60 protein-coding genes and 11 pseudogenes (1 of these 71 running past the window's edge) are annotated in these 57,671 nt (G+C 43.8%); 58 read left to right on the top strand and 13 right to left on the bottom strand.

The features are described 5' to 3' along the window. Positions 1 to 409 precede the first annotated feature (409 nt). From JCM19037_RS10985 to JCM19037_RS24335, 9 genes are all read right to left on the bottom strand, one after another. The gene (locus JCM19037_RS10985; RefSeq protein WP_042401017.1) at positions 410 to 685 is read right to left on the bottom strand and encodes an HU family DNA-binding protein; all 276 of its coding nucleotides are present in this window, start codon (positions 683 to 685) and stop codon (positions 410 to 412) included. A 206-nt stretch (positions 686 to 891) separates the two neighbouring features. Further along, a complete protein-coding gene (gene mnhG / locus JCM19037_RS10990; protein WP_307189787.1) occupies positions 892 to 1,227 on the bottom strand; it encodes a monovalent cation/H(+) antiporter subunit G in 336 nt (111 codons plus the stop codon). Beyond that, positions 1,208 to 1,489: a Na(+)/H(+) antiporter subunit F1 gene (locus JCM19037_RS10995; RefSeq protein WP_042401020.1), complete on the bottom strand. Its 282-nt coding sequence runs from the start codon at positions 1,487 to 1,489 to the stop codon at positions 1,208 to 1,210. Before JCM19037_RS10995 ends, mnhG begins: the two co-directional genes overlap by 20 nt. Next, the gene (locus JCM19037_RS11000; protein WP_042401023.1) at positions 1,489 to 1,971 is read right to left on the bottom strand and encodes a Na+/H+ antiporter subunit E; all 483 of its coding nucleotides are present in this window, start codon (positions 1,969 to 1,971) and stop codon (positions 1,489 to 1,491) included. The genes JCM19037_RS10995 and JCM19037_RS11000 overlap by 1 nt, the downstream gene beginning before the upstream one ends. A gap of 5 nt (positions 1,972 to 1,976) precedes the next feature. Further along, positions 1,977 to 3,458: a Na+/H+ antiporter subunit D gene (locus JCM19037_RS11005; protein ID WP_042401025.1), complete on the bottom strand. Its 1,482-nt coding sequence runs from the start codon at positions 3,456 to 3,458 to the stop codon at positions 1,977 to 1,979. After that, entirely contained in the window at positions 3,451 to 3,789 is a 339-nt protein-coding gene (locus JCM19037_RS11010) for a Na(+)/H(+) antiporter subunit C (RefSeq protein ID WP_042401027.1), read from the bottom strand. Before JCM19037_RS11010 ends, JCM19037_RS11005 begins: the two co-directional genes overlap by 8 nt. Position 3,790: 1 nt before the next feature. Then, complete coding sequence (locus JCM19037_RS11015; RefSeq protein ID WP_307189788.1) at positions 3,791 to 4,225, bottom strand: Na(+)/H(+) antiporter subunit B; 435 nt, start codon at positions 4,223 to 4,225, stop codon at positions 3,791 to 3,793. Then, positions 4,216 to 6,636, bottom strand: coding sequence for a Na+/H+ antiporter subunit A (locus tag JCM19037_RS11020; protein WP_373900777.1), 2,421 nt, complete (start codon positions 6,634 to 6,636; stop codon positions 4,216 to 4,218). The genes JCM19037_RS11015 and JCM19037_RS11020 overlap by 10 nt, the downstream gene beginning before the upstream one ends. 268 nt (positions 6,637 to 6,904) lie before the next feature. Continuing rightward, complete coding sequence (locus tag JCM19037_RS24335; protein WP_081829246.1) at positions 6,905 to 7,039, bottom strand: sporulation histidine kinase inhibitor Sda; 135 nt, start codon at positions 7,037 to 7,039, stop codon at positions 6,905 to 6,907. Between the two features lie 398 nt (positions 7,040 to 7,437). On the opposite strand from JCM19037_RS24335, the pseudogene JCM19037_RS11025 reads away from it, so the two are divergent. The 16 genes and pseudogenes from JCM19037_RS11025 (at position 7,438) to JCM19037_RS11085 (ending at position 18,547) form a co-directional block, all read left to right on the top strand. After that, positions 7,438 to 7,940, top strand: a pseudogene (locus JCM19037_RS11025) (YqeG family HAD IIIA-type phosphatase). Then, positions 7,927 to 9,039: a ribosome biogenesis GTPase YqeH gene (yqeH, locus tag JCM19037_RS11030; RefSeq protein ID WP_307189789.1), complete on the top strand. Its 1,113-nt coding sequence runs from the start codon at positions 7,927 to 7,929 to the stop codon at positions 9,037 to 9,039. The pseudogene JCM19037_RS11025 and the gene yqeH overlap by 14 nt, the downstream one beginning before the upstream one ends. A 12-nt stretch (positions 9,040 to 9,051) precedes the next feature. Further along, positions 9,052 to 9,894, top strand: a complete 843-nt coding sequence (gene aroE, locus JCM19037_RS11035) for a shikimate dehydrogenase (RefSeq protein ID WP_042401033.1) — start codon at positions 9,052 to 9,054, stop codon at positions 9,892 to 9,894. After that, complete coding sequence (yhbY, locus tag JCM19037_RS11040; protein ID WP_042401036.1) at positions 9,884 to 10,177, top strand: ribosome assembly RNA-binding protein YhbY; 294 nt, start codon at positions 9,884 to 9,886, stop codon at positions 10,175 to 10,177. The genes aroE and yhbY overlap by 11 nt, the downstream gene beginning before the upstream one ends. Positions 10,178 to 10,187: 10 nt before the next feature. Then, positions 10,188 to 10,715 (top strand): nicotinate-nucleotide adenylyltransferase, encoded by a 528-nt coding sequence (gene nadD, locus JCM19037_RS11045; RefSeq protein WP_238544670.1) that lies wholly within the window; start codon positions 10,188 to 10,190, stop codon positions 10,713 to 10,715. A gap of 42 nt (positions 10,716 to 10,757) precedes the next feature. Then, entirely contained in the window at positions 10,758 to 11,336 is a 579-nt protein-coding gene (yqeK, locus tag JCM19037_RS11050) for a bis(5'-nucleosyl)-tetraphosphatase (symmetrical) YqeK (RefSeq protein ID WP_042401039.1), read from the top strand. 6 nt (positions 11,337 to 11,342) lie between these two features. After that, entirely contained in the window at positions 11,343 to 11,696 is a 354-nt protein-coding gene (gene rsfS, locus JCM19037_RS11055; RefSeq protein ID WP_042401042.1) for a ribosome silencing factor, read from the top strand. A gap of 14 nt (positions 11,697 to 11,710) precedes the next feature. Continuing rightward, a complete protein-coding gene (locus tag JCM19037_RS11060) occupies positions 11,711 to 12,448 on the top strand; it encodes a class I SAM-dependent methyltransferase (RefSeq protein ID WP_042401045.1) in 738 nt (245 codons plus the stop codon). 124 nt (positions 12,449 to 12,572) lie between these two features. Further along, positions 12,573 to 12,743, top strand: coding sequence for a hypothetical protein (locus tag JCM19037_RS25785; protein WP_193744742.1), 171 nt, complete (start codon positions 12,573 to 12,575; stop codon positions 12,741 to 12,743). A 23-nt stretch (positions 12,744 to 12,766) separates the two neighbouring features. Then, a complete protein-coding gene (locus JCM19037_RS22725; RefSeq protein WP_052363797.1) occupies positions 12,767 to 12,952 on the top strand; it encodes an SLBB domain-containing protein in 186 nt (61 codons plus the stop codon). Positions 12,953 to 12,996: 44 nt separating this feature from the next. Beyond that, positions 12,997 to 13,188, top strand: a pseudogene (locus JCM19037_RS30095) (ComEA family DNA-binding protein); the annotation flags it as partial. Positions 13,189 to 13,307: 119 nt separating this feature from the next. Further along, positions 13,308 to 13,928, top strand: a complete 621-nt coding sequence (locus JCM19037_RS28480) for an ABC transporter substrate-binding protein (protein WP_193744743.1) — start codon at positions 13,308 to 13,310, stop codon at positions 13,926 to 13,928. Continuing rightward, positions 13,889 to 14,899 (top strand): ABC transporter substrate-binding protein, encoded by a 1,011-nt coding sequence (locus tag JCM19037_RS22735; protein ID WP_255357899.1) that lies wholly within the window; start codon positions 13,889 to 13,891, stop codon positions 14,897 to 14,899. Before JCM19037_RS28480 ends, JCM19037_RS22735 begins: the two co-directional genes overlap by 40 nt. 26 nt (positions 14,900 to 14,925) lie before the next feature. After that, positions 14,926 to 16,207: pseudogene (locus JCM19037_RS11075) on the top strand (O-acetylhomoserine aminocarboxypropyltransferase/cysteine synthase family protein). Between the two features lie 161 nt (positions 16,208 to 16,368). Then, a complete protein-coding gene (locus JCM19037_RS11080) occupies positions 16,369 to 16,689 on the top strand; it encodes a hypothetical protein (protein ID WP_152549038.1) in 321 nt (106 codons plus the stop codon). A 34-nt stretch (positions 16,690 to 16,723) separates the two neighbouring features. Then, on the top strand, positions 16,724 to 18,547 hold the full coding sequence (locus JCM19037_RS11085; protein ID WP_052363800.1) for a DNA internalization-related competence protein ComEC/Rec2: 1,824 nt from the start codon (positions 16,724 to 16,726) through the stop codon (positions 18,545 to 18,547). A 49-nt stretch (positions 18,548 to 18,596) separates the two neighbouring features. Here the strand turns inward: JCM19037_RS11085 and JCM19037_RS24345 are convergent, their stop codons facing one another. Next, complete coding sequence (locus JCM19037_RS24345) at positions 18,597 to 18,737, bottom strand: YqzM family protein (RefSeq protein WP_042401052.1); 141 nt, start codon at positions 18,735 to 18,737, stop codon at positions 18,597 to 18,599. Between the two features lie 343 nt (positions 18,738 to 19,080). Between JCM19037_RS24345 and holA the strand changes: the two genes are divergently transcribed. After that, positions 19,081 to 20,118 (top strand): DNA polymerase III subunit delta, encoded by a 1,038-nt coding sequence (gene holA / locus JCM19037_RS11095; protein WP_042401054.1) that lies wholly within the window; start codon positions 19,081 to 19,083, stop codon positions 20,116 to 20,118. Between the two features lie 799 nt (positions 20,119 to 20,917). Here holA and rpsT read toward each other — a convergent pair. Next, positions 20,918 to 21,184 carry a 30S ribosomal protein S20 gene (gene rpsT / locus JCM19037_RS11100; protein ID WP_042401058.1) on the bottom strand — a complete coding sequence of 89 codons (267 nt, stop codon included), beginning with the start codon at positions 21,182 to 21,184 and terminating at the stop codon, positions 20,918 to 20,920. 207 nt (positions 21,185 to 21,391) lie between these two features. Here rpsT and gpr point away from each other — a divergent pair. The 15 genes and pseudogenes from gpr to mtaB all read left to right on the top strand — a co-directional run bounded on the left by gpr (position 21,392) and on the right by mtaB (position 35,071). Further along, positions 21,392 to 22,470 (top strand): annotated as a pseudogene (gene gpr, locus JCM19037_RS11105) (GPR endopeptidase). 77 nt (positions 22,471 to 22,547) lie between these two features. Continuing rightward, positions 22,548 to 23,312 carry a stage II sporulation protein P gene (locus tag JCM19037_RS28485; RefSeq protein ID WP_052363801.1) on the top strand — a complete coding sequence of 255 codons (765 nt, stop codon included), beginning with the start codon at positions 22,548 to 22,550 and terminating at the stop codon, positions 23,310 to 23,312. After that, on the top strand, positions 23,276 to 23,686 hold the full coding sequence (gene spoIIP, locus JCM19037_RS28490; protein ID WP_052363802.1) for a stage II sporulation protein P: 411 nt from the start codon (positions 23,276 to 23,278) through the stop codon (positions 23,684 to 23,686). The genes JCM19037_RS28485 and spoIIP overlap by 37 nt, the downstream gene beginning before the upstream one ends. Further along, on the top strand, positions 23,683 to 23,952 hold the full coding sequence (locus JCM19037_RS11115; RefSeq protein WP_042401061.1) for a hypothetical protein: 270 nt from the start codon (positions 23,683 to 23,685) through the stop codon (positions 23,950 to 23,952). Before spoIIP ends, JCM19037_RS11115 begins: the two co-directional genes overlap by 4 nt. Positions 23,953 to 24,079: 127 nt before the next feature. Next, positions 24,080 to 25,905 (top strand): annotated as a pseudogene (gene lepA / locus JCM19037_RS11120) (translation elongation factor 4). An 18-nt stretch (positions 25,906 to 25,923) separates the two neighbouring features. Further along, positions 25,924 to 26,778, top strand: a complete 855-nt coding sequence (hemW, locus tag JCM19037_RS11125) for a radical SAM family heme chaperone HemW (RefSeq protein WP_238544671.1) — start codon at positions 25,924 to 25,926, stop codon at positions 26,776 to 26,778. A gap of 50 nt (positions 26,779 to 26,828) precedes the next feature. After that, on the top strand, positions 26,829 to 27,080 hold the full coding sequence (locus JCM19037_RS27220; RefSeq protein ID WP_238544672.1) for a hypothetical protein: 252 nt from the start codon (positions 26,829 to 26,831) through the stop codon (positions 27,078 to 27,080). Between the two features lie 78 nt (positions 27,081 to 27,158). Continuing rightward, a complete protein-coding gene (gene hrcA, locus JCM19037_RS11130; RefSeq protein WP_042401064.1) occupies positions 27,159 to 28,196 on the top strand; it encodes a heat-inducible transcriptional repressor HrcA in 1,038 nt (345 codons plus the stop codon). Between the two features lie 44 nt (positions 28,197 to 28,240). After that, a complete protein-coding gene (grpE, locus tag JCM19037_RS11135; protein WP_042401066.1) occupies positions 28,241 to 28,798 on the top strand; it encodes a nucleotide exchange factor GrpE in 558 nt (185 codons plus the stop codon). Between the two features lie 51 nt (positions 28,799 to 28,849). Beyond that, a pseudogene (dnaK, locus tag JCM19037_RS11140) lies at positions 28,850 to 30,702 on the top strand (molecular chaperone DnaK). A 132-nt stretch (positions 30,703 to 30,834) separates the two neighbouring features. Further along, positions 30,835 to 31,950 carry a molecular chaperone DnaJ gene (gene dnaJ / locus JCM19037_RS11145; RefSeq protein ID WP_042401067.1) on the top strand — a complete coding sequence of 372 codons (1,116 nt, stop codon included), beginning with the start codon at positions 30,835 to 30,837 and terminating at the stop codon, positions 31,948 to 31,950. Between the two features lie 67 nt (positions 31,951 to 32,017). After that, positions 32,018 to 32,314: a 50S ribosomal protein L11 methyltransferase gene (locus JCM19037_RS28495; protein WP_052363803.1), complete on the top strand. Its 297-nt coding sequence runs from the start codon at positions 32,018 to 32,020 to the stop codon at positions 32,312 to 32,314. Between the two features lie 17 nt (positions 32,315 to 32,331). Beyond that, the gene (gene prmA / locus JCM19037_RS22750; RefSeq protein WP_255357900.1) at positions 32,332 to 32,973 is read left to right on the top strand and encodes a 50S ribosomal protein L11 methyltransferase; all 642 of its coding nucleotides are present in this window, start codon (positions 32,332 to 32,334) and stop codon (positions 32,971 to 32,973) included. A 4-nt stretch (positions 32,974 to 32,977) separates the two neighbouring features. Further along, the gene (locus tag JCM19037_RS11155) at positions 32,978 to 33,730 is read left to right on the top strand and encodes a 16S rRNA (uracil(1498)-N(3))-methyltransferase (RefSeq protein ID WP_042401069.1); all 753 of its coding nucleotides are present in this window, start codon (positions 32,978 to 32,980) and stop codon (positions 33,728 to 33,730) included. A gap of 6 nt (positions 33,731 to 33,736) precedes the next feature. Next, a complete protein-coding gene (mtaB, locus tag JCM19037_RS11160; protein WP_042401072.1) occupies positions 33,737 to 35,071 on the top strand; it encodes a tRNA (N(6)-L-threonylcarbamoyladenosine(37)-C(2))-methylthiotransferase MtaB in 1,335 nt (444 codons plus the stop codon). Positions 35,072 to 35,117: 46 nt separating this feature from the next. Here the strand turns inward: mtaB and JCM19037_RS22755 are convergent, their stop codons facing one another. Both JCM19037_RS22755 and JCM19037_RS30100 read right to left on the bottom strand, forming a co-directional pair. Next, entirely contained in the window at positions 35,118 to 35,594 is a 477-nt protein-coding gene (locus JCM19037_RS22755; protein WP_193744744.1) for a Na/Pi symporter, read from the bottom strand. Beyond that, a pseudogene (locus JCM19037_RS30100) lies at positions 35,552 to 36,039 on the bottom strand (Na/Pi symporter). Before JCM19037_RS30100 ends, JCM19037_RS22755 begins: the two are co-directional and overlap by 43 nt. Before the next feature lie 180 nt (positions 36,040 to 36,219). Here JCM19037_RS30100 and rpsU point away from each other — a divergent pair. The 26 genes and pseudogenes from rpsU to JCM19037_RS11275 form a co-directional block, all read left to right on the top strand. Beyond that, the gene (gene rpsU / locus JCM19037_RS11170) at positions 36,220 to 36,393 is read left to right on the top strand and encodes a 30S ribosomal protein S21 (RefSeq protein ID WP_042401074.1); all 174 of its coding nucleotides are present in this window, start codon (positions 36,220 to 36,222) and stop codon (positions 36,391 to 36,393) included. 204 nt (positions 36,394 to 36,597) lie between these two features. Then, positions 36,598 to 37,893, top strand: coding sequence for a nodulation protein NfeD (locus JCM19037_RS11175; protein ID WP_042401077.1), 1,296 nt, complete (start codon positions 36,598 to 36,600; stop codon positions 37,891 to 37,893). Positions 37,894 to 37,925: 32 nt separating this feature from the next. Then, positions 37,926 to 38,939, top strand: coding sequence for a flotillin-like protein FloA (floA, locus tag JCM19037_RS11180; protein ID WP_042401080.1), 1,014 nt, complete (start codon positions 37,926 to 37,928; stop codon positions 38,937 to 38,939). 31 nt (positions 38,940 to 38,970) lie between these two features. Further along, a complete protein-coding gene (locus JCM19037_RS11185) occupies positions 38,971 to 39,567 on the top strand; it encodes a hypothetical protein (protein ID WP_042401084.1) in 597 nt (198 codons plus the stop codon). A 108-nt stretch (positions 39,568 to 39,675) separates the two neighbouring features. Beyond that, positions 39,676 to 39,969, top strand: coding sequence for a sporulation protein YqfC (gene yqfC / locus JCM19037_RS11190; RefSeq protein WP_238544673.1), 294 nt, complete (start codon positions 39,676 to 39,678; stop codon positions 39,967 to 39,969). A 69-nt stretch (positions 39,970 to 40,038) separates the two neighbouring features. Then, positions 40,039 to 41,157 carry a sporulation protein YqfD gene (gene yqfD, locus JCM19037_RS11195; RefSeq protein WP_255357901.1) on the top strand — a complete coding sequence of 373 codons (1,119 nt, stop codon included), beginning with the start codon at positions 40,039 to 40,041 and terminating at the stop codon, positions 41,155 to 41,157. Further along, positions 41,154 to 42,123, top strand: a pseudogene (locus JCM19037_RS11200) (PhoH family protein). Before yqfD ends, JCM19037_RS11200 begins: the two are co-directional and overlap by 4 nt. A 36-nt stretch (positions 42,124 to 42,159) precedes the next feature. Then, the gene (locus JCM19037_RS25100) at positions 42,160 to 42,423 is read left to right on the top strand and encodes a hypothetical protein (protein ID WP_052363809.1); all 264 of its coding nucleotides are present in this window, start codon (positions 42,160 to 42,162) and stop codon (positions 42,421 to 42,423) included. Further along, complete coding sequence (locus JCM19037_RS22775) at positions 42,368 to 43,447, top strand: hypothetical protein (RefSeq protein WP_193744746.1); 1,080 nt, start codon at positions 42,368 to 42,370, stop codon at positions 43,445 to 43,447. The genes JCM19037_RS25100 and JCM19037_RS22775 overlap by 56 nt, the downstream gene beginning before the upstream one ends. Beyond that, on the top strand, positions 43,414 to 44,142 hold the full coding sequence (locus JCM19037_RS28500; protein ID WP_255357896.1) for an HDIG domain-containing metalloprotein: 729 nt from the start codon (positions 43,414 to 43,416) through the stop codon (positions 44,140 to 44,142). The genes JCM19037_RS22775 and JCM19037_RS28500 overlap by 34 nt, the downstream gene beginning before the upstream one ends. A gap of 258 nt (positions 44,143 to 44,400) precedes the next feature. Further along, entirely contained in the window at positions 44,401 to 44,769 is a 369-nt protein-coding gene (gene ybeY / locus JCM19037_RS11210) for an rRNA maturation RNase YbeY (RefSeq protein ID WP_152549039.1), read from the top strand. A 105-nt stretch (positions 44,770 to 44,874) separates the two neighbouring features. Beyond that, positions 44,875 to 45,138, top strand: a complete 264-nt coding sequence (locus tag JCM19037_RS11215) for a diacylglycerol kinase family protein (protein WP_238544674.1) — start codon at positions 44,875 to 44,877, stop codon at positions 45,136 to 45,138. A gap of 15 nt (positions 45,139 to 45,153) precedes the next feature. After that, positions 45,154 to 45,552, top strand: a complete 399-nt coding sequence (locus tag JCM19037_RS11220; RefSeq protein WP_042401090.1) for a cytidine deaminase — start codon at positions 45,154 to 45,156, stop codon at positions 45,550 to 45,552. Next, a complete protein-coding gene (gene era, locus JCM19037_RS11225) occupies positions 45,539 to 46,450 on the top strand; it encodes a GTPase Era (RefSeq protein ID WP_042401093.1) in 912 nt (303 codons plus the stop codon). Before JCM19037_RS11220 ends, era begins: the two co-directional genes overlap by 14 nt. A gap of 198 nt (positions 46,451 to 46,648) precedes the next feature. Next, positions 46,649 to 46,777, top strand: a complete 129-nt coding sequence (locus tag JCM19037_RS24350) for a YqzL family protein (protein WP_152549040.1) — start codon at positions 46,649 to 46,651, stop codon at positions 46,775 to 46,777. A gap of 35 nt (positions 46,778 to 46,812) precedes the next feature. Then, positions 46,813 to 47,538: a DNA repair protein RecO gene (gene recO / locus JCM19037_RS11230; protein ID WP_042401096.1), complete on the top strand. Its 726-nt coding sequence runs from the start codon at positions 46,813 to 46,815 to the stop codon at positions 47,536 to 47,538. A gap of 306 nt (positions 47,539 to 47,844) precedes the next feature. Continuing rightward, a pseudogene (gene glyQ, locus JCM19037_RS11235) lies at positions 47,845 to 48,731 on the top strand (glycine--tRNA ligase subunit alpha). 1 nt (position 48,732) lies between these two features. Then, positions 48,733 to 50,814 carry a glycine--tRNA ligase subunit beta gene (gene glyS, locus JCM19037_RS11240; protein ID WP_042401099.1) on the top strand — a complete coding sequence of 694 codons (2,082 nt, stop codon included), beginning with the start codon at positions 48,733 to 48,735 and terminating at the stop codon, positions 50,812 to 50,814. Positions 50,815 to 50,861: 47 nt separating this feature from the next. After that, positions 50,862 to 51,513: pseudogene (locus JCM19037_RS11245) on the top strand (helix-turn-helix transcriptional regulator). Beyond that, positions 51,506 to 52,316: pseudogene (locus JCM19037_RS11250) on the top strand (pyruvate, water dikinase regulatory protein). The pseudogenes JCM19037_RS11245 and JCM19037_RS11250 overlap by 8 nt, the downstream one beginning before the upstream one ends. A 336-nt stretch (positions 52,317 to 52,652) precedes the next feature. After that, positions 52,653 to 53,417 carry a DNA primase gene (locus JCM19037_RS22785; protein WP_052363813.1) on the top strand — a complete coding sequence of 255 codons (765 nt, stop codon included), beginning with the start codon at positions 52,653 to 52,655 and terminating at the stop codon, positions 53,415 to 53,417. After that, a complete protein-coding gene (locus tag JCM19037_RS22790) occupies positions 53,384 to 54,496 on the top strand; it encodes a toprim domain-containing protein (RefSeq protein WP_052363814.1) in 1,113 nt (370 codons plus the stop codon). The genes JCM19037_RS22785 and JCM19037_RS22790 overlap by 34 nt, the downstream gene beginning before the upstream one ends. A gap of 47 nt (positions 54,497 to 54,543) precedes the next feature. Beyond that, positions 54,544 to 55,656, top strand: a complete 1,113-nt coding sequence (gene rpoD, locus JCM19037_RS11260; RefSeq protein WP_042401104.1) for an RNA polymerase sigma factor RpoD — start codon at positions 54,544 to 54,546, stop codon at positions 55,654 to 55,656. Positions 55,657 to 55,850: 194 nt separating this feature from the next. After that, positions 55,851 to 56,210 (top strand): cytochrome c, encoded by a 360-nt coding sequence (locus JCM19037_RS11265; RefSeq protein WP_042401107.1) that lies wholly within the window; start codon positions 55,851 to 55,853, stop codon positions 56,208 to 56,210. A gap of 63 nt (positions 56,211 to 56,273) precedes the next feature. Then, positions 56,274 to 57,014, top strand: coding sequence for a class I SAM-dependent methyltransferase (locus JCM19037_RS11270; protein ID WP_052363815.1), 741 nt, complete (start codon positions 56,274 to 56,276; stop codon positions 57,012 to 57,014). Next, positions 56,998 to 57,671, top strand: partial view of a Nif3-like dinuclear metal center hexameric protein gene (locus JCM19037_RS11275; RefSeq protein ID WP_042401110.1) — the 5' portion only. 448 nt of this gene lie beyond the right edge of the window; 674 of the gene's 1,122 nt are visible here — the first part of the coding sequence; the start codon lies at positions 56,998 to 57,000; its stop codon lies beyond the right edge, outside the window. The genes JCM19037_RS11270 and JCM19037_RS11275 overlap by 17 nt, the downstream gene beginning before the upstream one ends.

The following is a 57,671-nucleotide window of genomic DNA, read 5'->3' on the forward strand; positions in this document are numbered from 1 at the left end:
AATGGGCGTTAGGAACTAGATGTCGATCGATTGGAATCAGAACGAGGCAAAACGATCACTTATGAGTGAATCTGATTCCAATCAAAAATCTTTGGAACCAATTCTTGCGCCCCAAGTTAAAACCCTCAGCTCAGAAAAACAAATCGCTTTTTAAACTCCTCGTTGCGTGTATAGCGATGATGGCTCTACTTTTGTAGATTGTGTTTGCCTTCATGGCGCTTTTTCTGTTTCTCTAGCCAGAAGGCGCTTTATAGCGGCAAACAGGCCGTTTTATAGTGACAAGGGGTTTATGTATAGAGAATTCGACAAAGTCTTCTCATAAGCGAAATATAAGCAATGAGAGGCTGTGCATAAAAAAAGAAACCAGGTATCGGCAACATCCGACACCTGGTTTCTTTTTTCATATGGATTATTCGTTGACTGCATCCTTTAGTTGCTTACCTGGGCGGAAAGCAGGGTTCTTCGTTGCTGGGATCTCGATCTCATCTCCAGTTTGCGGGTTACGTCCTTTTCTAGACGCACGCTCGCGTACTTCAAAGCTACCAAAGCCAACAAGTTGAACTTTGTCGCCTGCCTTAAGAGAATCGGTAATGTTGTCGAATACCGCGTCTACGGCCTTTGAAGCTTCTTTTTTGGAAAGATCTGCATGTTCAGCAACAGCATTGATCAAATCTGTTTTGTTCATTGAAATTACTCCCTTTCATGACATTTTAATCCGGGTACATTACAAATTTACTCATGAAACCCTTGCTATGTCAAGTGTTGTACCGATATTTAAGAGAAATGAAACGTTCGTCTAAAGTATAGCCGAGAAAAATGCGTTTCAATCATTCGGTCTTTAGAATCAGCGATCCGACGGCTTTTCGGCGACAACATCGCTTCTTGTCGGCTTTACGTGTTCAGGATAGCTGTCATGAAGTTCATCAATCTCGGTGTTCTCCCAAAGTTCGACACCAATGCGGTGAGCGGACCTAGAATGATCATAGCAGCGACCGGGGCTGTCAAAAAGACGAAAACAATGGCGAAAAGAAGCTGTAACAGCAGCTCGCCTCGCATTAAAAACATAAAGAATGTGCCGATGATGACGAAGATGATTCCTAATGTTGCACTTTTCGTAGCCGCATGCATGCGCCCGTAGGCATCTTTTAACCGGAGAATGCCGATCGACCCAATTAAGCTTAAAAATACACCTAAAATAATACATATACTAATGAGAATCTCGATCAATGACGACACCCCTCTCGAGGAATTTGGCAATGGCTACTGAGCCTAAGAATGCGAGAATCGCAATGATGAGGGTTACTTCTACGTAAGCACTTGTGTCTTGGACGATCATAATGAGACAGATGACACCGATCAAATTTAGGCCAAACGAGTCAAGCGCGACAACTCGATCCGAGGTTGTTGGTCCGATAAGCGCACGAATTAAGCAAAGGGCAATGGATATAGACAATGCAATAAGTGCATAGGGGACAATCGTCTCAACCATTATTCTCCCACCTCTCGTATGGCTTTTTCAAAGCTGTCTGTAATGTCTTTAATAACTTCTTCTCGGTCATCAACATGAATGACGTGAATATATAGGGTTCTAGCATCGGACGAATAATCCATCGTTAACGTACCTGGTGTTAATGTAACCAACATCGATAGGATCGTGATTTCCCAATCGTGTTTGAGTGTCGTTGGAACGGCAATAATTCCTGGTTTCACGTCACGTTTTAAGTTCGGGTTTAATACGACTTTCACCATATCATAATTGGCGACTAACAGTTCTTTCGTGAACAATAAGATCAAGCGAATAATCGCAAACCCTTTTCGTAAATAAAAGGGTTGGTTTAAGATCCCTCTAAAAAAGTAGACGATGACCATACCTAGGACGTAACCGATGAGAAAATCAGAACCTGTATATTCTTGTTGAAGGGCGACCCAAATGACCATAATGGCAACGTTTAATAAAAATTGAAAGACCATAGCATCTACTCTCCTAATACCGTATTGATATAGTTGCTTGGTTCTAATATTTCTTCAGCAATTGTCATCGATACTTGCATCACAGGTTCTGCTGCAAAACCAAATACGACAGTGAGCAGAACGAGTGGGATGATCGGGTACAGAAGCGAACCGACTTTAATTTTTCTTTGCTCAGTTGTATGTTTCTCTTTGCCCCAGTACACATACATCATGATTTTCACCATGGAGTAGAGGGTAAGGAGACCGACAAACAGAGCGATCCCTACAATGATGTAATGTCCTTGATCCAAACCGTCTAAAACGAGTGGATATTTCGCAAAGAAACCTGTAAGTGGCGGGATGCCAGCTAGTGACATGGCTGTTATGAAGAATAACCAAGCAAGCCAAGGATGAGAGCTTAATAGGCCTCCCATTTTCTTTAAATCACTCGTTCCCGTTATCCGTTCAGTGACCCCAGCAAATTGGAATAGCGCTGTTTTAACGATGCTGTGATGTGCGATGAAATAGATCGCACCAGCAATTGCTAGCGGTGAAAAAATGCTAAAGCCCATCATAATATAGCCGTACTGACTAATACAGTGGTATGCCAAAATGCTCTTGTAATTATAACTTGCCACCGCACCGAGGACACCTAAGATCATCGTGAATGCCGCCATAACGAGAATAACAGTATGCGTGAACTCGGGATTTTGATTAAAGACGACACTAAACATCCGAATAATGGCATACAGGCCGACTTTCGTTAATAAACCACCAAATAAGGCGGCGATGGCTGATGGAGGCCCCGTGTATGCTCGTGGAAGCCAAAAGTATAGCGGGAAGATGGCACCCTTTACACCGAAGATGACGATGAAAAGCACGGCGATGACGTTCAATAGGCCGTCTTGCCCGAGCTCAGCGACGCGCACGCCTAAATGCGCGAAATTCAGTGTACCTGTTGCTGCATAGATGTAAGCAACCCCTGCTAAAAATAGCATAGATGCAAACATATTAATGACAAAATACTTAAAGGTCTCTCGCAGTTGAAACTTGCTGCTGCCGTGCACCATAAGTATGTATGAAGATATGAGCATAACCTCAAAGAATACAAACAAGTTAAAGAGGTCACCCGTTAAAAAGGACCCGTTAATTCCTGTTAGTAGGAAGAAGAAAAACGGATAAAAGAAATACCGTGAACGTTCAGGGCGGATTGTTTTGAAAGCATAGTACAAACTAACCGTCCCAATGATCGCTGAAACGAGCAACATAAAAGCAGACAATAAGTCGGCAACAAGAGGGATGCCGTATGGGGCTTGCCAATCTCCAAGGTGAATCACAACGGTTCCATTTGTCAAAACCTCAGAGAATAGAAGGATACTTCCGATGAGCATGGCTAGCATCGTAACGGCACTGATTACCTTTTGAATCCGCTCATTTTTAGAGAAAAAGACGAGCACAGCGCCCATGATGACCGGGACAATCAGCGGTATTAGTATTAAATTAGTCATCATTAGCCCCCCTTAGTTCATCAAGATCATCGGTTTTATGAACGTTATATAGTCGGTATGCGAGTGCAAGTGAAAAAGAGGTCATACCGAAACTAATAACGATGGCAGTCAGAATGAGCGCTTGTGGGAGTGGGTCTGTATACGCCCACTCCGCTTGGTCAACAAGCGCTGGCATGCCTTCTTTTAGTCCAGCCATTGTGAGTAGCAATAAGTGAGCACCGTGGGACAAAAGAACAATTCCAATGACGACACGTAAGATGCTGCGTGTGAGCATAAGGTAAGTTCCCACCATGAAAAGCACACCGATTGCGATTGACATGAGTAGTTCCATATTAGATGTCCTCCGCAATAGTCAGGATAATGAGTAATGCTGCTCCACCGACACCTAAATAGATGCCTAAATCAAACAGAACAGCGGTCGTCAATTCAAACTCGCCAAAGAAAGGCAGATAAAAGTAATCGAAAAACTGTGTGAGAAACGGCAGGCCGACAACAGTACCGATCAATCCGGTAAGCATCGAAATTAAAATGCCTGCAGCAATCCATTTTATATAATCGATAGGGAGAATCTTATTCACTTTACGCTGGTCAAAGGTCACGTACAGTAGAAGAATAGACGTTGCTAGCATCAGTCCACCGATAAACCCACCGCCGGGAGCGTTATGCCCGGCAAAGAATAGATAAATGGATAGAGCGAGAATCAAAAATGCAGCGACACGCGTGACGTGAATGAATAACAGGTTGTTTGTTTTCCACTTCATTGCCATTCGTTCTCACCCTCCTTCAGACGGAATTTTACGACCGCATAGACGGCGAGTGCAGCGATGCCGAGAACGAGCAATTCGAGCACTGTATCCAGCCCACGGTAATCAACAAGGATAACGTTGACGACATTGTAACCACCTGCAAGATCTGCAGAATTTTCGAGGTGGTACTGAGAAATTGGGATTAAATCATGTCCTTGTCGATACGCATTAGCAGCGAGTGCAACGAGCGTAACTGTAACGCCGACACCGACCGAAATGATGACATTCGTCCACTTAAACAGCGGCTTGCTCTTCTCTTTGCGAAGTTCAGGTAAATGATAAAATGCAAGCATAAACAAGATGACGACGACCGTCTCGACTAGTAGTTGAGTCATTGCTAGGTCAGGTGCTCTAAAGAGCACGAACAAAACGGCGATGTAAAAACCGACAAAACCTAGCATAACAATTGAAGCGACTCGTTTTTGAATGAAAGGTATGGCGATTACAGATACGATAAACATTCCGATGATGATGAACTCGTAAAGTTCAACATCACTCATTCCTTCTAAATTTATCGCAAAACTGTTGTACTTCACCATCGTATATACCGTTAACAACACTAAAAAGATGGCAGTTACGGCTAGGTAATCGCGAAGCCGACCGGTCATTTGTACGTTTGTAATGCCCGTTGATCCGCGAATAAGACCATTCAAGCCCGCGTCATATACGTGGTTTACGATATCACGCTCACGGTTGTAGATGGCAAGCTTTTGCCAACGGCGCATCGTTGCATAAAGAATCCCACCAAGTACAAAAACACCTATGGTCATAAATAATTCGATTTCAAATCCGTGCCAATGGGTAATGTTTACATCAAATGCGGCATGTGACTCTGGTATTCCTTGTAAAATAGAAGCCATCGCCGGCGCGATAAACGTGTCGGCCAAGAGGTTTGGAAAGACACCAGTAATCACGACGATCGCAACGAGAATAATTGGACTAATAAGCATACCGATCGGTGCTTCGTGAACTTCTTTTTTAAAGTTCTCTGGAATAAATTTGCCTCCAAAAGTCCGAAACACAAAGATGCAGCAGTATAAGAATGTAAATACACTCGCGACCCAACCGATGATCGGGAAGAATATTCCTGCTGATTGCATGGAGAAGATCTCAAACTGAGCGGCATCGGTAAGTGCCATGAAAAATTCTTCTTTACTCAAAAAGCCATTGAATGGTGGTAAACCGGCCATCGAAGCCGCGCCAATTGCTGAAATTGTAAACGTTGCTGGCATGATGGTCAGTAGACCACCCAGTTTGCGAATGTCGCGGGTACCTGTCTCATGGTCAACAATGCCTGCGGCCATGAACAAGCCACCTTTGAACGTAGCGTGATTAATAAGGTGAAACACTGCCGCAAGAATGGCACCTGTATATAACTCGTCGGGTGCATCAAAGTAAAGAGCTGCAGAACCAATTCCGAGTAAACTGACGATCATGCCTAATTGACTTATCGTTGAATACGCAAGAATGCTCTTTAAGTCTTTTTGACGAACAGCAGATATGGATCCGTATAAGAGCGTAAACAGCCCGAAAGATGCGAGAATCCAAAACCATTCCGCGGTTCCGCCAAAGAATGGCGTGAAACGAGCGATGAGGTAGATTCCGGCTTTTACCATCGTAGCTGAGTGCAAGTAGGCGCTGACAGGTGTCGGCGCTTCCATCGCATCTGGCAACCAGATGTGGAACGGAAACTGTGCAGATTTGGTGAGGGCACCGACTAAGATTAACAGCATTGCAGGAAGGAAAAAGGTTTCGGTCGTTAGCCCGTCGGCTCCTGCGATCATTTCTTGAATGCTTAACGTTCCCGTCATTAAGTAGAGAAGCGCGATACCTGCGAGCATTGTAAATCCGCCAAACACTGTGATGAGTGTTGACTTCTGTGCGCCTTTAATAGAAGCCTCTCGCTTAAACCAGTAACTAATGAGTAACATCGATGACAAACTTGTCAGTTCCCAGAACACATAAAGAACGAGGATGTTGTCTGATAGAACGACACCAAGCATCGCACCCATAAACATTAATAGATAAACATAGAAGTTATGGATCTTTTCCTGATTTTTATCGAGATAATAGATCGAATAAAGGACAACGAGAAAACCTATCCCGGTAATTAGTAAGGCAAACAGTAGCCCCCAACCGTCAATAAAGACGGAAAAATCCATTCCTAGTGTTGGAACCCAAGGTACGGAATAGTAGCTATTGTTGCCATTCATCACATCTGGGAGATATGTGATGAAATAGACAAATAGAAACAATGGCAAAAGAAATACGAACCAACCTGTGTGAACAGAGCGTATGTATTTATACAAGATTGGAACAAAGATTGCCAAGATAAATGGTGATAGAACAAGAAGTAACGTCAGTTGTTCCATATGTCGGTGTGCCTCCAGTCTGTAAGCTATTCCCTGAAAGAGTTATACTTGAGTATAGCGCATACTTAAAAACGTGCCCACTCTAAACTCTTAAGGCAATCTTTTCTTTTTAAATAGGATGAGAAAAACGCGAGAGATGAGAAAATGGATCTTTATACCTAGTCGGGTTTTTCTTTTTAACTTCCCCAATAAGAAGTTGTCAATACAAAAAAAGTAAGCAGCACACAATGTGCCACTCACGAAGACGCGTTCATGTATTGGAGTATAATTAATGATGGAGTGCAGGAGTCAGTGCCCTTCTTTCGACTTCCGATCGAATGATGGCAATGAAATCTTCGCTTAATTGCAAATGCAATGCTTGTTCGTATGCTTCTAATAGCATGTCGTCAGAAAGGTTGCGCATAGGGTTACCGCAAGACGCGGGTACACCTCCTCAATATATCATTGCCTTTAGGTGTGTAGCCTCTTGTTTGAATCTATTATGATCCTATCACGAACCTTCGACTTGAACAACTGCACTGTTATCCACAGTGCGTGGTGGATAAAATGTGAAGAGAATGTTTAAATGTTTGTTTAACCTTGATCCTATCGGATGCGAATAAGTGGATAAGTTTATCCACAGAGCTGTAGATGCATTTTTTGTCGATAAATAATTACGATTTTCTCAGCTTTTGTTTTGATTATGAGCGTTGGGGAGAGCGTGACGGCGTGTGATCGTTGAAATCACCGCCTAAAGCAGGTATACTTTCAGTTTAGTGATAGTGAGGAACGTTACGGAGGAGGAGCAACTTTGTTAGGAGCATGGTGCCGGATCAATTTGCAGAGAGTATATACGAGATTAATTTAAAAGAGTTGAAAGACCGAGGGGTCAAAGGCGTTATTACCGACTTAGACAATACATTAGTAGAATGGGATCGTGCCGATGTGACGCCTGAGTTACTAGATTGGATTGAGATGGTCCATCAAGAAGGGTTAAAACTTACAATCGTTTCTAATAATACGAAGAAACGAGTAAGTACGTTTTCAGAACCGACGGGTGTTGCTTTTATTCATTCAGCCAAAAAACCACTCACTCGAGCGTTTAAGAGAGCGATGAGAGAGATGGGGCTGCAAAAAAATGAAGTCGTTGTCGTTGGCGATCAGCTGTTAACCGACGTATTTGGAGGCAATCGTGTGGATTTTACACGATTCTTGTCGTTCCAGTATCTGAGACAGACGGATGGATGACGAAGGCGAACCGGAAAGTGGAACAGATGGTTATGAGGAAGTTAGAAAGGCGGAAAAGACACCATGGAAGTGAATGAAGATATCATCTGTTCGGGATGTGGTATACCTGTTCAGACTGAAGATAAAAATGAACCAGGATATGTTCCAGTTAATGCATTACAACGCGACGTCATCGTTTGTCAACGTTGTTATCGGTTGAAACATTATAATGAAGTTCCTGATGTGCCACTCACGGATGAAGACTTTAGCAAAATGCTTTCTGAAGTCGGGAAGCAAGACGCGCTAATCGTCATGCTTGTTGATCTCTTCGACGTTGAGGGCAGTTGGATGCTTCATCGCAAAGATTTAAAGCACCTGCCGCTGCTGCTCGTTGGCAACAAGTTTGATCTATTGCCGCAATCGGTGAATGAAAATAAAATTCGGCTTTGGCTGAAACGAGAAGCGAAGGCAAAAGGGTACGCTCCTAAATCGATCGAGCTTATGAGTGCAAATAAAAAAGCAGATGTCGTACGTGTGGCAGCCGCCATTGATGAGTTGCGGAACGGTAGAGATGTGTATGTCATCGGCAGCGCAAATGTTGGCAAGTCTACCTTCATTAATCAATTGATCCGAGCATTTGAAGGGGATGATGATCAGCTCATTACGACCTCAGTATACCCAGGCACAACACTTGCGTTTATTGATCTGCCACTAGATGACGGTTCAAAGTTGTATGATACACCTGGTGTAATCAACCCATCACAAATGTTTCAATCATTACCTCGTCACGCCGTGCATGTATTGCAACCGCGAAAAGAAATTAAACCGACCATTTTTCAGTTGCAGTCCGAGCAAACGCTTTTTATCGGTGGTCTTGCCCGTATGGACTTTTTAGAAGGTGAGTCGAATCATTTTGTTTGTTATTTTCCTGAGGCGTTCAAGCCGCACCGGACAAAGTTAGAAGCAGCCGATGATTTGTATGAGCGTCATAAAGGCCAGGATCTACTTTTGCCCCCAGCAATAGATGTTCTGGAACAAGTGCCAGAGCTTGTGTTACACACGTTTTATATTAAAGAAGATAAAACTGATCTTGTCGTTCCAGGGCTCGGTTGGATTACCGTCGGTAAAAAAGGAGCAAAGGTGAACGTATACGCACCGAAAAATGTCAAAGTTACCCTTCGATCAGCAATCATTTAAGGAGGAGAGTAAATGAAGAATTATGCAGTAATTGGCAGTCCGATTAAACATTCGATGTCTCCCTATATGCATAACGAACATTTTAGCGCACAAAGTGACGCTGCGTATTATTCAGGGTATGATGTCTGCCCGAGCGACCTTCCTGAGGCGGTTCGTGCGTTTAAGACTCTTGGTGTATCCGGGTGGAACGTCACGGTTCCTCACAAAGTGGACATTATGAACCTACTGGATGACGTTGATATTGAAGCGAAGATGATTGGTGCTGTCAACACGGTTGTCAACGACGGTGGGAAGCTTACAGGTTATAATACAGATGGTAAAGGGTTTTTGAATGCGCTTCTCGCCATGACGGGTTCTGAAGCGTTACGGGAAATGAATGTTCTGATGATTGGCGCTGGTGGTGCTGCTAGAGCGGTCGCATACTCTCTACTCACGCATGGGGTAAAAAGCCTAAGTGTCGTGAACCGGACTGAGGAGCGTGCCGAAAAAATTGCAGCGGATTTTGCCTCTATAGGCGCAATGGATGTTTACTCAACGAATGATATTACACCGTTACTTCCTCAATTTGATTGTGTAATTAATACCACATCGATCGGGTTGCAAGGGGAGCAACTAACCCTCATTGATTCGACCAAGTTGAGGTCAGGCGTATATTTAAGCGATCTCATCTATAATCCGAGTGAAACCGCTTGGTTAAAAACACATCGAACGAATGCAAGAGCCGTACAAAATGGCTTAGGGATGTTTATTGAGCAAGCTGCTCTAGCCTATGAACTATGGAGTCATCGTGAAGCAAACCGCACGGTGATGAAACAAACAGTCGAAAGAAAGTTGGGAATACCACATGCAACTTAAGAACAAACAACTTAAGTATTTAAGAAGTGAAGCCAATGCAATCAAACCGATATTGCAAGTAGGGAAAGCGGGAGTGAATCCGAACCTCATCTCTCAAATCAAAGATGCGCTAGAGGCTCGTGAGCTCATTAAAGTGAGCGTGTTGCAAAACTGTCCTGAAGACAAGGATGTGGTTGCAAATAAGCTCGCTGAACGTTCAGGAGCCCACCTCGTTCAAGTGATTGGCTTTACGATCGTTTTGTACCGCCCATCCACTGAAAATCCACGCATTGAACTACCGTAAGGGGGAGAAAATGAGAAAGATCGGCATTTTCGGTGGTACATTTGACCCTGTGCACATTGCTCATTTAATTCTTGCTGAACAAGCATTAAATGAGTGTTCACTAGATGAAGTTTGGTTTATGCCAGCGAATATTCCCCCGCATAAAAAGCATGAAGGAATGGCAGATGGTAAAGACCGAGCGCACATGGTAGAGTTGGCGATCCAGCACCACCCTCAGTTTAAATTATTGCGACTAGAACTAGCGAGAACGGGCCCGTCCTATACGGTCGACACGATTGAACATTTGCTGCAAATTTACCCGAATGAGCAATTTTATTTTATTATTGGTGGCGACATGGTAAAGAGTTTGGAGCGGTGGCATCAAATCGATCGGCTGCGCGACATGGTTCGTTTTATTGTGACGGACCGGCCTGATTATTCGTTGGAAAAAGGGGAACACATTTCGGAGACGATGCTGTATATTCACGTACCCAATTGTCCATCTCATCCTCAGACATTCGTTCTAGAATTAAAAAGCAGCAGTCCATCCGGTTTTTAATTCCGGAAGAGGTAAGGTCTTACGTTGAGGAGAATCACTTGTATGAAAACGACGGACATTGAAAACCGAGTAAAAGAAGTGCTTCCAGAGTCAAGGTTTACGCATACACTTGGCGTTCGAGACGAGGCGGTGCGTCTTGCAGAACAGTATAATGAAGATACGTACCGAATTGAAGTGGCAGCCCTTCTTCATGATTATGCAAAACCTCTTGCAAAAGAGTCATTGTTAAATGTTTTAAAAGAGCGTGAACCGAACGAAAACTTCTCCGAATTTGGGGGTGTTCTTTTACACGCGCCTGCAGGAGCTTATATGATTGAGCGTGAATTTAAGGACGTAATCGATCAAGATATTTTTAATGCTGTTTATTGGCATACAACGGGACATCCGGATATGTCTACATTTGAAAAAATCATCTTTCTTGCCGATTTCATCGAACCAGGACGTCATTTCCCTGGTGTTCATGAAGTGAGAAAAGCGGCAGAAAAAGGCTTAGATGAAGCAGTAACGGCTTGTTTTGTAAGTACAATCTCACATCTAGTCGAGAATAGACGTCCGGTACACCCGATGACGCTAGCCGCCTACAATTCAATGCTTATGACCAAACCATCAAGGAGTGAATGACTTTTTATGAATGATCAACCACTAGTGAAGCTTGCTGTACAAGCTGCTGACTCAAAAAATGCGCAAAACATTAAAGTATTACACATGAATGGGATCTCTGTCGTTGCCGATTATTTTATGATTACTCACGGATCTTCTGTGAAACAAGTACACGCCATTGCAAGTGAAGTGAAAGAACAGGCAGAGAAGAACGGGTATGAAACAAAGCGTATGGAAGGTTACCGAGAAGGGCGCTGGGTGTTAATCGACCTCGGAGATGTAGTTGCCCATGTTTTCCATGAAGATGATCGACTGTACTATAACCTCGAAAAACTTTGGGGAGAAGCCGACCAAATTGAAGTTGGACGGATGCTTGCTTAAGGGGTTGAAACGATATGTACAGTGAAAAAGGAGCACCGCTCTACGATTATTTAATGCAAGATGCCCCGTATGAGCGGTGGTTGGAGTGGACAAATCGTGTGATTACGACACGTAATCCGAAAATGTTAGACGTTGGTTGTGGTACGGGCACACTCATGTCTATGATGCTCTCACAAGGATATGATGTGAGTGGAGTAGATTTGTCGGAATCGATGCTTGCAGCTGCCGATGAAAAGATCCGGCGGTTGAATGGTGTGAAACCGAAGCTTCATGCTCAAGACATGAGTGAGTTGTCGCTAGGAGAATGTTACGACGTGATTACCGTGTTTTGTGATTCATTAAACTATGTGCTCGATGAGCAAGACGTTCAGTCGAGCATCGTATCCTTTTACAATCACTTAAATGAATCGGGCATTCTTATTTTTGACGTGCACTCACTTTCTAAATTTCTACACGACTTCCCTGGCTTTAGTTATGGAGATGATGATCCGGATGTGTCTCTTATCTGGAATAGCTATGAACTAGAAGATTTGGAGAATGGCGTCGTGCATGATTTGACATTTTATCAAAAGCAATCCGATGGGAACTACGAACGGGTCGATGAGACGCATATGCAGCGAACATTTTCTGTCGATACGTACACAAAGTGGCTTCTGCAGGCTGGGTTTCACAATGTTCAGGTGACCGCAGATTTTACAGATGAAGCGCCAACTGAAGAGAGTGAACGCATCTTTTTTGTTGCCTCTAAGTAAAGTATTGTGACGACGAGTAGACTGTAGTATAATTCAACCAACTATACTGCAGTTTTTCTTCGAATTTCTCCTGCCCTTTATATTCATACTATTCCAACTAATTAACGTTCGATATGGAGGCACTATGACGCAAAAATGGTGGATGATTGTTGCGGGTTTAGGCATGTTTATGATTACAATTTTTGGGTTTTTATTTGCATCAAACGATCGTCAACCGGATACGCTTGAAGCATCATTGGATGAGCTGCTTGGGAAGAGGAGAGTGAAGAAGCAGTCCCACAGGAAGAGGAGGTAGAGCTTTCGACAGTCATCGTTGATGTGAAAGGTGAGGTAGAGCGACCAGGTGTATATGAATTCGATCAAGGTTACCGAGTAGACGATGCCATTCGCATGGCAGGAGGAGTCTCCGAAACAGGGAATGAAGCATACGTGAATTTTGCACAAGTTCTCACCGATGAGATGGTCATTTACGTGCTCATGAGGATGAGGAAGAAGGATCATTAAGTGAGCGTTGGGCAGGAACAACGGAAGCGGAAGGTGCGGGTGCAACGGTTGATATTAATACGGCTACCGAACAAGATTTACAGACGCTTCCAGGCATCGGGCCTGCTAAAGCACAGGCCATTGTTACGTATCGTGAAGAGAATGGGCGATTCGATGATCCGTCAGAACTTATGAACGTCTCCGGGATCGGGGAGAAATCATTTGCAGCACTTGTCGATCAGATCGCTACCCCATAAATCTGCCAAAAGATCGAGGACGAACGAATCATTTATAGAATGATCTGATGAGTGACAATTGTTTTACAAATGTCGTTGTATTACAATCGGAACACGACGACAAGAAAGGACAAGATAAGATGAAAAAGACAACAGCATTTTTTACATTCTCGACGTTTGGTCTCGCGTTAGCAGCTTGTACAAGTGACCCTGCAGATGAAGGTGCAGAAGAAACGGCAACTGACGCGAATGGGGAAGGGGCGTCGGATGGCGGACATTTCATTATGGCCATGCCAGCGGATGCAGTCACTTTAGATCCTCACCAAATTACTGACGTGCCGTCGCACATCGTCACTCTTAATTTGTACGAAAATTTACTCATGTTTGACGAGAATATGGAATTGGAACCCGTACTCGCTGAGTCGTATGAACAGATTGATGAGTTGACTTGGGAGTTTCAGCTTCGTGAAGGCATAGAGTTTCATGACGGTGCGGCGTTTAACGCAGAAGCTGTCGTCACGAACTTCGACCGCTTTCTAGACCCCGATACGGCGTCGCCAAGAGCGAATCTGTTTGGTCCTGTTGACGAAGTGGAAGCCGTCGATGAGTACACCGTACATATTTCCACTGACGAGCCTTTTGCCCCGTTGCTGCAACACCTCGCTCACGGGTCAGCTGGTATTTTAAGCCTGAAGCGATTGCCAACGAAGAAGAGACACCAATTGCAACTAACCCAGTTGGAACAGGCCCATTTGAGCTAGAAGAATGGGACCTAAACAATGAAATTGTTCTAGCTAATTTCCAAGACTACTGGGGAGAACCGGCAATTTTAGACCAAGTATCGTTGCGAGTCGTACCTGAACAAGGGACGCGGATGGCGATGATGGAGCAAGGCGAAGCCCACTTTATGCAACAGATTGAACCTGCGAATGTTGCTCGAATGGAAGCGTTGGATAACATGGACGTTGTTTCTCAAGAAGGGTTCGGGATCGATTACATCGGGTTTAACAATGAAGTAGAGCCATTTGATGATGAGCGTGTCCGACAAGCGCTGTCGATGGCGCTTGACCGCGAAGCGATTGTTGAAGGGTTATACGAAGGGTACGGATCAGTAGCCGACGGACCACTTAACGATCTTGTCAATGCATCAAGTCCTGATGTTGAATCACTGCCATATGACCCAGAGCGAGCGCAAGAATTACTTGCAGAAGCAGGGTATGAAGATGGTTTTAGCGCGACGATGCACACAAATGACGCTAATCCGATGCGGGTGCAAATTGCTGAACTTGCCCAAGATCAGTTTGGGGAGATCGGTGTAGATGTGACGATTGAAGAAGTCGAATGGGGTGCGTACTTGGACCTTGTTGATGCGGGGGATACGGAAATGTTCATTCTCGGCTGGTCTATTTCAGCCGGAGACGCAGACAATGGCGTGAGAACACTTTTCCATTCTGATAACTTCGGTTCTGCGGGGAACCAAACGTTATATCATAACGAAGAAGTCGACGATCTATTAGATGAGGCACGTGCTGAACTAGATGAGGAAGCTCGACAAGACCTTTATGGTCAAGTGCAACAAACGCTCATTGATGAGGCGCCGATGATTTACACATTGCACACCGATTATGTCGTCGGGGTCAATTCATCAGTAAATGACTTTATTCATTACCCAAATGGGCAATTTCCGCTTTGGCAAGTGAGTATTGATGAGGAAGCTTCTGCTGGCTACTAGCCTCTAAAACGATGGGTGAGAGGACGATGGAGATGAAAGAAAATTGGAAGTTAGAAACGATTGCTGTGCACGGTGGGCAAGAGATTGATCCGACGACAGGAGCGCGAGCGGTGCCTATATATCAGACCACATCGTATGGGTTTCATGATACTGAACACGCGGCGAATCTTTTCTCTTTAGCTGAGACCGGGAATATTTATACTCGCATCATGAACCGACACAAGATGTGTTTGAGAAACGGGTAGCTGCTCTTGAAGGAGGGGTAGGTGCTTTAGCGACAGCAAGTGGAAGTGCGGCAATTCACTTAGCGATTCTAAACCTTTGTAAAGCAGGAGATGAGATCGTTGCATCTAGCTCATTGTACGGAGCACATACAATTTATTTAAGCACACGTTGCCGGATATGGGCATCACAGTGCATTTCGTGCCCATCGATGATCCAAACGCTTACAAAGAGGCGATAACAGCCGATACGAAACTCGTCTACGGGGAACTAATTGGCAATCCAGACGGGAAAATTCTTGATATTGAAAGTGTCGCAAATGTCGCCCATGAAGCACGGTTGCCGCTAATGGTTGATGCGACACTCGCTACTCCGTATTTATGTCGGCCGATTGAGCACGGTGCGGATATCGTCGTTCATTCGGCAACAAAGTTTATCGGGGGCCACGGAACGTCGATTGCTGGCGTGATCGTCGATAGTGGAAAGTTTGATTGGGCAAATGGAAAGTTCCCGATGTTTAGTGAGCCGGACCCGAGCTATCATGGTGTCGTTTATACGGAAGCGGTCGGTGAGTTGGCATTTATTATTCGAGCGCGCGTGCGTTTGCTTCGAGATATTGGTCCAGCAATATCGCCAACAAATGCATTCCAAATGTTGCAAGGTTTAGAAACGCTTCATTTACGAATGGAACGGCATACAGAGAACGCTCAAAAAGTAGCCGAATACTTGCAAAGCCATGAGAAGGTAAGTTGGGTCGATTATGCAGGATTAGATTCACACCCTAGTAAGCCGTTAGCTGACAAATATTTCACATACGGTCCAGGGGCAGTTTTGACGTTTGGTGTAAACGGTGGGATGGAAGAAGGCAAAGCGTTCATCAATCATGTACAACTTCATTCTCACGTTGCGAATGTTGGGGATGCGAAGTCATTGGTTATTCACCCAGCAAGCACAACACATCAACAATTGAGCGAAGTAGAACAAAAACAAGCAGGTGTAAAGCCCGAACTCATTCGACTTTCTGTCGGTATCGAACATGCAGATGATATCATCCAAGACCTCGCCATTGGGTTAGAGAAACTATAAGCATGTTCAAATCTTTACTCGCACATACTCCTCTTATTGCTGTAACCATCACTTTTACTATGTTTGCAGTTCTTCTTCCAGTTACTCCAGCCGTGCTCTTAGTCACTGCTGGAGTTCTCCTCTTCCTTCATATCCTTAAATTACCTAAGAGAAAAGCAATCTTGTCCATTGGAGTAGTTGTTGTATCTTCGCTTTGTTCAGGGCTGTGGGCGGCGAACGTAGACCGTCTGAATGAAAGTGTACTTACAGACGATACGAAGCGAATCGAAGGTGCAATCATGGATGTCGTATCCATCGACGGCAGTCAAGTATCGTTTTTGTTGCGTTCTTACGAAGGGGAAAAGATTCAATCTTTCATAAGGCTCAGTAACGAAGAGGATCTCGAGTTTGGCGAGACGATGCAAAGCCGGGGACACGTTGTATACTCGAAGGCGAATTGCGAGTCCCATCGGGTCAGCGTAATTTTTCTGCCTCAACTATGAACGTTATCTTTATGAACAGAGGATTCATTGGACGATGGCTGCTGATCATGAAAACGTCGTTTGTACACATACAGATCGCTATCATTCGCTAATCATTAAACAATGGAGGCATTATGCCATCCAGCATATTGAAGAGCATTTCCCAGCGGGAATTCAAGGAATAGCTTCTGCTCTATTGTTTGGAGGTCGTTCAAAAGTTGAACATGATATCCTCCAAGCTTACCAACAACTAGGGTTAGTTCATTTGCTCGCCATCTCAGGATTGCACATTGGTATTGTGAGTGGCATCGTCTATTTCTTATTCATCCGATTTGGCGTAACGAGAGAACGAGCGGCAGAAATGATGTTTTTATTGTTACCGTTGTATGCGGTATTAGCAGGAGGAGCCCCATCCGTCGTACGCGCAGTGTGTATGAGTCTCATCGTATTTTTAGCTGTGCGATTTCGTTTTCATGTTCACCCTCTCCATACACTTTCCGCAGCCTATATCCTCATGCTTTGCTTCAACCCATATTATATCTTTCATGTGGGGTTTCAGCTCTCTTTTATGCTCACATGGTCTATCATCACTTCGATTTACATCCTTCGTTCGTTCCAAAGTAAAACGAAGCAATCTCTCTACGTTGCGATCGTTACGCAAGTTTTCTCCTTTCCACTCATCATCTATTATTTCCACTCGTATTCATTATGGAGTTTGATTTTAAATATCGTTTACGTACCGATCATTTCAATCATTGTTTTGCCGGCGATGTGGGTATTGTTTTTTCTTACGCTCATTCATCATGACCTTGCCCACGTGTGGTTGCACCTTTTATCAAAGGGGTTGGGAGGAATTCACCACTTTTTTATTTCGGTGCAAGGAAGTGTATACGGCACAACAGTATTTGGGGAAGTGTCTGTCACGTGGGTGATTGTAACAACAGCAATTGCTGTCGTGTTGTTTTACTTGTATGAAATAAGAAAACACATTCAGCTTTATGTAGGGATTGGCGTTTTTATGTTATGTGCCGCCTATCCGATTTATTCGAAGGCTTTCGACTCAAGTGTAACCGTGACGTTTATTAATGTGGGTCAAGGAGACAGCATTCTTATTGAGCTGCCGCACAGGCAAGGGACGTATCTTATCGACGCTGGGGGACATATCTCATTTCCTCAAGAAGAATGGCAAGAACGAGAGGTTCCTAGTGATCCGGGTAGGCAAAATGTCATTCCATACTTAAAAGCAAGAGGCATTCAAAAAATTGATAAGGTAATCGTTTCGCATGGAGACTACGACCATATCGGAGGATTGTTCGCGGTGTTGGAGGAATTTCCTGTTGATAAGATGTATTTCCCGGACGTTGATATTGCCGAAGATGCGGAGCGGTCTTTGATTACAAAGGCGTTGGATAAAGGTGTAGAGCTTCAGTTAATTTCGGATGGGTACACGTGGCAGTCCCGCGAGGCTATATTCCGAGTGTTACACCCAGGGGACGGGCCAATGCACAATCGAAACGATGCATCCATTGTGTTGGATGCATATGTAGGAGGCATGCGTTGGCTGTTTACGGGAGATCTTGAAGAGGATGGGGAAAAGCAAGTCATCGAGCGTTATCCAAACTTAAAGACAGACATCTTAAAAGCCGGGCATCATGGGAGTCGTACGTCAACTACTGCCGTATATTTGGAGCAGTTAAACCCTACAGTTGCTGTAATCTCTGCTGGGGTGAATAATCGTTTTCAACATCCTCATGATGAAGTTGTAGAGCGTTTAAACAAAGAGGGCGTGCGAATTCTTGGCACGTATGAGCACGGTGCGATTCGATTTACTTATAAAAACAACGGTTGGTACGTTGAAACGAGTCTCGTTGAACGATAAAAGAGCTAAACCGATGAGATTTAGCTCTTCTGAGTGGTGGTTTGAATCATTACATGCGACTAGCAAATTCAATGACGACACCAATAATAAAAATTAGAGAAAAGAAACCGAAAGATACGCCTACGCCTACGATTGCATCGTTAAAGTCATTACGCTTACTTTGCACTTCTTTTTCAAACTCGTTGTTCATATCGGACCCTCCTCATTCTTCGTCAAGTATAAGACAACCATGAAAAAAAATCCACCACCAATTGTTATTCATACAAAACCATACGTTCTAGTCGCTTTTCTCATTTTTAGTAAGAGTTGTCACCTATAATCACTCGGGGCATAGGATACGATAAGAAATGAACAGATGCGGATGTGTACCGTCGATTTGTCAGTTCCTAGTCTCTCGAGTCGACGTTCATATAAATTTTGGGCAGTGCGATCATACGCACTGTCTTTATTCGATTTTCCCGTATAGAAAAACGATGGTACACTAAATATAGGATGGCATTTTTAACGAAGTGTATGTATGAAAGAGTGATAAGATGAGCACATACGTAAAAGCAATCGAGCAAATACAAAAAGGGAATCTTCAACCTCTATACTTATTGTACGGTACAGAAGCGTACATGATTGAAGACGTAATTCAAACGCTTACGGATCGGGTGTTATCACCGGATGAGAAAGAATTTAACTTCTCTCAATATGATCTAACTGAAACCCCGGTACAAGCTGGCATTGAGGATGCGAAAACGGCATCATTTTTTGGGAATCAAAAGGTGATTGTCCTCAAACATGCGTATTTCCTGACAGGTCAAAAGTCAAAGGAATCGATTGACCATGATCTATCGCAACTGGAGCGGTATGTTGAGGAAGGGTTGTCTGACGATATTCTTATCATTACCGTCGAGTCTCAGAAATTAGACGAGCGAAAGAAAATTGTGAAGCGATTAAAAAAACAAGCGACCGTTATTGAAGCAGCGCCTCTAGAGCACGGTGCTCAAGTAGAGTGGTTGAATAGATTGGCTAGTAAGTGGACGGTACAATTTGAACCGAGAGCATTGGAACATTTTCTTTCCATTACAGCACCCGATTTACATATTCGAAAAAACGAAGTTGAGAAATGTGCATTGTTCGCAGGTGAGGGTGGTATCATCACCGAAAGCATGGTAGACCAACTTGTTCCCAAAAGCCTCGAAGATAATGTGTTCACACTCATTGATCGGGTGAGCGAAGGGAATACAGAAAAAGCGCTCGTATTGTACGATGAACTGATGAATAGTGGGGAAGAGCCGATAAAAATTACAGTTTTACTTGCGAGGCAGCTAAGGATGATGAGCTTAGTGCTGGATATGGATCATCGCGGGTATTCCCAACAAAAAATGGCAGGCACAATTGGTGTGCCACCGTTTGTCGTCGGTAAAATCCGAAATAAAGCAAAGGGTTTACAAAGCACCGCCATTTACCGGGCTTTGTCTGATTTAGCTGAAGTTGATTACAAAATGAAGCAAGGACTCGTCGAAAAGCATACCGCACTCAAGCTCTATATCGCTACGCTACCTGGGACGCTTGCAACGAAATAATAAAAGGCATAACTTGAATTACAGAATTTCTAAAAGAACCAAAGGTAAACCAATCGTTAAAGACTAAAGTGCTACGTCATTGAAGCTCGATCTTAATCGTTCGCAGTAGATGTAGTAAGGAATGGTTTTGATGACTGCCATTGACACCCAAAATGTATGAATAGCGTTCAGAGGCACAATTAAGGACCTCTAGTACACAAACGATGCCATTCAGACAGTTAATGAGAATGAAAGGCGGTGACGTCTAAGGAACCAGGACCTAGACGAGACCCCGCAGCTCATCAGAAGCTCGCTGAAAAAGAGAAATTGATAAACGTATAACAATGTTTGGTTAGCTATAAATAGAAAATCCCACGTAGACCATGTCTATGATGGAATTCTCCTCAATGAGTAACAAATTTTAGCAGGAATCCCCACATAGAAAGACTATATCCCCACATAGGCGGTTCTATGATGGGATAATGTACGATCGCAAAGCTGAATATAGTTGTAATCCCCACATAGGACCCTATGGTTCATGTTAACGAGAAATTTAGAGAGTAAGACGCTGTTTTTTGAAGTAATCTCGTGACCGATCCTCCACTGCATAGAAAACACGGTGGATGTTGTCCTTTTGCTCTGTAGTGCTGGCATCGGCCTGTAGTGGAAAGTGACAAACAATAGCCCAAGTTTGGGGAATTTAAAGGTCATCCTATATATACACTCAGACGCAACGTAAACGATTTGTTCACGTTGGCGTTATTTTTTAGATTGAACCAAAATAAAAACGACTCTCGAGGAGTCGTTTGTGCAATCGTCATTATTTCGCAGCTGCGTTAAGTTTACGTTCCATTTGGGACTTCTTACGTGCAGCTTTGTTTTTATGAATAAGCCCTTTGTTCGCCGCTTTGTCTACCTTTTGTTCAGCAAGCAGGAACACTGCTTTCGCGCCTTCTACATCGTTGGATTCGATTTTTTTATCGAATTCCTTGATCGTTGTACGCATCGCAGATTTGAAAGCTTGATTCTTCACACGCTTTTGCTCGTTAACAAGAATACGTTTTTTCGCTGATTTAATGTTTGCCAAGTCGTTCACCTCCCCAAGTTGCTCTAAAACTTTCTCAGAAAACTTGGGTTCATTTAGAAGTCCAAGTTCTTCATGTTTGACCGTTCATTGATTCCTCAATGCATGACAGATGAATTGTACCAAATACTTACCGGCGTTGCAAGAGCGAATAAATCAATGAGAGAGGGAGATGATACAACTACTTTCGAAAAAAGAGAGGGAATTAGGATGAAAGATGACCGTATGTTCATTCCGCGCAGTGATTTGGCGGTAGAAGATGAAAACATTTTACCCGAGCGACACCGAAGTGGCATTCACGTAGAAGAACGTGAAGAAGATGAGATTACGATTACGTTTGTTGAAATTGATGAAAAAGCTGCGGAGTCTACTGGAAAAAAAGCAGGCCGATATTTAACACTTGAAGCGCTTGGATTAAGGCAAAAAGACACAGCGATGCAATCAAAGCTCATCCACTTGTTAAGTAAAGAATTGAAAACATTTTTAGCGAATCACGGAATAAAAAAAGACAGCACGTGTTTAATTGTTGGACTTGGCAATCGCGATGTCACACCTGATGCTCTCGGTCCGAAAACGGTAGAGCAGCTTGTCATTACTAGGCATTTGTTTGAATTGGGTCATCAATCAACCGATGACGGATTTCGTTCTGTATCTGCGCTAACACCTGGTGTAATGGGGATTACAGGTATTGAAACGTCAGAAATCATTTTTGGTACTGTCGAGAAAACAAAACCTGATTTTGTTATAGCGATCGATGCACTTGCCGCTCGGTCGATTGAACGAGTGAACGCAACGGTGCAAATTTCTGACACAGGAATTCACCCAGGCTCTGGTGTTCAAAATGCACGCAAGGAAATTAATGAGAAAACCCTCAACGTGCCGGTGTTCGCGATTGGCATTCCGACTGTCGTAGACGCTGTGTCGATTACGAGTGACACGATCGACTTTTTGTTTAAACATTTTGGGAGAGAGATGAACGACCGTGATAAACCGGCGCAATCATTAGTCCATCAGGCATGACCTTTGGGGAAAGAAAGAAACTGACCGATGAGGATAAACTTGAGGATGATGATAAACAAAAGTATTTTGGCATCATTGGCTCGTTATCAGAAGAAGAGAAACGCCAGCTCATTCAGGAAGTGCTAAATCCCCTCGGCCACAATTTGATGGTCACCCCTAAAGAGGTAGATACGTTCATGGATGATATGTCCAATGTTTTAGCAGAGGGGATTAACATTGCTTTGCACGAGGCGATTACAGAAGAAGCGAGCGGTCATTATACACATTAACGAATCTATCATATATGAAAGTTTTGGTTCTAGCTTCTCTACTCCTCATAGAATAGAAACGTGAGGGGGGAGAAGCCTTGCACGTTAAACAACGAAACCCACAAGTTGTAACGATGTCAAAAAATCAAATTCAGTCAGGATTCATTGCGATCGTGTCAATGATTGTCATTACGTTTGTCATCGTTGCCATGCTCACAACTGCAGGGAATTTTAACCGGTTTTCGTCAACAGCTGTCCATGAATGGACATCCCAAATGCAAAGTGATCTATTTTTACATCTTATGGGTTCTGAAAATCGCTATTATTTAGAAGCAAATCCCGAGATCGCGGATTTGAATGTAGCTTCAGTAGCGCTAGAACTCACAACACAATTGAACTTAGAGGATCCACGGACTTTTTTAGGCCGAGAAATTCCTGGTTTTTCGGCATTTGACGACCGTCTTGTCGTGGCAGGAGAAGGAACAGACTTAACGACAATGTCTATTGAGTCTTCACCTCCACCAGATGCTTTTACGACAACGGATGAAGAAGAGAGCGCTCCAGCAGAAGATGACAGTGAAGAGAGAAATCTTATGGATGAAGAAGCGATTGTGCATATCGTGCATACCCACAATCGAGAAGCGTTTCATCCTTATAGTGATGGTCAAGATTATGATACAGAAGACAATATTGTTGAAGTTGGCAAGCATCTTGGAGAGCAATTCCAAGAACACGGGATACCCGTCGAAGTAAACGAAGACGATATTCATGCAGTCTCCTTGATCAAGGTTTACATTTTAGTCGATCCTATGACTTATCAAGAGATGTGCTTGTTGAAGCGATTGAGCGAAATGAAAACTTAGAATTTTTTCTAGATATTCATCGAGACTCTCAACCTCGTGACATTACAACCGCAACGGTTAATGGAGAGCCGATGGCTCGCTTGTTCTTTGTTGTTGGTACAGACCATCCAGAATATGAACGAAATCTTAATCTAGCAACAGAAATGCATTATCGTATTGAAGAAGAATACCCAGGCTTAAGTCGTGGGGTTTTAGAACGCGGAGGGTCTGGTGTAGATGGTGTGTATAATCAAGATTTATCGCCAAACGCGATGCTCATAGAATTTGGTGGCATTCAGAACAACTTTGAGGAATTAAATCGAAGTGCTGAAGCAGTAGGGGACATTATTGCTGACTACATTTATGAACAGGTGGAAGGAGAAGTGGAACAATGATGAAGATGAAGCGAGGGTTTCTTTCAATCTTTGCAGCACTAACACTCTTTTTATCTGGTATCCTTACTGGCCATTATTATGCGTACTATCAATGGGGAGAGATATATCATGAAGAACGAGATGTATCTGAAGAAGTGATGGTTGAAAGAAACGCAAGCTCTGAAGACACAAAAGATTTGATGGAACGGCAAGAGCAGTTGCGTGAGCAAGAATCAGGTAATTTCTTCTCGGATTTAGGAAAAACGCTTGGCGGATCTCCCCGCTAGGCGTTTCTTTTCTTAGGAATCACCGTTTAAGAATTGCTGTTCAGCTAGGGTATTGCTATAATGTAGGGTAGTTTTCATCGCGGGAACGAAAGCGTTTGTTGCTTGTTCCTGAATCAGGAGTGATTGTATGAATAATAATGAGCGCAAGACTCGTCAAGAAAGAATTCGGAACTTCTCTATCATTGCCCATATTGACCATGGGAAATCAACGTTAGCAGACCGAATACTAGAACAGACAAAGACCGTATCAGAACGGGAAATGCAAGATCAGCTCCTCGATGCTATGGATTTGGAGCGCGAACGAGGCATTACGATTAAATTAAATTCTGTGCAACTGAAATACGTCGCCAAAGACGGAGAAGAATACATTTTCCATCTTATTGATACCCCAGGGCATGTGGACTTTTCTTATGAAGTGTCACGAAGTTTAGCCGCATGTGAAGGGGCACTTCTTGTTGTTGATGCTTCCCAAGGAATTGAAGCGCAAACATTAGCAAACGTGTATCTAGCTCTTGATAACGATCTAGAAATCTTGCCGGTCATTAATAAAGTCGACTTGCCAAGTGCAGAGCCAGAACGTGTGAAACAAGAAATTGAAGATGTGATCGGGTTAGAAGCTGATGAAGCGGTGCACGCTTCCGGTAAAAGCGGGATCGGCATTACAGATATTCTTGAACAAGTGGTTGAGAAAGTACCTGCACCTTCAGGCGATCCAAACGGACCTTTAAAGGCATTAATCTTTGATTCGCTTTATGATTCTTATCGCGGCGTTATCGCTTACATAAGGATTGCTGAAGGAACGGTCAAAAAAGGCGATAAGATTCGCATGATGGCAACGGGTAAAGAGTTTGAAGTGACAGAGATTGGGGTTATGACCCCTAAACCAGTAGCTACAGATGAATTGACAGTAGGGGACGTTGGTTTCCTTACCGCATCCATTAAAAATGTCGGGGATTCAAGGGTAGGGGATACGATTACCCACGTCCATGAGCAGCTCCTGAACCATTACCTGGTTATAAGCGGATGAACCCGATGGTTTATTGTGGGTTATACCCAATTGATGCGAGTGATTATAATGCGTTAAGGGATGCACTTGAACGTCTTGAGTTAAATGATAGTGCGTTGCAATACGAAGCGGAGACTTCACAAGCACTAGGGTTTGGTTTTCGTTGTGGATTCTTAGGGCTTTTGCATATGGAGATTGTGCAAGAGCGCATTGAGCGTGAGTACAACATTAACTTAATTACAACAGCGCCAAGTGTTATTTACCACGTGCATCAATTGGACGGTTCAATGGTGAAAATTGATAACCCGTCAAACATGCCAGACCAACAATCAATTGATTATGTGGAAGAGCCATATGTGAAAAGTACCGTCATGGTTCCGAATGATTACGTCGGTGCGGTTATGGATTTGTGCCAAAGGAAACGCGGCAATTTCATTGATATGACGTACATGGATGAAAATCGTGTAAATCTCGTTTATGAGCTCCCACTCACCGAGATTGTCTATGACTTTTTTGATCAATTGAAATCGAACACGAAAGGATATGCTTCTTTTGACTACGAGATGATTGGCTATCGCGAGTCTAAGCTTGTCAAAATGGATATTCTTTTAAACGGTGAGAAAGTCGATGCTTTGTCGATTATTGTTCATCGAGATATGGCGTATGAACGTGGAAAGATTATTGTAGATAAGCTAAAAGAATTGATTCCTAGACAACAATTCGAAGTGCCTGTGCAAGCAGGGATTGGAAATAAGGTTATTGCCCGTTCAACGATTAAAGCTCTTCGAAAAAATGTACTATCCAAATGTTATGGTGGGGACATTACGAGAAAAAGAAAGCTTCTTGAAAAACAAAAAGAAGGAAAACGTCGTATGAAGAACGTCGGTAACGTTGAAGTACCTCAAGAGGCTTTCATGAGTGTGCTGAAGATGGACGACCAAAAATAACAAAAAGGACGTGCTCGTTTGAAACAAGGATTGTACGTACACATCCCTTTTTGTAAACAGATCTGTCACTACTGCGATTTCAATAAAGTCCTTCTCGAAGGCCAACCCGTCGATGCGTATATTCGTGCACTGTCTACGGAAGGCAAATGGCGTGTGGAAAATGGAAGGTATCATGCCGATACGTTTTATGTTGGTGGTGGAACACCAACTGCCCTGAACAGTGAGCAATTGCAGCAGTTGTTCCTCGGTCTAAAGAAAGTGGGCGTCTATTGGGATGAAATGAGCGAAGTGACTGTGGAAGTGAACCCTGATGGGGTGACAGATGAGCAATTACGCGTATTGAAAGAAGCAGGAGTGAATCGCTTGAGCATCGGAGTGCAAACTTTCGATGCTGAGCTTTTGCAACAAATTGGGAGAACGCACGGAGCGGAAGATGTGGAGCGATTGATTCATCGGGTCCGAGATCAAGGGTTTAACAACGTCTCGATAGACTTGATGTATGCACTGCCTGCTCAAACGGATGAACAGTGGAAAGCGACGGTTGAAAAAGCCATTTCCTTAGATCCGGATCATATTTCCGCTTATGGGCTAAAAATTGAGCCAAAAACACAATTTCATAATTGGAAAAAAGCCGGAAAGCTAACGCCGGTGGATGAAGACGAAGAAGCGGATATGTATGAGTGGCTGATTCAGCGTTTAGCAGATGCAGGTTTCCTCCAATATGAGATTAGTAATTTTTCCAAGCCGAACAAAGAAAGTCTGCACAACTTGCTCTATTGGGAAAACGAACCGTATCTTGCTTTGGGCGCCGGTTCACACGGCTATATGGACGGCAGTCGGTACAGCAACATCGGCCGATCCCTCACTATTTGAAGTCTATTGAAGAGAAGAAGCTGCCTACAAGAAAATCTGAAGCGCTCTCGATGACTGAGCAAATGGAAGAAGAAATGTTTTTAGGATTACGTTTAAACAGAGGGGTTCGAGCCGATCGTTTTCGTGAAAAGTACGGCATTGACATGGCAGAACTGTACAGAAACGTCTTACCTGCACTCGTTGATGACGGTCTTGTTGAATGGCGGGACAATCATTTGCGGTTAACGGAACGAGGGCAGCTTCTCGGCAATGAGGTGTTTGAAAAGTTTTTGCTTCCTAAAGACACGCATCTCATTCGTTGACAAAGACAGAGCCATTTGATAAATTTGGAGTAGATTTAGCACTCGAACTGATTGAGTGCTAACAGAGGTGATGGACACATGTTAAGTCGTCGTCAGTTATTCATTCTGCAAGCCATCGTCGATGACTACGTCCAAAGTGCTGAGCCCGTCGGTTCAAGAAGTATATCAAAACGACCTGATGTGACGTTTAGCGCAGCTACGATTCGAAATGAGATGGCTGACTTGGAAGAGATGGGATTTTTAATTAAGCCGCATAGTTCTGCAGGCAGAATTCCGTCTCATCAAGGATACCGACTCTATGTTGACCAGCTATTATATGCCAATGAACCTCAAAGTCAACGACTTGATTTTGTGCAACATTTTTTTGACCAGAAAGTTTCTGAAGTCGAAGCGGTCATGAGAAAAACCGCTGCAATTCTCTCGGAGATGACGAATTACGTTTCCGTCGTTCTCGGGCCTGCGATATCAAACACGAAGTTAAAGCAAATTCAAATTATCCCGCTTTCTTCATCGCAAGCGGTTGCGATTTTAGTGACCGATTCTGGTCATGTCGAAAATCGAACGTTTGATATTCCAGAGAACATGAGTGCAACGGATCTGGAGAAATTTGTGAACATCTTGAATGAACAGTTGTCCAATAGTCCACTTGGTCAATGGGAAAGTCTAATGACTGTTGAAATTGAAAGGATTTTGGATAAACACGTTCATCATTATAAAGAGATGTTTCAGTTTTTGCACCGTGCATTTAAGCCAGGGAACGATGAACAGATCTTCTACAACGGCTTAATGAACTTGCTCGTTCAACCTGAATTTAAAGATGTTGATCGCGTGAGAGCCATGTTGCAATGGTTGGAAGATAGCGGTGAAGTATATTCATTTTTGTCTTCTGCGAATACGAGTGGTCTTACCGTAAAGATTGGTGAGGAGAACCACTTGAAATTATTTGATGATATTAGCATGATAACAGCCACGTATGCGATCGATGGAAAGTCTGTAGGTTCTATCGGGCTTATCGGCCCGACACGTATGGAATATGAGCGAGCCATTCGGATTATCAAACAAATGGCCGACGGGTTGTCAGCATCCTTGACGAAACTGTATCGGCATGATGGATAGGCGTATGCTCCGAGTGATTTCATGTGGCTTGGAGGTGTCAATGTATGACAGAACAAGATAAGAAAACAAACGAAGAAACAGAACCAACTGCAGAAGAGGTTGAAATTATTGAGCCTGACACAGAGGAATCGGTTCCGGATGAAGAAGTTGAGCAAAGTGAAGAAGACCGTCTTCAAAACGAGCTAAATGAGCTTAAACAAAAAGTGTTAAGGCAACAGGCGGATTATGATAACTTCCGCAAACGCACGCGTATGGAAAAAGAGTCCGATGCAAAGTATCGCTCGCAAAAGCTTATCGAGTCGTTGCTTCCAGCGATGGACAATTTCAAGCGTGCTTTAGATCATGCACCACAATCAGAAGAGGCAGAGAGCATCCATAAAGGAATGACAATGGTGTATGAGCAGCTGCAAGAATCGCTGCGCTCTGAAGGTCTTACCGAGATTAAGACTGAAGGAGAGCCATTTGACCCGAATTTCCATCAAGCAGTTATGCAAGTGGAAGAAGAAGGGTTTGAAAGCAACCAAGTTGTGGAAGAACTGCAAAAGGGATATCAACTTAAAGATCGTGTGATCCGCCCAGCAATGGTGAAGGTTAACGCGTAACGAATAGAAACAAATGGTTTGAGTTAGAACGGAATCAAGGAGGATATAGCAATGAGTAAAGTAATCGGTATTGACTTAGGAACAACAAATTCTTGCGTAGCGTAATGGAAGGTGGCGAGGCAGTCGTCATCCCAAACCCAGAAGGCAATCGTACAACACCATCGGTTGTTGCCTTTAAAGATGGTGAGCGTCAAGTAGGTGAGGTCGCAAAGCGCCAAGCGATCACGAATCCGAATACGATTCTTTCAATCAAACGACATATGGGAACAGACCATAAAGTTGAAGCAGAAGGAAAAGATTACTCACCACAAGAAATTTCAGCGATTATTCTCCAAAAGCTTAAGTCTGACGCAGAAGCTTACCTTGGAGAAACGGTTTCAAAAGCTGTTATTACCGTACCGGCGTATTTCAATGATTCACAACGTCAAGCAACAAAAGACGCAGGAAAGATTGCTGGACTTGAAGTCGAGCGAATCGTGAATGAGCCGACAGCGGCAGCGCTCGCTTATGGACTCGAAAAAGATGAAGATCAAACGATCCTCGTTTATGACCTCGGTGGAGGTACGTTTGACGTATCCATCCTTGAACTTGGCGATGGCTTTTTCGAAGTGAAATCAACTTCTGGTGATAACGAACTAGGTGGGGATGACTTCGATGAAGTGATTATTGACCACATGGTTGATGAGTTCAAAAAAGAGAACGGCATTGACTTAAAACAAGACAAAATGGCGATGCAACGCCTTAAAGATACAGCTGAAAAGGCGAAGAAAGATCTTTCAGGTGTGACACAAACACAACTATCACTTCCGTTTATTACAGCTGACGCTTCAGGACCGAAACACCTTGAAATGAACCTTACACGAGCGAAATTCGACGAACTTTCTTCTCATCTCGTTGAAAGAACGATGGAACCGACGCGTCGAGCGATTCAAGATTCAGGAGTTTCTGCATCTGAAATTGATAAAATTATTCTTGTAGGGGGTTCAACACGAATTCCTGCTGTTCAAGAGGGCATCAAACAACTTACGGGTAAAGATCCACATAAAGGCGTAAACCCTGATGAAGTCGTAGCACTAGGTGCTGCTGTGCAAGCAGGTGTTCTCGCTGGAGATGTGAAAGATGTCGTCTTGCTAGACGTGACACCACTTTCACTAGGGATCGAAACGATGGGTGGCGTATTTACACGCTTGATCGAGCGAAACACAACGATTCCTACGAGCCAGTCGCAAGTGTTCTCGACAGCTGCTGACAACCAGCCATCTGTAGACATCCATGTGTTACAGGGAGAGCGTGAAATGGCAGCGGATAACAAAACGCTTGGACGTTTCCAGTTAAACGATATTCCAGCAGCACCTCGTGGCGTTCCACAAATCGAAGTAAGCTTTGATATTGACGCGAATGGGATTGTCAATGTACGTGCCAAAGACAAAGGAACAAACAAAGAACAGTCCATTACCATTACTTCTTCTTCTGGTTTATCAGATGATGAGATTGAAGACATGGTAAAACAAGCAGAAGAAAATGCGGAAGCGGACAAACACAAGAAAGAAGAAGCTGAACTTCGCAATGAAGCAGACAGCCTCGTCTTTAACGTAGACAAAACGATTAAAGATTTAGGTGAAAATGTAGAAGCTGCAGACAAAGAAAATGCTGAAACAGCTAAAGCGAAGCTTCAAGAGGCGTTGCAAGGAACTGACCTTGAAGTGATCCGCACGGCGAAAGACGAGCTCCAAGAAATCGTTCATGCACTTTCTCAGAAAATGTATGAGCAAATGGCTCAAAACGCTGAGCAAGAAGGCGCTGCTGAAAACCAAGAGCAATCCGGTCAAGAAGAAGACGTCGTTGATGCTGACTTTGAAGAAGTGAAAGACGACGAAGAGAAAAAAGACGACAACAAACAATAGATAATCATTTCAAGAGATAAAGTCAAAGTCAGTTTCTCTAGGCTTTGACTTTTTTCTTGATGGTTGTTGCTGTCATCATTAAACCAATGTAAGATGAGTGCCATGTAGTTACTAACGGGAGTGATTTGGACAATGAGTAAGCGCGACTTCTATGAAGTGCTCGGCGTCAGTGAGGATGCATCTGCTGATGAGATAAAAAAAGCTTACCGTAAGCTTGCAAGAAAATATCATCCAGATGTCAATAAAGAAGATGATGCGGAAGAGAAGTTTAAAGAAGTAAAAGAAGCGTATGACACCTTAAGCGATTCTCAAAAGAAAGCCCACTATGATCAATTTGGGCATACCGATCCGAATCAAGGCTTCGGCGGCGGTGCTGGAGATTTTGGTGGCAGCGGTTTTGGGGATATTTTTGACATGTTCTTCGGGGGCGGGGGCAGACGAGATCCAAATGCACCTCGACAAGGAGCAGACCTTCAGTATACAATGACGTTGGAATTTAAAGAGGCTGTTTTTGGCAAAGAGGAAGAGATTGAAATTCCGCGGGAAGAATCTTGCCAAACGTGTTCAGGGTCAGGCGCAAAGCCAGGCACATCGCCTGAAACGTGCGGGAGGTGTGGCGGCAGCGGTCAACTAAATGTTGAACAAAACACGCCGTTTGGCCGTGTCGTAAATCGTAGAATTTGTGATCGTTGTGAAGGATCAGGTCAAACGATCAAAGATAAATGCAATACGTGCGGAGGCGACGGTCGCGTTGAAAAACGCAAAAAAGTAAAAGTACGCGTGCCTGCGGGTATTGATCATGGTCAACAAATGCGACAAGCTGGCCAAGGCGAAGCAGGTGTGAACGGCGGCCCTCCTGGAGACTTATACATTGTAATCAATGTGAAGCCGCATGAGTTTTTTGAACGTGATGGAGATCATGTAAGGTGTGAAATGCCACTCACCTTTACACAGGCAGCGCTTGGTGATGAGATTGAAGTTCCTGCTTTAAGTGGGAAAGTGAAGATTAAAGTACCTGCAGGTACACAGACGGGCAAACAATTTCGACTAAAAGGTAAAGGTGCACCAAATGTCCACGGACGTGGTACGGGTGATCAGTTAATCACGGTTCGAGTGATTACACCTAAGAAATTGTCCGATAAACAAAAGTCATTACTAAAGGAATTTGCCGATGAAAGTGGAGAAACTGTTGATGAGCATAGCGACAGCTTCTTCGATAAAGTGAAACGGGCATTTCGCGGAGATTAACACGAATGATGATGAAAGCTGTTTCCTCTAGAGGAAACCAGCTTTATCGATGAGGAGGTTTCGATTAATGGAATGGACAGAATGTCGCTTACATACATCCCATGAAGCACATGAACAAGTCGCTGACCTGTTAAATGAACAGGGTGCGAATGGGATCGTTATCGAAGACAGTCGCGATCGTCAATACGAGCCTGAGTGGGGCAGTGATATTATCGGTAAGCCTTCGGTTGATCATTTGCCGACGTCTGGCGTCGTGTTGAAAGCATATTTTCCTATTGACGAGCGTTTGAATGAAACGATGAACGCCATTACAAGTGCACTTGAGCAATTGGAAAGAGAAAGTAGTTTGCCAGTAAAAGGATAAACATCGAACAACAGACGATCCGTGAAGAAGATTGGTCAGAGGCATGGAAGACATATTATAAACCGATTGATGTGAGCAACACGCTTCGCATCGTCCCTTCGTGGGAGCCTGTCAGTGCAACGGATCACGAGAAAACGATCATCGAATTGGACCCAGGCATGGCATTTGGAACGGGCACACACGAAACGACGCTTTTATGCTTACAGGCACTGGAGACGTTAATTCAACCTGGAGACCGCGTCATTGATGTCGGTACAGGTTCGGGTATATTAAGCATTGCAGCGGTGAAACTAGGTGCTCGTCACGTACAAGCATTTGACTTGGACCCGGTCGCGGTGAAGGTGGCCAAAGAAAACATCGAGCGTAATCAAACAGCTGAATCTACTGAAGTGACAGAACGAGACTTGCTCGCTGAAACAGCCTCAACAGAAAAAGCAGATGTAGTTGTGGCCAATCTGTTAAGTGACATCGTGATCCGCATGGTTCCATCGGTGCAAAATCACTTGAAACAAAACGGACATTTGCTCGTTTCGGGCATCATCTCATCAAAGAAAGCAGAAGTTATACATGTGCTATCGCTGCACGGGTTCACCGTCATAGACGTTCATGAAATGAAGGATTGGGTCGCGATTCACGCACAACGAATGAGTGAGGTGTAGGGGGTTGCAACGATATTTCATCCAAAATGAAGACGTAGAAGGGGACCGAGTCGTTCTCCAAGGCGAACAAGCTCACCACATTGAACGGGTGATGAGAATGAGTGCAGGCGATGAGTTCATATGTGTAGATGAAAATGAAAAAGCAGGAAAGTTTACCATTACATCTGTACAAGCACAGAAGGTGACGGCACAGTTTTCAGAAACGATCGAAACATGCGCGGAACTACCCGTTCATGTTACAATCGCGCAAGCAGACATTAAAGGTGATCGGTTTGAATGGATGCTGCAAAAAGCAACGGAGTTAGGTGCTTTTGGGTTTATTGGTTTTGGAGGAAAGCATTCCGTCGTAAAATGGGACGAGAAGAAGCAAGACAAGAAGCTCGGCCGCTACAAAAAGATCGTTCAAGAAGCTGCAGAGCAATCGGAAAGGCTGCGACTGCCAGCAGTTCAACACGTTGCTTCTGCAAAGGAATTATTATTAATAGCGGACCGTTATGATGTGGTGTGGGTCGTCTCGGAACAGTCGGGTCGAGGGACGAATCATCATGCGTTATACGAACAATTAGAAGCGCTTCATCTGCCTGTTTCTGTGCTCGCGATTTTTGGACCTGAAGGGGGCTTTAGTGAAAGTGAATTCCAGCTGTTTCAAGATGCAGGGTTTGCGTCTATAAGCTTAGGTCCCAGAATACTTAGGGCAGAAACGGCATCTACTGCTCTTCTTAGCATGCTCAGTTATGAATACGAAATTAAGAGGTGAAGACCGATGGCAAGCGTTGCTTTCCATACGTTAGGTTGCAAGGTCAACCACTATGAAACAGAGGCCATTTGGCAATTATTTAAAGAGGCGGGTTACACGCAGACCGCAGATGAGAACCCTGCTGATGTGTATGTTATTAATACGTGTACAGTAACAAACACAGGAGATAAAAAAAGTCGGCAAGTGATTCGCCGTTCAATCCGTAACAACCCCGATGCCGTCATTTGTGTGACGGGATGTTATGCACAAACATCTTCAGCGGAAATTATGGATATTCCGGGTGTTGATATCGTCGTTGGTACTCAAGATCGTAAAAAGATGATCGGCTACATTGAAGAATTTAAACAAACAAGAGAGCCAAAAAATGCGGTCGGTAACATTATGAAAACCCGTACGTACGAAGAGTTGGATGTTCCGGCGTTTCGTGATCGCACACGGGCAAGCTTAAAGATTCAAGAAGGATGCAACAATTTCTGTACATTTTGTATCATTCCTTGGGCAAAAGGGCTGCTTCGTTCAAGAGAACCTGAGCAAGTTCTTCAACAAGCAAAGCAACTCGTTGAGGCCGGCTATAAAGAAATCGTACTCACTGGAATCCACACAGCAGGATACGGTGAGGATTTTAAAGACTACAACTTTGCTAAGCTTCTACAACAACTTGAAGAAGTTGAAGGCATTAAACGACTAAGAATTTCATCGATTGAAGCGAGTCAAATTACTGATGAAGTCATTCAGGTTGTAAAAAACTCGAATAAAATTGTGAATCACTTTCACATTCCTTTACAAGCAGGTTCAGACACGGTTTTAAAACGAATGAGAAGAAAGTATACAACGCAATTTTATAAAGAGCGTGTGGCGAAGTTGAAGCAAATCTTCCCCGACTTGGCGATTACAACCGATGTGATTGTCGGGTTCCCTGGAGAGACAGAAGAAGAGTTTCAAGAGACGTACGCATTTATCCAAGAGATGGGCTATTCCGAACTGCACGTGTTCCCGTATTCAAAGCGTACAGGTACACCAGCAGCGAGAAGAGACGATCAAGTGGATGACAACGTAAAGCAGGCACGTGTGCAAAAGCTCATTGCTCTGTCTGAGCAACTGGCAAAGCAGTACGCATCATCATTTGAAAACGAAGTGGTAGAAGTAATTCCTGAGGAAGAAGCGAAAGACGATTCGGGGATGTTTGTTGGATATACGAGCAATTACTTAAAAGTAAGAGTTCCAGCGACAAAAGAAATGGTCGGGCAAATTGTCAAAGCGAAAATCACTCGAGCAGGGTATCCTGAGAGTGAGGCAGAGTTTGTTCGCGTCATCGACCACGACGCAAAACAATTTGTGTAGTTAACGAGGGAAAGACGAAGGGGGATGTTTCCCGATTCGTCTTTCTTTATTTTTCGCCAGTTACTCGTTCGACGAGTGAAGCAAAAGGATGGATGAAAGGCAAGAGTAACAGCGAGCATATGACGTTAAAAAGCACAGAAGCATGAGCGACTTGAGTAGCGGGATCTGTTGTGAGTTGCATGACGAAATAGGCAAATAGCGAAACAAATGGCAAAAAAAGTAACGCACCCCCAAGATTTAGAAACACATTCGCCATAGCGGTTTGCATCGCACCTCGACCTGCTCCGAATGCGGCAAGAACAGCCGTAAGGCAAGTGCCGACATTGGCCCCCATCATAATACTAATGACAGCTTCGAGGCTGAGCACTTCATTGGCATACAACTGAATGCCAATCGCAATCGCAGCCGTGCTGGATTGGATAATCGATGCGAGTACGGTTCCGCCGAGCATTGACACAAGGTTAGACATGTTGTGTTCGATCAGTGTGCTTGCAAACCCATGACTTGCAAAGGCTTCTCCCACTCACCCATACCGTCCATGGCAAGAAACATACAACCAATCCCACAGAAAGTCATCCCAAATAAAAATAACGAGCGCTTTCTCGTGAGCAAGGCAACAACCCCAAGAACGAGCGTAACCATGCCGAGTGTTTCACCAGAGAAAACGAGAAGTTCAAGGGTGATGGTTGTCCCGACATTGCTTCCCAAAATGATTGCAATCGTTTGTCTAAAAGGAATGACACGAGCGGCTACGAGGCTGACAGCAAGCACCATGACAGCGTACTGCTCTGGAGAACAGCAGTAACTGCAAAGCCGACAAAGAGTCCGGCTAATGGGTGGCTCGTACTTCTTTCAATTAACGATTTTACACGCGCAGGGGTTGCCTGCTCTAATCCAAGACGAATAATCGCAATACCGAATAAAAAAATAAATATATAAACAACGATCATCATAAATGAATACTCCATAGCCCGTCCCCCAATGCTTATAGTTATGGCATGCCGAGGAGATTTATGAAGCGAGTTTGTGGAAATTCAAAGATTGGTGTTGCAAAACAGACGAATTTCCATTACAATTTACTAAAATGACATCATATTGTACAAGTGAATGTCATGATTGTGAGCGGTACTGCGGAGGGAGGGATTCAAATGGCTGAAACACGTATAAGAAAGAATGAGTCGCTCGATTCAGCATTGCGTCGTTTTAAGAAGAATGTTTCTAAAGACGGTACACTTGCTGAGGTCCGCAAGCGTAAACATTATGAAAAGCCAAGCGTTAAAAAGAAGAAAAAATCAGAAGCTGCGCGTAAGCGTAAGTTCTAATATTGGCTGAAATGAATCAACCTGGTGCAGATTTGCATCGGGGGTTTTGCATTTTTTGAAACCTTTGGGTCGACGCACACGTAAAACTAGGCAGAAGGTGTGGATTACTTGTGTTCTAGCTTATATATTGTGTACACTAAATTATAGCGGTTACAATACGAGTAAGTTCGCAAATAAATGATCATCATGAAGGGGAGGGAGCAGATGGGAAAAAGAAGTCGTGTAATTCTTTTCCTCTTACTTCTCATCACGGGTATGGTATTGCCATTTCAGTCTGTGGCTGATAGCAATCAGTCCGTGCATGTGATCCCGGTTGAGCAAACCGTAGAACGTGGTTTAGAAGCTTTCTTGGATCGGGCGATCACGGACGCAGTTGAAGACGGTGCAGACCACATTCTATTAGAAATGGATACACCAGGCGGGGCAGTGAATGCCGCGACAAACATCGTGAATAAGATTCAAGCAACCGATGTTCCGATCTCTACATTCGTAAAGAATGAAGACCATGGAGCCATTTCTGCAGGTGCATACATTGCTCTTTATACGGACAACATCTTTATGCAACCCGGCGCACAAATCGGAAATGCAAGTGTCATTGATGGTGCGGGAAATGCTGCTGACCAGAAAGTCGCTGAAAACTGGGCGACGGAAATGAGAACAGCTGCAGCGAGCAGTGAACATGACCGGCCTCCAGACATTGCTGGACAGATGGTGAACCCTGACAATCCGATATCTATAAATGCAAACGAAGCGTTAAAGAACAATTATGCTGAAGGCATTGAAGAAGACAGAGAAGGCGTGCTAGCCGCTCTTGATTTAGCGGACGCAGAAGTCGTTGAGCAAGACCAAGCTTTAGCAGAAACGATGACACGCTGGATTACACATCCAGCCATGATCTCGATTCTTCTTGCTGTAGGTGCAGTTGGACTTATTACTGAATTCTTTACACCTGGTTTTGGCATTGCAGGAATTGTTGGATTATCATCACTTGGTTTGTTTTTCTTTGGGCATTTGTTTGCTGGATTTGCAGGTTGGGAGAGTTTAATCCTATTAATTATAGGAATTATCCTGATTGTTGTCGAAATCGTATTTACAGGCTTCGGATTGTTTGGTTTACTAGGGGTTGGGTCTATTATCGGCAGTATCTATCTTGCCTCTTTTGATACTTCACAAATCTTTCTTTCGATTTTGCTCGCTGTTGGAGCGGCAGGTGTCGCAGCATTCGTTATGTTCAAGTATTTTGGACGTATCGGCTTAATGAAGCGTCTTGTGCTCCAAGATGAGGTTTCAAGCGAAGAAGGAACACAGAGAAAAGCGGATAAAGAACGTTTGTTAAATGAAACAGGCGTGGCTCTTACACCGTTAAGACCTGCAGGTATTGGTGAAATAAATGATACCCAAGTGGATGTTGTGAGTGAAGGTAGTTTCATTGAGAAAGGTAAGTCGATTCAAGTTGTTCGTACAGACGGTGCGAGTATTGTCGTTAGAGAGATCAAATAAGCACGTAATTCTATTAAAGGGGGACTACGAAAATGGACATTATTAGTACAGGGCCGCTTTTGGTCATTGTCGTGATTGCCATTGCAATCATCTTGCTTTCTGTTCTATTCACATTTGTACCTGTTCGACTTTGGATTGCTGCAATCGCAGCGAATGTTAAAGTCGGCATCTTTCAACTTGTCGGGATGCGTTTACGTAACGTTGTTCCAAAACGTGTCATTAACCCGCTAATCAAAGCGAAAAAAGCGGGTCTTGATATTACAACAAACATGTTGGAAGGTCACTACCTAGCAGGTGGTAACGTCGACCGGGTTGTCAATGCGTTGATTGCTGCGCATCGTGCGAACATTGACTTATCATTTGAGCGTGCTGCAGCGATTGATCTTGCTGGCCGTGATGTGTTGGAAGCTGTACAAATGAGTGTAAATCCGAAAGTCATTGAAACACCATTTATTGCGGGTGTAGCGATGGACGGTATCGAAATTAAAGCGAAGTCAAGAATTACAGTACGAGCGAACATTGATCGCCTCGTCGGTGGTGCGGGTGAAGATACAGTCATTGCCCGTGTCGGTGAAGGGATCGTTTCCACGATTGGTTCTAACAATGATCATAAGAAAGTTCTAGAAAATCCAGATATGATTTCACAAACCGTTCTAACAAAAGGTCTTGATTCAGGAACTGCCTTTGAAATTCTATCCATTGATATTGCCGATATTGATATCGGGAAGAACATTGGTGCTGAGCTCCAGACTGACCAAGCAGAAGCAGATAAGAATATTGCACAAGCTAAAGCAGAAGAGCGTCGTGCGATGGCTGTTGCCAAAGAACAAGAAATGAAAGCTCGTGTTGAAGAAATGCGTGCGAAAGTTGTTGAAGCTGAGGCGGAAGTACCGATGGCCATGGCAGAAGCATTTAGAGCGGGTAACTTAGGTGTTATGGATTACGTGAACTTCCAAAACGTGCAAGCGGATACGGATATGAGAGAGAGTATCGGCAAAGCTACGAAAGATGATGAAGACGAAGATCCGCACCGTAATCGAGGATAGTTTTTTGAATGGAAGAAAGGGGGACTGATGAATGGAGATTATTGGAATTATTATTCTCATGATGATCATTTCGAGCATTATGAACTTGTTTACCAATTCCAAGAAGACGAATGAACGCTCCAAACCAGGGACAGGTCCTCGTCCACAAGAAACTCAGCAGTCAGAACGTACGGAAACCTCGGCAGGTGAAAGTCAAGAAAGCCCATTTGGTGATCTTGGTAAGCAACTGGAGGAAATGTTTGGCGGTAGGTCAGAAGAGCAACAAGAGCGGCCAACGAGCCGCCAGCCACGTGTGGACTCGACACTTAGTACACCCGAGCAACAAGAGACGTCGTCTCCAGATTCGACTGTTGTGAGTAAAGAAATGCAGGAATTTGAAAAGCGTCGTGAAGAAGTGAGACGTCGAAAGCGTCAAGCTGAACAGGAGCTCCAAGCAAAAACAAAGGAGTTACAAGCGAAGCAAAAACGCATCGCTACTCGTGTTGATGAAGGGGAGCTTGTCTCCTTCAAAAACATCTCCAGAAAAGATATCGTTCAAGGGATGGTTTGGTCAGAAATATTAACCGAACCTCGAGGTACTAAACCTCATCGAACGAATCCGCGAACACCTAAGCGTTATATGTCATAAGATAAAGCATCCTCCTTTGAGGGTGCTTTTTTTTGGTCGGTTCTAAAACGTAATCGTAGTGATGATCGCACGTATTAGGACATACGTATAGTTGAGGAGGGAATGTTTGTGGCGTCCATATCAAGAAAGCTGAGAAAGCTTATGACTAAAAGCATGCAAATTCCTGCTGATGTGACCCTTGGCCTCAGTAGGGTAACAATGATCGGACACGTCCATGTGTATATAGAAAACCACCGAGGCATTCTTTCTTTCTCCTCTGACAATGTGCAGCTTCGCTTAAGTGATGGGGAGCTTCTTGTCACAGGCAAAGAGATGATTATAAAGGCGATTTTGCCAGATGAATTAATTCTTGAAGGTCAAATTGATCAAGTGGCCCACATTCATAATAAAGGAGAGAAGTAATGTGCAAAAAACCGAGCGAAATTGGAAAGGGCAAGTTGAGCTTTTCCTCGTGGGAGAACAAATTGAATCATTCTTAATGAATGTATTCAACACGACATTTCTTTCGTGAATGTTGAAAGAAAGAATGTGAGTCACGTGCAGGCGATCATGAATATCCCTGATGTGAAGAAGCTTCGAAAAATCGCAAGAAATTACCCAATTAAAGTGTCGTTTGGTGAGCGAAAGGGCATGTATTTATATAAACAAAAGGGCTTTAGACGTTTTGGATTTGTTGCAGGCATTCTCGTGTTTTTCCTCGTTGTTGGATTGTTGTCACAAATGGTTTGGAGGGTCGATGTTGAAGGAGCTTCGCCACAAATCGAACATGAAATACGTGTATGGGCCCAAGATCAAGGTTTAGCACCAGGTAGTCCTCAATGGAGGATCCCTGCAGAATCGGAACTTCAGCAACGAGTTTCCGAAGAAGTCCCAGGTGCAACGTGGATTGGTGTAGAGAAAAGGGGTACGAGCTACCAGTTTCAAGTCGTAGAGCAGCAATTGGCTGAGGAGAGAGAAGCATTATCTCCAAGAAATTTAGTCGCAATGAAGAACGGTGTCATTCATGAACTTTACGTTGAAAATGGACGAGCAGCTGTCGAATTAAATGACGTCGTCCAAGTTGGCGACCTACTCATCTCAGGACTGATTGGACGTGAAGGGGAAGAGTCTGCGATTGCTGCTGAAGGAACCATTCGAGCAGAAACGTGGTACCAAGGGCAGGTTCAAGTGCCGATGACACTAAGAGGAGAAACGTACACGGGGGAACGGGCGAGTCAGTATGAGCTTCGACTTGGGGATTTTGCTTGGCAGTTTTGGGGACGAGGAGTTGAGGAAGATTTCGACAACTTCCATGAGCAAACGGAGTCGATAAAGCTTCCACTCGTTTTTACGACAATTGAATTACCGATTGAAAGAACGACTTATTCAGAACGTGGTCAAAGGGAAATTTCTTATTCCGTAGATGAAGCTAGTGAGCGTGCAAAGCAAGTGGCTGACAGGGAATTAAGAAGACAATTAGGGCCAGACGCTGAAGTGATTTCTGAAAATATTTTACAGACACGAACCGACAATGGTAAAGTTACAGTATCCATCCATTATGAAGTGATCGAAAACATTGCTGAAGAAGCACCGATATCACAAGGAGAATGAGAATTTTGACAGAGAGAAAAGTCATCGATTTACATGTGCAAGACTCACTCGAGTTGCAATCCCTTTTTGGTCCGAATGATGTACATCTAAAACGAATGGAAGAAATTCTTGATGTGTCCATTGTGACAAGAGGTGAAGCGCTCGTCGTTTCGGGAACTGAAGAGCATATTGACCGCGTGGAACGAGTGCTAATTAAATTGTTGCAGTTACTTCGTCAAGGAACAGATATTAGTGAACGTGACGTCATTTATGCTGTGCAGTTGGACGAAGAAGGCAAGCTTGATAAACTAAATCACATTTATCAAGAGACCATTGCAATTAATGCGAAAGGGAAACCTATTGTCGTTAAGACGCTAGGACAACAAACGTACGTATCAGCGATCCGCAATCATGATATGGTTTTTGGTATTGGTCCTGCTGGGACAGGTAAAACATACTTGGCTGTTGTTATGGCGGTGAGCGCGTTAAAAGCAGGCGCTGTCCAACGAATTGTGTTGACACGTCAGCTGTTGAAGCTGGCGAGAACCTGGCTTTTTGCCAGGAGATCTTAAAGAGAAGGTCGACCCGTATTTACGCCCTCTTTATGATGCACTACACGACATTTTTGGCACGGAGCATACGGCGAGACTAATGGAGCGTGGAACCATTGAAGTGGCCCCGCTTGCTTATATGAGAGGACGCACACTGGATGATGCGTTTGTCATACTAGATGAGGCGCAGAACACGACGCCTGAACAAATAAAAATGTTTCTTACCCGCCTTGGCTTTGGCTCGAAAATGATTGTCAACGGCGACCTTACGCAAGTTGATTTACCGAAAGGCAAAAAATCAGGATTGCAAGTGGCGACAGATATATTAAAGCCTGTGCGTGACATTGGTTTTGTTTACTTACAAGGAGCCGATGTTGTGCGCCACACGCTCGTAAAGCGTGTGTTGGAAGCGTATGACCAAGAAGGCAATGAATAATCGTCCATTGAATTTGCAAGCGTAGGAGTGCTGAACGTGAAAAACAAAACAAGAAATATGAGCCGACCTTTGCTTCGTTTAAGTTCCCGAACCATAAGGGTCGGCTTATTTCTCTTGCTTGCAATATTATTATTTGGATCGATGGTGTCAAATGTTGTTCCTGATCGCCTAGATATTTCACTATCAGAACCGGCTCCTGCAGATATACGAGCACCCATTACAGTAGAGCATGAGGAGCAGACGATTGAGCGGCGCCAAGAGGCTGTTGCGACGATCGACTGTATACGTGCTCCGAAGTGACTATGCTCAGTCACAAACGGAAAAGGTGAACGCGATCTTTGGACTTGCGATCCAGTTGTCTTCAGACATGGAACGTGATGAAGATGAGCTCACAGAAGGAGATTCACCACCTGAATTAGAAGAACAAATGGAGTATATGCAAGAAGCAGTCAATCAAGACGTTGACCGTGATTTGACGATGTCTACGATCGAGACGTTGTTAACCTCAAGCTCTGAACAACTGCGTGTCGCTAGAGATATCGTTAGGAATTCGGTTTTTGAGGTGATGAATGAAGGGATTTCAGTTGATGAAGTGCCAGAGGCTCGCGATGAAGCTGAAGAACGTGTGTTGCACTCACTAAACAGTTCACGTCTACATGATGCAGTGACTGAGATTACGCGTTCACTCGTTATCGCCAATTATATTTATGACGATGAAGCGACGAGTGAGCAAGTTCAGCTTCTGCTCAGTGAAGTTGATCCTGTACTCATTAGAGAAGGGCAACTGTTGGCACAAGAAGGAGAGATTATTGGGCCTGCTGCTTATGAACAAATGCGATTGGTCGGTCTCTTAGATGAAACCATCACCCCGTACCCATACATAGGATTGCTCATTTTTACCATGGTGTTGCTTTTAATGTTTCGATTCTATACAGTGCAAACAAGTAGCCCAATTAAACATAGCAATCGTCATCTACTGCTGTATGTGATCGTGTTTTTCATTATGCTCGCATTGATGACTTTAATAAGTATTTTGTCGGTATTAGACGTCCACGGGGTCATCTGGATCACACCGATCGCTTTAGGCGCGATGTTGCTTGCCCAACTGCTTAACTATCGGATTGCCCTGTTTTCAGTCGTATTATTGTCATTGTGCGCAAGTGTGATCTATAATGGGTCAGCGGCAGGTGCCTTTCACTCGTCGTTTCTTGTGTACGCAATTTTAAGTGGGTTTTCAGGTGTGTTCTTTATCGGAAAGAACCCTAGACTGGTAAAATTTTGCAAGCGGGTGTGTACATCGCGCTTGTTAACGCCGCGATTGTGACCGTTCTACATGTGTTTAACAATCAACAGCTTGTACTCTCTACATTCGGCTTTGAAATTACTTTTGCAATTTTATCTGGGTTTTTATCGGCAGTGCTCACCTTAGGTTTGTTGCCGTTTTTCGAGACCGGATTTAATATATTGTCACAAACGAAACTCATTGAGCTCACGAATGCTAACCATCCATTGTTGCGTAAGATTTTGTTAGAAGCTCCAGGCACCTATCATCATAGTGTGATGGTGGCAAATCTCGCAGAAGCGGCTTGTGAGGCAATCGGGGCAAATGGATTGCTTGCTCGTGTTGGGGCATATTATCATGACGTCGGGAAAACAAAAAAGCCAGTCTATTTCATCGAGAATCAACTGCAGATGGATAACCCGCATGATCGCTTACCGCCTAAGAAAAGTGCAGCATTAATCATTGCCCATCCGTATGATGGTGCAAAGATGTTAGAAGCGCACCAGATGCCTAAAGAAATCGTTGATATTGCCAAACAGCACCACGGAACAACGATGTTAAAGTTTTTCTATTATAAAGCGAAAGAAATGGATGAAGATCCTAAGGAAGAAGCGTACCGGTACCCAGGACCGAAAGCGCAATTTAAGGAATCAGCGGTCATTGGTATTGCCGACAGTGTGGAAGCCGCGGTCCGTTCGATGTCTGAACCGAGTGATGCTAAAATAAAAGCACTCTAGATGCGATTATTCAAGATCGACTCGTGGACCAGCAATTAGACGAATGTGATATTACCGTTCGTGAGCTAGCAATCGTCGCATCTTCAATGTGTGAAACGTTACATGGAACATTTCACTCTCGAATTGAGTACCCAGATGAAGAAAAGGAGTCGAAATCAGCCCAATGAATTACCCGATCGACGTGATTGATGAAACCGAAGAACTCACCGCTGAACAACTAGAACTTGTAACTCAAATTCTAGCAGTAGCTGCCAACGATTGCAACTTCCAGTGGAAACGGAAAGCTCCGTACTTTTCGTTTCAAAAACAAAAATTCAAGCGTTAAATCATGAATATCGAAACAAAAATGAAGTGACAGATGTACTTAGTTTTGCTCTAAATGATGATGAAGAGGACGATGGTTTCCAAGATGAACATCTGCTTGGGGACATTGTCATCTGTGTGGAGCGGATGAAAGAGCAAGCGAAGGAGTACAATCATTCAATCGAACGCGAACTCGGATTTCTAGCCATCCACGGATTGCTACACCTCATCGGTTATGATCATCAATCAGAGGCCGACGAAAAAGAGATGTTCGCGTTGCAGGAGGAATTGTTAACTGCCTATGGATTGGAAAGAGAAACGTAAAAAAACTGGCATAAGACGTCTAGGTTTTTCTTTTGTTTACGCAGCGCGTGGATTGTATTACGTCTATAAGCACGAGCAAAACATGAAAATCCATGTTTTTTGACGTTGTTTATCGTATTGCTAGCGATCTCGCTAGATGTAGGCCTTTTGCAAATCGGTATGCTAGTCATTGTTATCGGCGGTGTGATCACACTTGAGATGGTCAACACGGCCATTGAGCGGGTGGTTGATCTCGTGTCTCCGACGTATCATCCCCTTGCAAAGACAGCAAAAGACGTAGCCGCCGCCGCAGTGCTCATCTATAGTATGATTGCTGTCATTGTTGGCATTATTGTGTTTTACGAACCGGTAATGAATTTATTTTTATAGAAAGGTGAATGATTCATGTCTGATTTACAAACACTTGCAGAAAAAGCAAGAAGCAACGCCTATGTACCTTATTCGAAGTTTCAAGTTGGAGCGAGTTTAGAAACTGAAGACGGGACAGTGTTTACAGGCGCAAATATAGAAAATGCATCGTATGGATTAACGAACTGTGCAGAACGAACGGCGATATTTAAGGCGATGTCTGAAGGCCATCGTAAAATAAAAAAGCTCTATGTAACCGCAGATACAGACGGCCCTATTTCACCGTGCGGCGCATGTCGACAAGTGATTGCGGAATTTATGGATTCCACAGGTGAAGTGATTTTGGGAAATTTAAAAGGAGAGACTCGGACAGTAACGATCGCTACATTATTGCCGGGTGCTTTTGAGGCAGGAGATATGAATGACAAGCAATAACCACTCATTCAAGTCAGGGTTTATTTCATTAATTGGGCGCCCGAATGCAGGGAAGTCAACTTTACTCAATCAAGTGATCGGTCAAAAGATCGCTATCATGAGTGATAAACCACAGACGACGAGAAATAAAATCCAAGCGGTGCATACTACAGCAGACGAACAGATGATTTTCTTGGACACACCGGGGATCCATAAACCGAAGCATCGACTTGGGGAATTTATGGTGAGTCAGGCGCTAGATACACTAAAAGAAGTCGACGTGGTTCTTTTCTTTATTGACGTGTCCGAGAAGTTTGGCGGTGGTGAGGCTTATATTCTTGAATCATTACAACGCGTGAACACGCCGGTATTTCTCGTGATGAATAAAATAGACAAAATCCACCCAGACCAGCTTTTGGAGAGAATTGATGAGTATCGCCATCATTACGATTTTAAAGAAGTCATTCCTATATCGGCGCTTTACAACCAAAATGTTGATGTGCTCACGAAAGAAATACGCAAATATCTTCCTGAAGGGCCTAAATATTACCCTGACGAGCAAATTACCGACCACCCCGAACGCTTCATCATTGCTGAATTGATTCGTGAGAAAGTGTTGGCTCATACGCGTGATGAAATTCCTCATTCCATTGCCGTTATCATTGACTCGGTAAAAGAAAGACCGAATCAAAAGACGTATGTGCAAGCGACGATTGTTGTCGAAAGACAGTCTCAAAAGGGGATTGTCATTGGAAAGCAAGGAGCAATGCTGAAAAAGGTCGGTCAAGAAGCAAGAAAAGACATTCGCGTGCTTTTAGGCTCAGATATATTCTTAGAATTATGGGTGAAAGTGCAAAAAGACTGGCGCAATAAAGCAAGATTCCTGAATGAACAAGGATATAGCGACCGCGAAATGTAGATTTGACTCACATTTCCGCAGATGAGAGCGAAACAATGGTGTTTACATCGAACCCATTGTTTTTTTTATGGATGCTAACTATAATTATAAGACAATTCAATCATTGGCGTTTTATTTAATACGGTAACTATTACTACTCATGATTTCTTTTGTATATGTAAATTCTAATCATACGTTATAATGAAGGGGTGGAGATGGATGTTAAGTTATTGGAAGTTATTTTCCTTAACCGGTGATTTGGATACGTACCTTTTACACAAAGAGAATGAGCGATATAGTGAGGATGAGTTTACAGAGGACGAGAGGTTGCAAAACGAAGGGGATTGATTGTAACTCATGCTAGAGAAAGCTGAAGGGTCGTCATACGCACGTTGCCGTATGGCGAGTCCCATCTGATTGTGAAAGTATTTACGAAGGAAAAAGGGAAACTGGCACTCATGGCCAAAGGTGCAAAAAAACCAAAAAGTCAATACGCAGCAATTTGTCAACCATATGCACACACGCTCCTCACGTTTTATATGGGCAAAAGTATGGGAACGTTATCTCAAGGAGAAATGTTGCACACATTCCGATCATTACGTGAAGATCTTGATATGTCGGCTTATGCAGCATACATTTTAGAGCTTTTGGACAGTAGTGTGGAGGAAAAGCAGGCGAGCCCGAATTTATTTGCACTCGTGCTTCGCTTGTTAGAGCGGTTGGAAGCGGGGGACGACCCTGTCTTATTGCGTCGGGTGTTTGAATGGAAGGTGACCCACCTTCTTGGTATACGACCCCAATTAAAGGCTTGTGCTAATTGTGGAGAAACAAATGGAATTTTCTCTTTTTCGATTAAAGAAGCGGGCTTCTTGTGTGATCGTTGCAAACACACAGACCAGTACCGACTCGCATTAACGGATGAAGAGGTTCGTATGCTGCGCGAATGGTTTTATGTTCGAACACCTAACATTGAGAACATCGAAGTAAGCCTAGCCATGAGGGATAAACTAGCATCGGTCATTGATACGTATTATGATCAATATAGCGGTCTTCGTTTGAAGTCAAAACGTTTTCTTGACCAGTGGGAGAATTGGAAGCCAAAAGATTGACTGTGAGTTGACAGCAGATTCGTTTTTATGTATGATTTCTCTACAGTTATTTACATACGAACATTACGTAGATGAAGAAGAGTACAAAGGGAAATGCATTTCATAGCGAATGCGGAATAGTGTAAGCCGCATAAATGTATCCTTTGGAAGGCGCTTTTGAGTAATGCATTGAACGAAGTGGTGCATGTTGCACAACTAGGGTGGAACCGCGGGCAAATCCCGTCCCTAGCTCATTAATTGGATTAATGGGCTAGGGACGGGATTTTTCGTGTGACGAACCTTTGAAAAATGAAAGGAGAACGAAAGATGAATGTACAACAAGTGATTTTAAAGTTGCAATCATTTTGGGCTGAGCAAAATTGCTTTATTATGCAACCGTATGATGTTGAAAAAGGTGCAGGAACGATGAATCCAATGACGTTTCTTAGAAGTATCGGCCAGAGCCATGGAACGCCGCTTACGTGGAGCCTTCACGCCGACCATCTGATGGACGATACGGAGATAACCCAAACCGCTTGTACCAGCACCATCAATTTCAAGTCATTATGAAGCCTTCTCCACCGAATATTCAAGAGCTGTATCTTGAAAGCTTAAAAGCTCTAGGGATCGACCCTTTAAAGCATGACATTCGTTTTGTTGAAGACAATTGGGAAGATGCAACATTAAATGCGTGGGGTCTAGGCTGGGAAGTGTGGCTTGACGGGATGGAAATTACGCAGTTTACGTATTTCCAACAAGTTGGAGGATTGGATGCTGACCCGGTTGCTGTTGAGCTCACATATGGCCTTGAGAGGCTATGCTCGTATATTCAAGACAAGGAGAATGTGTTTGATCTTGAATGGGAAGCAGGTTACACGTATCGAGATATTTTTTACCAACCGGAATTTGAGCACTCCACATACACATTTGAAGTAGCAGACCATGACATGCTCCAAAAACTGTTCGTCACTTACGAGCAAGAAGCAGCTGCTGCCCTAGCTAAGAATCTCGTCTTCCCTGCGTATGATTACATTTTAAAATGTTCCCATACGTTCAACCTTTTAGATGCAGGTGGAGCGATTTCTGTTACAGAGCGAACCGGATATATTCGGCGCGTTCGTAACTTAGCAAGAAAATGTGCCTCTATTCATTACCAAGAGCGAGAGCGATTAGGCTTCCCGTTGTTAAAGGAAAAAGCAAAGGAGGAAGCATAATATGGCAAAGACATTGTTACTAGAATTAGGTCTTGAAGAAATCCCTGCGCAGTTTGTTGACATCGGGCGTGACAGTTTTGAGCAAAAGGTAACCCAATGGTTTAAGGATAAGCGTGTGAACTATTCGAGCATCAAAGCGTTTTCGACACCACGCCGATTTGGTGTGCTTGTTTTTGACGTAGATGAAGTGCAGCCAGATACCGTTGAAGAATCAAGGGGACCTTCTGCAGCCATTGCAAAAAATGAGGATGGAAGCTGGTCAAAAGCAGCGATTGGTTTTGCTAAGGGCAAAGGGTTAGATGCGGACCAACTTGAAACGAGAGATACGGAACAAGGATCTTACGTGTATGCTGTCAAAAAAGTAACAGGTCAAAAAACGATTCACCTGCTACCAGAAGTTGTGCAGTTATACTTAGACGTATCTTTTCCAAAAAGCATGCGTTGGGGACATAGCAAAACACGATATGTTCGCCCGATTCATTGGGTGTGTGCACTATTCGGTGATGAAGTGATACCCGCAACTGTTACGAATATCCCGACAGGAAGAAACACGTATGGTCATCGCTTCTTAGGAACCGAAGTAGAGCTCCAACAAGCAGATGATTATGAAGAGACGCTTCTTCGTGAGTTTGTGCTTGTTATGCCTGAGAAGCGGCAGGCAGCTATCAAGCAACAAATTGCTCTCCTAGAAGAAGAGCATGGCTGGACAATTGACCAACCAGCAGAACTTCTCCAAGAGGTAACAAACCTTGTCGAGTACCCTACGGCATTACACGGGGATTTCGATGAGAACTTCCTTCAGCTTCCTGATCCTGTCTTAATTACCTCAATGAGGGAGCATCAACGGTATTTTGCCGTTCATTCAGAAACGGGTGAGCTTCTCCCTCATTTTGTGACGGTGCGAAATGGCGATCACTTGCATCTAGACAATATTAAGCGTGGAAATGAAAAAGTGCTTCGCGCAAGATTGAGTGATGCGGTTTTCTTCTATAATGAAGATCAGAAACTGTCTGTTGATGAACTCGTGAAGCGGCTCGAAAGCATCGTTGAACAAGAAAAGGTCGGAACGTTAAAAGACAAGAGTGTAAGAACTGCCGCACTAGCGCTTTTACTTGCAGAAACACTCGGCGTGAGCGATCAAGACCGGGCTTTATTAGAACGAGCCACAGAGCTTCTTAAAGTAGACCAGTCGACACTCATGGTAGATGAATTTCCAGAACTCGAAGGATTAATTGGAAGTGATTATTTAGCGAGACGAGGAGAACATGAAACGGTTGTTTCAGCTGTGAGAGATCATTATTCTCCTCGATTTAATGGTGATCGGCTACCAGAATCTAAAATCGGAGCATTAGCGAGTATTGCTGACAAGCTTGATACGATTACGAGTGCTATCGCAATCGGTCAAAAGCCTTCGGGTTCGCAAGACCCTTACGGTCTCAGAAGACAGGCAGCGGCGGTTGTGACGTTGGCCAATCATTTTGCTCTCAATATAACATTTGAACAAATGGTTGAGCTTGCTGTAGGTGTGGCTGAAAAAGCACCATACACGATTGAGAACTCGCATCTCCAAAAAGATATCGAAGAGTTTTTCTTATTGCGGATGAAAGCAGCATTAGAAGAAGCTGACGTACGTTATGACATTGTTGAGTCGCTTCTCGTATTGCCGCTAGGAAGAGTGGACACCGTATTTCAAAAAGCTTTCTTTTTGCAATCAATTCACGGAACAGAGGAACTAAAACAAGCAGCCGAAGCACTTGGACGTGTGAACAATATTGCTAAGCAAGATGAACAGTTATTACTTGACGTGAGCCCATCGCTTTTCGTAAAAGCTGAAGAACAAGACTTATATAAAGCGTACGAAGCTTTGCGAGAAAATATGGGATCCATGCTCGATCATAACGATGTGGATGGAGCGTGGCAGCAACTCGTGCAGCTTTCGCCGGTCATTCATCGCTACTTCGATGAAATTATGGTTATGAGTAAAGAAGAACATGAAAAGAACAATCGGTTAGCCCAGATGCGCTTGTTATCTGTTGAAATCAATCGTTTTGCGAAATTCCAATCTCTCGTGCTTCCTTCTTAAGCTTATAAAAAGAGAGGTGCATCTTTGTACAAAGGCGGTGATGCGTTATCGAATTGACGAATCGGCAAGAGCGGATCTTAGAAATCGTAAAGGGTGAAGGGCCGATTACTGGGGAGAAAATCGCAGACAACTTTCTCTCACACGAGCGACGTTACGCCCGGACTTGCTATTCTCACAATGGTCGGGTTTCTCGGAGCAAGGCCAAGAGTCGGGTATTACTACACAGGTAAAACAGGTGCAGAAATACCAATTGAACAGTTAAAAACATTAAAAGTAAAAGAATATCAATCCATCCCTGTCGTTGTGAATGAGTCAGATTCTGTATATGACGCGATTAGCGCAATGTTTCTTGAAGATGTAGGCACGCTGTTTGTCGTGAATGCCGATGCAAAGCTTGCTGGTGTATTGTCTCGTAAGGATTTGTTGCGTGCGAGTCTAGGCAATCAAGAGCTTGAATCCATGCCCGTGAGTATTATTATGACGAGAATGCCGAACATCACGGTTTGTTACAAAGAAGACATGCTCATAGAGGTATGCAAGCGATTGATTGAAAAACAAATTGATGCTGTTCCAGTCGTGAATCGAGGACCCGATGGGGGCTATGAAGTCGTGGGCAGGATTACGAAAACAACAATGACAAAATTGCTTGTGGATGTAATGAATCGTGATCTGCCAATGAAGGAGGAAACCCATGAATAAGTTTCAACTACACCCGATTGTTTACGTAGTATCGGATTCTGTTGGAGAAACGGCAGAACTTGTCATCCGTGCGGCTTCAAGCCAGTTTGGAAATACAACAATTGAAGTAAGAAGAATCCCTTACGTTGAAGATGAAGCGACAATAAATGAAGTATTGCAATTGGCAAAGGACGTAGGTGCCATGATTGCGTATACGCTCGTCGTGCCAGAGATTAAAGCGTACATGCAAATGGCGGCAGAGCGTGAAAAGGTTGAAGCAGTCGACCTGTTAGGACCGATTCTTGATAAACTAACGACACTTTTGCAGTTGCAGCCAAAATACGAACCAGGACTTGTATACCGCTTAGATGAGGATTATTTTCAGAAGGTCGATGCGATTGAGTTTGCGGTGAAGTATGATGATGGACGGGACCACGTGGGTGTTGCATGCAGATGTGGTGCTTATTGGCGTGTCAAGAACATCAAAAACACCACTTTCGCAATACTTGGCGCACAAAAGGTTAAAGGTTGCAAATGTGCCAATAGTGCCAGAGCTGGACCCGCCTGAGGAACTGTTCAAGATCTCTCCAGAGAAATGCATCGGTTTAAAGATTTCGCCTGAGAAGTTGATAGAGATTCGTTCAGAACGGTTAAAATCACTCGGCTTAAAAGCTGAGGCGAACTATGCTAGCCTCGCTCGCATTGAAAATGAATTGGCTTACTCCGAGAGAATTATGGAGAAGATCGGCTGCCGGGTTATCGATGTATCAAATAAAGCGGTTGAAGAAACGGCAAATATCATTTCCAGTTATTTCAAGAAGTGATCATTTCTAAAGGCGAGAAAGGTCTGACTCGATCTCTCTCGCCTTCATTCGTGGGTTTTCGACGATATTCGTGTTTTTTTCGTGACGGGTGTAGTCAACGGTGGAAATATGAATTATAATAGGTAAATGTGTTGTTTAAGTTCGCAAAAGTTATAAATAAAAACCAAAGAAAAAAGGTTTTTCTAGTTTTATGTAGAAATGGTTTGCCATACGTCAGCGAGTGGTAAAGAATACGACACGACCGTCATGGAATGTGTCGGATTCTTTTTTTCACACGCTGGTCATTTTTTGTAAACCAAAACAATAAAATCGAACGATGCGGTGGTGATTGTACGATTGTCTAAAACTATTCCTGAGCCTCTAATTCGGGAAGTTCGTGAACGGACAGATATAGTGGACGTCATCGGAGAAGTCGTAGAGCTAAAGAAACAAGGGCAAGACCGTTATGTAGGGTTATGTCCTTTTCACGGAGAGAACACGCCGTCTTTCTCTGTTTCCAAAGATCGGCAGTTATATCATTGTTTTGGTTGTAAGGCATCAGGAAATGTGGTTTCATTTCTCATCGACCACGGGAAGTTATCGTTCCAAGAAGCAATCATGAAACTCGCGGATAATTTAAATATTGATACGCAGCACGTAGAACTTTCCCCCGAGCCAACATCCGAAGGGGAGAAGATGAGAGAGGGGCATTCATTGGCGGCTCGCTTTTATCATCACTTGCTTATGAACACAGAGCAAGGCAGAGCGGCCTATCAGTATTTTAAGGAGCGAGGCGTAAATGAAGAGGCGATGCTTCACTTTCGGTTAGGTTATGCACCTAGAGAGCGCTCATCGTTAAAAACATTGCTCGATAAGCGGGAGTTTGATCTCAAGTTGATGGCAAACGCCGGTTTATTGCAGGTGCCTGAAGATGGGAGAAGCTCTTATGATCGCTTTTCTGATCGGGTCATGTTTCCGTTGCATGATATTGGTGGAAAGCATGTTGGTTTTAATGCACGAGCACTCGTCAAAGACAACCATCCGAAGTATCTGAACAGCCAGAGAGTGCATTGTTTAAAAAGAGCAACATGCTTTACGCATATCACCTCGCCAAGCCAGTAGCGAGAAAGAAAGATCAAGTCGTACTGTTTGAAGGCTGTATGGATGTCGTCTCCGCTTGGATTCATGGTATAGATAATGGGATTGCTACACTTGGGACTGCTATGAATCAAAGCCAAGCAAAGCGGATCCGAAATCTGACAGAAAATGTAATCCTTTGTTATGATGGAGATCAAGCAGGTGAGGAAGCGGCCATTAAAAATGCGGAGACACTGCAAGGGGTAGGTTGCGATGTGCGAGTTGTTCCTATGCCAGAGGGCAAAGATCCCGATGAATTTCTGACGGAGTACGGAAGCAAAGCATTTGTCCATCTCATTGAAAATGAAGCTACTGCAGTCTCTTCCTTTAAGATTGCTCGGTTAAGGCGAGAGAAAAACTTACAACGAGAAGGAGATCGACGCGAATATATCGAAAGAGTATTAGAGATTGTTCTTGGTGTTGAAAGTGCTATTGAACGAGAGTACTTTATGAAAGACCTTTCTCAAGAATTTGATATATCGTTAGATGCATTGCATCAAGAGTTAACGTCGATCGAACAACGAAGAAATCACACAGATTCTGTCCAGTCTCGCTCTTTTAAGCCGCGAGCCCAATCAGCCCCCCAAAAAGCTCAAGTGAAGCGTGAGTTATTGCCCGCGTTTCATCGAGCCGAGCGCATGTTAATTCGGTCGATGATTGATGACGAACAGTGGGCGGATGAAGTAAAGGACCACATTGGTGGAGAGTTTAATGTGGATCAGTATGCAGCGATCGCTGCGTACTTGTACGCCTTCTATGCTGACGGACACGAGGCGAGTAGTCATTCGTTTATCATGCATATGGATGACAGGGAACTTCAGCAGATTGCGACAGAAATTATGATGGAATCAGGCATGGAGATGACGAAAGAAGCGTTTACCGATTATATTGAGTTGGTTAAGAACTATCCAACTTGGGTAGAAATAGAAGGTAAAGAACATGAGCTTAAGGACGCTGAACGAAGAAAAGATATCGAGGCAGCCTTAAAAATAGGAAATGAAATCATCGCGCTTAAAAAGAGAATTGGCGGTAAGTTTCCGAAGAAGCGCACGAATGTGCGTTAAATACACGCAGTGCAACATGTTTTTGGAATTGGAAGGAGGGAGATCGAATGGCAGAGAAACCACCTCGCATCGCAGAAGGTGAAATGTCGATCGATCAAGTCAAAGAGCAACTCGTAGAAGTAGGTAAGAAACGCGGTGTGCTATCTTACGCCGAAATTACAGAAAAGCTAGCCCCATATGATCAAGATTCAGACCAGATGGATGAATTCTTTGAGTACTTGGGTGAGCAAGGTGTGGATCTTCTTAATGAAGGTGAAGAAGTGCCGAGTATGGACCAAGTTGAAAAAGAAACAGACCTTGACCTGAATGATCTGAGTGTTCCTCCGGGTATTAAGATTAACGATCCCGTGCGTATGTACTTGAAAGAAATTGGTCGTGTACCTCTTTTATCAGCGGAAGAGGAAATTGATCTAGCAAAACGCATCGAAGAAGACGATGAAGAAGCGAAACGCCGATTGGCTGAAGCGAACCTCCGTCTCGTTGTGTCCATTGCCAAGCGTTATGTAGGCCGTGGCATGTTGTTCCTTGACTTAATTCAAGAAGGCAACATGGGTCTCATTAAAGCCGTAGAGAAATTCGATTACAACAAAGGGTTCAAATTCAGTACGTATGCTACGTGGTGGATTCGTCAGGCGATTACGCGAGCAATCGCAGACCAAGCACGAACCATTCGAATTCCAGTGCATATGGTGGAAACGATTAATAAACTCATCCGTGTTCAACGACAACTTCTTCAAGATCTTGGCCGTGAGCCGACGCCAGAAGAAGTATCGGAAGAGATGGATTTAACGCCAGAGAAAGTTCGAGAGATCTTAAAGATTGCTCAAGAACCTGTATCGCTTGAAACACCAATTGGTGAAGAAGATGATTCACACCTCGGTGATTTCATTGAGGACCAAGAAGCATTGGCACCATCAGATGCTGCTGCGTACGAGTTGCTGAAAGAACAACTCGAAGATGTTCTTGATACGTTAACCGATCGTGAAGAGAACGTTCTTCGTCTTAGATTCGGTCTTGATGATGGGCGTACACGTACACTCGAGGAAGTCGGTAAAGTGTTTGGTGTTACGCGTGAACGAATTCGTCAAATTGAAGCCAAAGCACTTCGAAAGCTCCGTCATCCAAGCAGAAGCAAACGATTGAAAGATTTCATGGAGTAAGGGAAGCGGGTTGCGTTCCAACCCGTTTTTCTTTATCTTACTCACCTACAAGGTGAAATGCAAATTGATAGTCATTAGAAAATGACAATTTGCGAAAAGTCGGTCGTGTATGCTTTTCTTTTTTTCGCTTTTCGTATAAAATATAGAGCGAATCTATTACTATTTACATATCGTTACGATTAGGAGGAAACTTCATGAAAGGACAACCATTAATTCCACTCGCACTTATTGCAGGGGTTGGTATTTGCTTAATGCTCGTCTTTTCTTTTATCGGTTTAGGAGCTGGTGGAGAAGAGGGCGAAGAAGGCAATGGAAACGGTGAAGAAGTAGATACAGATGATCCGATTGCGCTAGGCGAGCAGTTATTTGAAGATAGCTGTTTGAGCTGTCACGGTGATGCTGGTGCAGGCGGAACAGCTGGACCACCGGTAGCTGGTTTGGATATGGATGTAGTTATCCAAGCGATCGAAGAAGGTCCTGGAGCAATGCCAGATGGGCTCGTTAGTGGTGAAGAGGCTGAAGCTGTTGCAGAATACGTATCAAGCTTAGAATAATCATTAAAGGAGCCACGAGGCTCCTTTTTCGTTTTTATTGATAATGAGAAAAGAGGGTCTTCTTTGGAATCGATTGAACGATTGTCTGAACGTCTGAGAGTTATCGCCCTGGAAGTGGAAGTGGGGGCAGTACTCGCCGATATTGGCACCGATCATGCGCAGTTACCTGAGGCGCTTGTCCAAGCTGGAATCATTCAATCAGCGGTTGCAAGCGATGTGAATGCCGGTCCGTTTCAAACCGCGCTTAGAAATATCGAAAGTGCGGGTCTCTCAAGGCAAATATCTGTGCGCCACGGCAGTGGATTAGAGCCGCTGAGGCAAGATGATCACATATCAACCGTCACAATTGCGGGTATGGGCGGTAGCTTAATCAAAAGTATTCTTGATGAAGGTAGTAACAAGCTCGATGCAGTGGATACACTTATCCTGCAAGCGAATGTTGCTGCAGATCTATTAAGACAGTGGTTGTACGTACAAGGCTGGCAAATCGTAAAGGAAAAGCTTGTACGAGATGCTGACCATTTTTATGAGGTGATTGTCGCAAAACGGGGAGATAAGGAAGCACCTTTTTACCACACAGGCCTTGGATTTGAGGAAGAGATGATGTTTGGTCCGCTGCTTCTTCATCAAGGTGGGGAGGCATTCATCGCAAAGTGGGAAGGGGAATACGAGCACCTTAAACGGGTCAAAGGTCAGATCGCGATCGCCAATCATCAAGATCAGCAGGCAGATTCTGCGTATGGACGTATCGATCAGCAGTTAAAACGAATAAAGGAGGCACTCGCCTATGTCAAAAGCCGCTAAAGTAAAAGATGTAATCCAGTTAATGGATGAGTTTGCACCCAAATCATTAGCATTTGATAAAGACCCAATCGGTCTCATGATTGGCGATATAGAACAGCCTGTAGAGACGGTTTTAACGACTCTAGACGTTACTGAAGACGTCGTTGATGAAGCGGTCAATTTCGGAGCGACGCTTATTATTGCGCATCATCCTTTGTTATTTATGCCACTTTCAAACATTGATTTGAGCAGTCCAAAAGGCAGAGTCATTCAAAAATGTTTAAAGCATGACATTAGCGTCTATGCTTCCCACACAAATCTCGATATTACCGACGGCGGCGTGAACGATATGCTTGCTGAAAAGATTGGGCTAACCGATGTAAACGTACTCGTACAAACTGACCAAGAGCGTCTGTATAAACTCGTGGCATTCGTACCTGTTGAAAATGCTGAGGAAGTGAGGCAATGCCTAGGTGATGCTGGGACAGGTCACATTGGAGACTATTCTCACTGCTCATTTTCTAGTTCTGGGACAGGTGCTTTTCTTCCTGGCAATAATACGAACCCGCATATTGGCGAAGTAGGGAAGCCTACAAAAGTCGAGGAAGTTCGGATTGAAACTATTGTCCCTGAAATGTTATTGAACAAGGCGATTTCAGCATTACATCAAGCGCATCC

The sequence above is a fragment of the Geomicrobium sp. JCM 19037 genome, assembly GCF_000698105.1.
Lineage (GTDB): Bacteria > Bacillota > Bacilli > Bacillales > Marinococcaceae > Geomicrobium_A.

Bases quoted from the DNA above. Each gene is read 5' to 3' on its own strand.
- JCM19037_RS10985 (WP_042401017.1), bottom strand. From the start codon at position 685: ATGAACAAAACAGATTTGATCAATGCTGTTGCTGAACATGCAGATCTT.
- JCM19037_RS10995 (WP_042401020.1), bottom strand. From the start codon at position 1,489: ATGGTTGAGACGATTGTCCCCTATGCACTTATTGCATTGTCTATATCC.
- JCM19037_RS11000 (WP_042401023.1), bottom strand. From the start codon at position 1,971: ATGGTCTTTCAATTTTTATTAAACGTTGCCATTATGGTCATTTGGGTC.
- JCM19037_RS11005 (WP_042401025.1), bottom strand. From the start codon at position 3,458: ATGACTAATTTAATACTAATACCGCTGATTGTCCCGGTCATCATGGGC.
- JCM19037_RS11010 (WP_042401027.1), bottom strand. From the start codon at position 3,789: ATGGAACTACTCATGTCAATCGCAATCGGTGTGCTTTTCATGGTGGGA.
- JCM19037_RS11015 (WP_307189788.1), bottom strand. From the start codon at position 4,225: ATGGCAATGAAGTGGAAAACAAACAACCTGTTATTCATTCACGTCACG.
- JCM19037_RS11020 (WP_373900777.1), bottom strand. From the start codon at position 6,636: ATGGAACAACTGACGTTACTTCTTGTTCTATCACCATTTATCTTGGCA.
- JCM19037_RS24335 (WP_081829246.1), bottom strand. From the start codon at position 7,039: ATGCGCAACCTTTCTGACGACATGCTATTAGAAGCATACGAACAAGCA.
- yqeH (WP_307189789.1), top strand. From the start codon at position 7,927: ATGGAAGTGAATGAAGATATCATCTGTTCGGGATGTGGTATACCTGTT.
- aroE (WP_042401033.1), top strand. From the start codon at position 9,052: ATGAAGAATTATGCAGTAATTGGCAGTCCGATTAAACATTCGATGTCT.
- yhbY (WP_042401036.1), top strand. From the start codon at position 9,884: ATGCAACTTAAGAACAAACAACTTAAGTATTTAAGAAGTGAAGCCAAT.
- nadD (WP_238544670.1), top strand. From the start codon at position 10,188: ATGAGAAAGATCGGCATTTTCGGTGGTACATTTGACCCTGTGCACATT.
- yqeK (WP_042401039.1), top strand. From the start codon at position 10,758: ATGAAAACGACGGACATTGAAAACCGAGTAAAAGAAGTGCTTCCAGAG.
- rsfS (WP_042401042.1), top strand. From the start codon at position 11,343: ATGAATGATCAACCACTAGTGAAGCTTGCTGTACAAGCTGCTGACTCA.
- JCM19037_RS11060 (WP_042401045.1), top strand. From the start codon at position 11,711: ATGTACAGTGAAAAAGGAGCACCGCTCTACGATTATTTAATGCAAGAT.
- JCM19037_RS25785 (WP_193744742.1), top strand. From the start codon at position 12,573: ATGACGCAAAAATGGTGGATGATTGTTGCGGGTTTAGGCATGTTTATG.
- JCM19037_RS28480 (WP_193744743.1), top strand. From the start codon at position 13,308: ATGAAAAAGACAACAGCATTTTTTACATTCTCGACGTTTGGTCTCGCG.
- JCM19037_RS11085 (WP_052363800.1), top strand. From the start codon at position 16,724: ATGGCTGCTGATCATGAAAACGTCGTTTGTACACATACAGATCGCTAT.
- JCM19037_RS24345 (WP_042401052.1), bottom strand. From the start codon at position 18,737: ATGAACAACGAGTTTGAAAAAGAAGTGCAAAGTAAGCGTAATGACTTT.
- holA (WP_042401054.1), top strand. From the start codon at position 19,081: ATGAGCACATACGTAAAAGCAATCGAGCAAATACAAAAAGGGAATCTT.
- JCM19037_RS11115 (WP_042401061.1), top strand. From the start codon at position 23,683: ATGATGAAGATGAAGCGAGGGTTTCTTTCAATCTTTGCAGCACTAACA.
- JCM19037_RS27220 (WP_238544672.1), top strand. From the start codon at position 26,829: ATGACTGAGCAAATGGAAGAAGAAATGTTTTTAGGATTACGTTTAAAC.
- hrcA (WP_042401064.1), top strand. From the start codon at position 27,159: ATGTTAAGTCGTCGTCAGTTATTCATTCTGCAAGCCATCGTCGATGAC.
- grpE (WP_042401066.1), top strand. From the start codon at position 28,241: ATGACAGAACAAGATAAGAAAACAAACGAAGAAACAGAACCAACTGCA.
- dnaJ (WP_042401067.1), top strand. From the start codon at position 30,835: ATGAGTAAGCGCGACTTCTATGAAGTGCTCGGCGTCAGTGAGGATGCA.
- JCM19037_RS28495 (WP_052363803.1), top strand. From the start codon at position 32,018: ATGGAATGGACAGAATGTCGCTTACATACATCCCATGAAGCACATGAA.
- mtaB (WP_042401072.1), top strand. From the start codon at position 33,737: ATGGCAAGCGTTGCTTTCCATACGTTAGGTTGCAAGGTCAACCACTAT.
- rpsU (WP_042401074.1), top strand. From the start codon at position 36,220: ATGGCTGAAACACGTATAAGAAAGAATGAGTCGCTCGATTCAGCATTG.
- JCM19037_RS11175 (WP_042401077.1), top strand. From the start codon at position 36,598: ATGGGAAAAAGAAGTCGTGTAATTCTTTTCCTCTTACTTCTCATCACG.
- floA (WP_042401080.1), top strand. From the start codon at position 37,926: ATGGACATTATTAGTACAGGGCCGCTTTTGGTCATTGTCGTGATTGCC.
- JCM19037_RS11185 (WP_042401084.1), top strand. From the start codon at position 38,971: ATGGAGATTATTGGAATTATTATTCTCATGATGATCATTTCGAGCATT.
- JCM19037_RS11220 (WP_042401090.1), top strand. From the start codon at position 45,154: ATGTCTGATTTACAAACACTTGCAGAAAAAGCAAGAAGCAACGCCTAT.
- era (WP_042401093.1), top strand. From the start codon at position 45,539: ATGACAAGCAATAACCACTCATTCAAGTCAGGGTTTATTTCATTAATT.
- JCM19037_RS24350 (WP_152549040.1), top strand. From the start codon at position 46,649: ATGTTAAGTTATTGGAAGTTATTTTCCTTAACCGGTGATTTGGATACG.
- glyS (WP_042401099.1), top strand. From the start codon at position 48,733: ATGGCAAAGACATTGTTACTAGAATTAGGTCTTGAAGAAATCCCTGCG.
- JCM19037_RS22790 (WP_052363814.1), top strand. From the start codon at position 53,384: ATGCTTTACGCATATCACCTCGCCAAGCCAGTAGCGAGAAAGAAAGAT.
- rpoD (WP_042401104.1), top strand. From the start codon at position 54,544: ATGGCAGAGAAACCACCTCGCATCGCAGAAGGTGAAATGTCGATCGAT.
- JCM19037_RS11265 (WP_042401107.1), top strand. From the start codon at position 55,851: ATGAAAGGACAACCATTAATTCCACTCGCACTTATTGCAGGGGTTGGT.